The 54,588-nt window shown below is 45.7% G+C and carries 46 protein-coding genes and 1 tRNA gene; 30 read left to right on the top strand and 17 right to left on the bottom strand.

Annotation, left to right across the window (positions count from 1 at the left end):
• Positions 1-231: 231 nt before the first annotated feature.
• The 8 genes from JGK20_RS11480 to JGK20_RS11515 all read right to left on the bottom strand — a co-directional run bounded on the left by JGK20_RS11480 (position 232) and on the right by JGK20_RS11515 (position 10,139).
• On the bottom strand, positions 232-705 hold the full coding sequence (locus JGK20_RS11480) for a TerB family tellurite resistance protein (RefSeq protein ID WP_293189217.1): 474 nt from the start codon (positions 703-705) through the stop codon (positions 232-234).
• A 287-nt stretch (positions 706-992) separates the two neighbouring features.
• Positions 993-2,891, bottom strand: coding sequence for a M61 family metallopeptidase (locus tag JGK20_RS11485; RefSeq protein WP_293176560.1), 1,899 nt, complete (start codon positions 2,889-2,891; stop codon positions 993-995).
• Positions 2,888-3,568, bottom strand: coding sequence for a Crp/Fnr family transcriptional regulator (locus JGK20_RS11490; RefSeq protein ID WP_293145897.1), 681 nt, complete (start codon positions 3,566-3,568; stop codon positions 2,888-2,890). Before JGK20_RS11490 ends, JGK20_RS11485 begins: the two co-directional genes overlap by 4 nt.
• Before the next feature lie 531 nt (positions 3,569-4,099).
• Positions 4,100-4,984, bottom strand: a complete 885-nt coding sequence (locus JGK20_RS11495; RefSeq protein WP_293205124.1) for an inositol monophosphatase family protein — start codon at positions 4,982-4,984, stop codon at positions 4,100-4,102.
• Between the two features lie 286 nt (positions 4,985-5,270).
• A complete protein-coding gene (locus JGK20_RS11500; RefSeq protein ID WP_293176564.1) occupies positions 5,271-7,196 on the bottom strand; it encodes an alpha-amylase family glycosyl hydrolase in 1,926 nt (641 codons plus the stop codon).
• 252 nt (positions 7,197-7,448) lie between these two features.
• Positions 7,449-8,354 carry an Rpn family recombination-promoting nuclease/putative transposase gene (locus JGK20_RS11505; protein ID WP_293189215.1) on the bottom strand — a complete coding sequence of 302 codons (906 nt, stop codon included), beginning with the start codon at positions 8,352-8,354 and terminating at the stop codon, positions 7,449-7,451.
• 218 nt (positions 8,355-8,572) lie between these two features.
• Positions 8,573-9,436: an Npun_R2479 family HD domain-containing metalloprotein gene (locus tag JGK20_RS11510; RefSeq protein WP_293198187.1), complete on the bottom strand. Its 864-nt coding sequence runs from the start codon at positions 9,434-9,436 to the stop codon at positions 8,573-8,575.
• Positions 9,437-9,824: 388 nt separating this feature from the next.
• Entirely contained in the window at positions 9,825-10,139 is a 315-nt protein-coding gene (locus JGK20_RS11515) for a Mo-dependent nitrogenase C-terminal domain-containing protein (protein ID WP_293176570.1), read from the bottom strand.
• A gap of 317 nt (positions 10,140-10,456) precedes the next feature.
• On the opposite strand from JGK20_RS11515, the gene JGK20_RS11520 reads away from it, so the two are divergent.
• On the top strand, positions 10,457-11,272 hold the full coding sequence (locus JGK20_RS11520) for a cobyrinic acid a,c-diamide synthase (RefSeq protein ID WP_293176572.1): 816 nt from the start codon (positions 10,457-10,459) through the stop codon (positions 11,270-11,272).
• Positions 11,273-11,737: 465 nt separating this feature from the next.
• Here the strand turns inward: JGK20_RS11520 and JGK20_RS11525 are convergent, their stop codons facing one another.
• A complete protein-coding gene (locus JGK20_RS11525) occupies positions 11,738-11,875 on the bottom strand; it encodes a hypothetical protein (protein WP_293230497.1) in 138 nt (45 codons plus the stop codon).
• Positions 11,876-12,021: 146 nt separating this feature from the next.
• Between JGK20_RS11525 and gshA the strand changes: the two genes are divergently transcribed.
• The 9 genes from gshA to JGK20_RS11570 all read left to right on the top strand — a co-directional run bounded on the left by gshA (position 12,022) and on the right by JGK20_RS11570 (position 23,729).
• Complete coding sequence (gshA, locus tag JGK20_RS11530) at positions 12,022-13,173, top strand: glutamate--cysteine ligase (protein WP_293176576.1); 1,152 nt, start codon at positions 12,022-12,024, stop codon at positions 13,171-13,173.
• Positions 13,174-13,414: 241 nt separating this feature from the next.
• Positions 13,415-13,876, top strand: coding sequence for a tRNA (cytidine(34)-2'-O)-methyltransferase (locus JGK20_RS11535; protein ID WP_293145927.1), 462 nt, complete (start codon positions 13,415-13,417; stop codon positions 13,874-13,876).
• Between the two features lie 587 nt (positions 13,877-14,463).
• Positions 14,464-16,887: a peptidoglycan DD-metalloendopeptidase family protein gene (locus tag JGK20_RS11540; RefSeq protein ID WP_293230499.1), complete on the top strand. Its 2,424-nt coding sequence runs from the start codon at positions 14,464-14,466 to the stop codon at positions 16,885-16,887.
• 138 nt (positions 16,888-17,025) lie between these two features.
• Positions 17,026-17,098 (top strand) — tRNA-Met (locus JGK20_RS11545).
• A gap of 127 nt (positions 17,099-17,225) precedes the next feature.
• Positions 17,226-17,825, top strand: coding sequence for a peroxiredoxin (locus tag JGK20_RS11550; RefSeq protein WP_293176580.1), 600 nt, complete (start codon positions 17,226-17,228; stop codon positions 17,823-17,825).
• A gap of 131 nt (positions 17,826-17,956) precedes the next feature.
• Complete coding sequence (locus tag JGK20_RS11555) at positions 17,957-18,496, top strand: redoxin domain-containing protein (RefSeq protein ID WP_293176754.1); 540 nt, start codon at positions 17,957-17,959, stop codon at positions 18,494-18,496.
• 22 nt (positions 18,497-18,518) lie between these two features.
• Complete coding sequence (locus JGK20_RS11560) at positions 18,519-18,725, top strand: hypothetical protein (RefSeq protein ID WP_293176582.1); 207 nt, start codon at positions 18,519-18,521, stop codon at positions 18,723-18,725.
• Positions 18,692-22,729 (top strand): hypothetical protein, encoded by a 4,038-nt coding sequence (locus JGK20_RS11565; RefSeq protein ID WP_293230502.1) that lies wholly within the window; start codon positions 18,692-18,694, stop codon positions 22,727-22,729. The genes JGK20_RS11560 and JGK20_RS11565 overlap by 34 nt, the downstream gene beginning before the upstream one ends.
• 439 nt (positions 22,730-23,168) lie before the next feature.
• A complete protein-coding gene (locus JGK20_RS11570; protein ID WP_293205130.1) occupies positions 23,169-23,729 on the top strand; it encodes a Uma2 family endonuclease in 561 nt (186 codons plus the stop codon).
• A gap of 121 nt (positions 23,730-23,850) precedes the next feature.
• Here the strand turns inward: JGK20_RS11570 and JGK20_RS11575 are convergent, their stop codons facing one another.
• Positions 23,851-24,273 (bottom strand): hypothetical protein, encoded by a 423-nt coding sequence (locus JGK20_RS11575; protein WP_293230505.1) that lies wholly within the window; start codon positions 24,271-24,273, stop codon positions 23,851-23,853.
• A 187-nt stretch (positions 24,274-24,460) separates the two neighbouring features.
• Between JGK20_RS11575 and JGK20_RS11580 the strand changes: the two genes are divergently transcribed.
• The 4 genes from JGK20_RS11580 to JGK20_RS11595 all read left to right on the top strand — a co-directional run bounded on the left by JGK20_RS11580 (position 24,461) and on the right by JGK20_RS11595 (position 25,835).
• The gene (locus JGK20_RS11580; protein ID WP_293189205.1) at positions 24,461-24,649 is read left to right on the top strand and encodes a hypothetical protein; all 189 of its coding nucleotides are present in this window, start codon (positions 24,461-24,463) and stop codon (positions 24,647-24,649) included.
• Positions 24,650-24,710: 61 nt separating this feature from the next.
• The gene (locus tag JGK20_RS11585; RefSeq protein ID WP_293176592.1) at positions 24,711-24,896 is read left to right on the top strand and encodes a hypothetical protein; all 186 of its coding nucleotides are present in this window, start codon (positions 24,711-24,713) and stop codon (positions 24,894-24,896) included.
• 257 nt (positions 24,897-25,153) lie between these two features.
• Positions 25,154-25,453 (top strand): type II toxin-antitoxin system HigB family toxin, encoded by a 300-nt coding sequence (locus tag JGK20_RS11590; protein WP_293230508.1) that lies wholly within the window; start codon positions 25,154-25,156, stop codon positions 25,451-25,453.
• A complete protein-coding gene (locus JGK20_RS11595) occupies positions 25,437-25,835 on the top strand; it encodes a transcriptional regulator (RefSeq protein ID WP_293176596.1) in 399 nt (132 codons plus the stop codon). Before JGK20_RS11590 ends, JGK20_RS11595 begins: the two co-directional genes overlap by 17 nt.
• A gap of 188 nt (positions 25,836-26,023) precedes the next feature.
• Here JGK20_RS11595 and JGK20_RS11600 read toward each other — a convergent pair whose 3' ends face one another.
• Complete coding sequence (locus tag JGK20_RS11600; protein ID WP_293225161.1) at positions 26,024-28,495, bottom strand: ATP-dependent Clp protease ATP-binding subunit; 2,472 nt, start codon at positions 28,493-28,495, stop codon at positions 26,024-26,026.
• Positions 28,496-28,551: 56 nt separating this feature from the next.
• On the opposite strand from JGK20_RS11600, the gene JGK20_RS11605 reads away from it, so the two are divergent.
• Positions 28,552-28,866 carry a hypothetical protein gene (locus tag JGK20_RS11605; RefSeq protein WP_293189201.1) on the top strand — a complete coding sequence of 105 codons (315 nt, stop codon included), beginning with the start codon at positions 28,552-28,554 and terminating at the stop codon, positions 28,864-28,866.
• A gap of 381 nt (positions 28,867-29,247) precedes the next feature.
• Here JGK20_RS11605 and JGK20_RS11610 read toward each other — a convergent pair whose 3' ends face one another.
• Positions 29,248-29,814 carry a hypothetical protein gene (locus JGK20_RS11610; RefSeq protein ID WP_293176600.1) on the bottom strand — a complete coding sequence of 189 codons (567 nt, stop codon included), beginning with the start codon at positions 29,812-29,814 and terminating at the stop codon, positions 29,248-29,250.
• Positions 29,815-29,936: 122 nt separating this feature from the next.
• Between JGK20_RS11610 and JGK20_RS11615 the strand changes: the two genes are divergently transcribed.
• On the top strand, positions 29,937-30,959 hold the full coding sequence (locus tag JGK20_RS11615; RefSeq protein ID WP_293212258.1) for a hypothetical protein: 1,023 nt from the start codon (positions 29,937-29,939) through the stop codon (positions 30,957-30,959).
• Between the two features lie 251 nt (positions 30,960-31,210).
• Here the strand turns inward: JGK20_RS11615 and JGK20_RS11620 are convergent, their stop codons facing one another.
• From JGK20_RS11620 to JGK20_RS11630, 3 genes are all read right to left on the bottom strand, one after another.
• Entirely contained in the window at positions 31,211-32,038 is an 828-nt protein-coding gene (locus JGK20_RS11620; protein WP_293230511.1) for a protein-glutamate O-methyltransferase CheR, read from the bottom strand.
• A 389-nt stretch (positions 32,039-32,427) separates the two neighbouring features.
• Positions 32,428-32,862 (bottom strand): chemotaxis protein CheW, encoded by a 435-nt coding sequence (locus JGK20_RS11625; RefSeq protein WP_293145970.1) that lies wholly within the window; start codon positions 32,860-32,862, stop codon positions 32,428-32,430.
• Positions 32,863-32,877: 15 nt separating this feature from the next.
• On the bottom strand, positions 32,878-35,232 hold the full coding sequence (locus tag JGK20_RS11630) for a chemotaxis protein CheW (protein WP_293230515.1): 2,355 nt from the start codon (positions 35,230-35,232) through the stop codon (positions 32,878-32,880).
• A gap of 477 nt (positions 35,233-35,709) precedes the next feature.
• Between JGK20_RS11630 and JGK20_RS11635 the strand changes: the two genes are divergently transcribed.
• The 8 genes from JGK20_RS11635 to JGK20_RS11670 all read left to right on the top strand — a co-directional run bounded on the left by JGK20_RS11635 (position 35,710) and on the right by JGK20_RS11670 (position 46,757).
• Positions 35,710-38,667, top strand: coding sequence for a response regulator (locus tag JGK20_RS11635; RefSeq protein ID WP_293189193.1), 2,958 nt, complete (start codon positions 35,710-35,712; stop codon positions 38,665-38,667).
• A 572-nt stretch (positions 38,668-39,239) separates the two neighbouring features.
• A complete protein-coding gene (locus tag JGK20_RS11640; protein WP_293176610.1) occupies positions 39,240-40,328 on the top strand; it encodes an adenylate/guanylate cyclase domain-containing protein in 1,089 nt (362 codons plus the stop codon).
• A 574-nt stretch (positions 40,329-40,902) separates the two neighbouring features.
• The gene (locus JGK20_RS11645) at positions 40,903-41,265 is read left to right on the top strand and encodes a response regulator (protein ID WP_293176612.1); all 363 of its coding nucleotides are present in this window, start codon (positions 40,903-40,905) and stop codon (positions 41,263-41,265) included.
• 11 nt (positions 41,266-41,276) lie between these two features.
• The gene (locus JGK20_RS11650; RefSeq protein ID WP_293145984.1) at positions 41,277-41,876 is read left to right on the top strand and encodes a chemotaxis protein CheX; all 600 of its coding nucleotides are present in this window, start codon (positions 41,277-41,279) and stop codon (positions 41,874-41,876) included.
• A 125-nt stretch (positions 41,877-42,001) separates the two neighbouring features.
• Positions 42,002-42,142, top strand: a complete 141-nt coding sequence (locus JGK20_RS11655) for a hypothetical protein (protein WP_293230517.1) — start codon at positions 42,002-42,004, stop codon at positions 42,140-42,142.
• Positions 42,143-42,184: 42 nt separating this feature from the next.
• Positions 42,185-44,482, top strand: coding sequence for a HAMP domain-containing protein (locus JGK20_RS11660; protein WP_293225155.1), 2,298 nt, complete (start codon positions 42,185-42,187; stop codon positions 44,480-44,482).
• Between the two features lie 157 nt (positions 44,483-44,639).
• Positions 44,640-45,653 (top strand): hypothetical protein, encoded by a 1,014-nt coding sequence (locus JGK20_RS11665; protein ID WP_293197769.1) that lies wholly within the window; start codon positions 44,640-44,642, stop codon positions 45,651-45,653.
• A 6-nt stretch (positions 45,654-45,659) separates the two neighbouring features.
• Entirely contained in the window at positions 45,660-46,757 is a 1,098-nt protein-coding gene (locus JGK20_RS11670) for a chemotaxis response regulator protein-glutamate methylesterase (RefSeq protein WP_293197766.1), read from the top strand.
• Between the two features lie 114 nt (positions 46,758-46,871).
• Here the strand turns inward: JGK20_RS11670 and JGK20_RS11675 are convergent, their stop codons facing one another.
• Positions 46,872-47,030 (bottom strand): hypothetical protein, encoded by a 159-nt coding sequence (locus tag JGK20_RS11675; RefSeq protein ID WP_293205150.1) that lies wholly within the window; start codon positions 47,028-47,030, stop codon positions 46,872-46,874.
• 5 nt (positions 47,031-47,035) lie between these two features.
• Here JGK20_RS11675 and JGK20_RS11680 point away from each other — a divergent pair, with 5 nt between their 5' ends.
• Positions 47,036-48,145, top strand: a complete 1,110-nt coding sequence (locus tag JGK20_RS11680; RefSeq protein WP_293230520.1) for a glycosyl transferase — start codon at positions 47,036-47,038, stop codon at positions 48,143-48,145.
• Between the two features lie 180 nt (positions 48,146-48,325).
• Positions 48,326-48,742 carry a secondary thiamine-phosphate synthase enzyme YjbQ gene (locus JGK20_RS11685; RefSeq protein WP_293197760.1) on the top strand — a complete coding sequence of 139 codons (417 nt, stop codon included), beginning with the start codon at positions 48,326-48,328 and terminating at the stop codon, positions 48,740-48,742.
• A gap of 146 nt (positions 48,743-48,888) precedes the next feature.
• On the opposite strand, the gene JGK20_RS11690 is transcribed toward JGK20_RS11685, so the two are convergent.
• Positions 48,889-49,410, bottom strand: a complete 522-nt coding sequence (locus tag JGK20_RS11690) for a heme-binding protein (protein ID WP_293197757.1) — start codon at positions 49,408-49,410, stop codon at positions 48,889-48,891.
• Between the two features lie 424 nt (positions 49,411-49,834).
• On the opposite strand from JGK20_RS11690, the gene JGK20_RS11695 reads away from it, so the two are divergent.
• The 4 genes from JGK20_RS11695 to gltD all read left to right on the top strand — a co-directional run bounded on the left by JGK20_RS11695 (position 49,835) and on the right by gltD (position 54,473).
• A complete protein-coding gene (locus JGK20_RS11695) occupies positions 49,835-51,040 on the top strand; it encodes an EAL domain-containing response regulator (protein WP_293197755.1) in 1,206 nt (401 codons plus the stop codon).
• 493 nt (positions 51,041-51,533) lie between these two features.
• Complete coding sequence (locus JGK20_RS11700) at positions 51,534-51,956, top strand: DUF202 domain-containing protein (protein ID WP_293176630.1); 423 nt, start codon at positions 51,534-51,536, stop codon at positions 51,954-51,956.
• 60 nt (positions 51,957-52,016) lie between these two features.
• Positions 52,017-52,418 carry a DUF202 domain-containing protein gene (locus JGK20_RS11705; protein WP_293197753.1) on the top strand — a complete coding sequence of 134 codons (402 nt, stop codon included), beginning with the start codon at positions 52,017-52,019 and terminating at the stop codon, positions 52,416-52,418.
• A gap of 570 nt (positions 52,419-52,988) precedes the next feature.
• On the top strand, positions 52,989-54,473 hold the full coding sequence (gene gltD, locus JGK20_RS11710; protein WP_293230522.1) for a glutamate synthase small subunit: 1,485 nt from the start codon (positions 52,989-52,991) through the stop codon (positions 54,471-54,473).
• Positions 54,474-54,588 lie beyond the last annotated feature (115 nt).

The following is a 54,588-nucleotide window of genomic DNA, read 5'->3' on the forward strand; positions in this document are numbered from 1 at the left end:
CTGACTGCTTATATAACCGCTTAAACGAAGAGGGCTGAAGCCCAAACGAAGAGGGCTGAAGCCCAACAACGTACCTCACCTATCTGAGAAGGGCTATATTACCCAGTCCAAAAGTATTAAGTAAAAAAGACTTACCTATGGCGAATTATTCCCGGTTGCTCTTAAAAATTTCAGGTTTAGTAACGAGAAATACAGGAATCAACCAGGAATCAGCCGCGCGCCAGTCGCAAACTAGCGTTTGATGAACTGTTCTAATTTGTGAGCTATCTTCTCTATAATTCCCTCCGAAGTATGTGTCGCCGATGATTCTGCTTCAATACGCTTGACTGCATCTTCTGGAAGATTCAGCAACTGCACTAATTTTTGATAAGCTGCGGCTTCGTCAGAGTTAATGTTTGGTTCGTCGGGAGTGCGAGAACTAGATGCAATCACTTCATAGCCGAGTTGCAAGACTAATTCTTTTTCCTCTTGAGTTTCTAGTTGGTGAATCAACTCATCAAGGGGAATATTTTGCATGATGTAATCCCGCAGTTCCTGTTGCATTTGTTGGGCGTCGTCATCTGCGGCAAACAAACGACAAAAGCGATCGAGCATTAAATTAACTTCTTCTGTTGCGAGTTCGCCATCAGCCCAGGCCATAGAGGAAACGATTCGCAGCAGGTTCATCTGGCGAGGCGTAATTGATGGAGGAGGTGGGGTTTGCATAATTAAAATTGGTGATTGCTAATGGGTTATTTGTTATGAGTTATTTGTTACTGGTTATTGCTGATTTTTTATGTCATATCCGGTGAGACAACCATCATAAAAGTCTTTTTTAGTAAGGACTTGAGTCCTTCCCGATTGGCCTATAGTTTTGCAGTGAGGACGAGCGCTCTCAGTACAAAATTTATGATAGGTAATTAACCGGACACAATCTTATTGGTTATTAAAACTAACAAATAACAACCAACAAGTAACAAGTAACAAATAACAACTAACTACTAACAATGATGTCACAAATTCGACAGAGGAACACCCAGCCATCCAGTAAAGTTTTGTTTCTGAATAGTGCTTGGCCGATCGACTGGTACGATCGAATAACGGCCGGGGCGCGGCTGGGCGAGAGTAACAGAACAAGTCCGCAGTTCGTCTTGATGAAAAACTGTCACTTCTACCGTGTCCCCCGGCTGATAGTCTTTCAGCCTCTCTGCCACTTGTTCGGCATTTACTCGAAAACCTGCGATCGCCAGCAACTCGTCTCCAGCGTCAATTCCGGCCAATTGTGCCGGAGATCCTGCTTCGACAAATTTAACCATTTGCCGCCCGTTTTCCGCTCCCAACGTCCAACCCATCCGAGGCGTTTGCTCGCTTTCATCTACCCAAATTTGTAGCCCGAAAGGTTCCAGATATTCGTTATAAGGCAACTCTTCTGTGCCGTCTACATAGCGCGCAAAAAAGTCACTCAAATCCATGCCGGCTACAGACTCGATCGCACTTTGCAACTCTTCGGGAGTAAAGCCTATTTCTGCCGTCCGCGAGCGAGCATTTAACTTACCATTTGATGTCAGATACGCAGGCTTTGCCTCTGTTCCCGACTTCTGGTCAAAATCTTCATTTTCAGGAGAACAACCGCCAAACTGCTGCCACATCAAACGCATCACATCGTCGAGCGATCGCGCGTTGCCGTGTTTAGCTCGAATCAACAAATCCAGCAGAAACGAAACTAATTCCCCTTTCAAATAATAGGAAATCTGCGAATTATCGCTATTAGCATCCCTCCGATAAAGTTTAATCCAAGCATCCCAACTCGACTCGCTCGCAGGCTGCACGTTCCGCCCCGGAGTCGTCTGCAAGCGAGTGATTTCTTTGGCAAGATTTTGGAAATAACCTTTCACGCCATAGAGACCCGCTCGAAAAGGAATTAGCAAATCGTAATAACTGGTCGTGCCTTCAGAGAACCATAAAGAAGGAGTATAATTCTCTTGTTCGTAGTCAAATATTTCGAGAGCTTTCGGTCGAATGCGCTTGACATTCCAGAGGTGAAAAAACTCGTGAGCCACCAATTGAATGAACCGTTCGTACTTGTCCTTGTTCCGAAAACCAAAACGCGAATAGTTAAGAGTGCAACTATCCTTGTGTTCCAAGCCGCCAAAACCAGAGCCAGACAAATGCAACAAAAACACATAGCGGTCGTAAGGCAAACCGCCGAACATTTCTGCTTCTACCTCAATGACTTTCTTGATATCTTGAATTGCCCGTTCTGGTTCTAAATTGCCTTGTCCCCAAACTACAAGCTGATGGGGTTTTCCCATCACTTCAAAATCGTAGGACTCGTGACAGCCAATCTCAAAAGGACTATCGACAAGGGTGTCAAAATCCGCAGCAGCGAAAGTAAAATCTTCCCCAGAAACAGGCGGCAAAGTAGTAACTGTGCGCCATTCCGGCTGCGGTGGCACCACTGTCACCGTATAGCAGTTGCGCTCAAAACCGGGCAAGAAAAAGCACAGAGCCGCTGGATTAAAATAACCGTGAGTCGAGTCTAAATGATTGGTTCGTACTGTCAGTTCGTTGGCAAAAATCCGGTAGCAAACCGTGACATCTGACACTGAATTTGTCTCGATTTGCCAGTGATTTTTGCTAATCTTGCGCCAAAGTAAAGCTCGATCGCCTCCTAGCGATCGAAAATCTTGCAGGTGGCGGGCGTACTCTCGAACCAAGTAAGAACCGGGAGTCCAGACAGGCATTTTTAAATCCAGCACCGGCTCCGACCAACCCTGCACGCGCAAAGTCACTTCAAACAGGTGGGATTCAGGATTGGGCATCGCCACCGAATAGTGAATGGTCGGTGCTGTTAGTTGTCCGATCGCGCGATCGGCAGCGGACGAGGTATCCTCATAAGTGACATCGGTCATTGACTTGCCAAATTCATCAAGTGCTTGAGGTTGATCAAATGGATAGTTTGGTGCTCTGGATCGATTTTGATCCAGCCTTTACTATCTAGTTTTTCCATAATTTTGCTGGTTTCATCTAGGGCGATACCTGTCACGTCAGCTAAATCTTCATAAGGGATATTGAAGATATCTCTGCCCTCAGCAGTTTTCTGACCGTAGTTTTCTCCCAGCTCAACTAAAGTATTTGCTAGTTTAACCGCTGGCTGGCGGTTCTGGAGTTGAGAGCGGAGATTGGTTTGGCGCAGGCGCCGCACCATCAGTTGCAGCATCCGGTGATGCAATTGCGGATCTTTAAACAGGGTTTGGATAAATCGCTGAGCCGTGACACTGATCAGCCGCACGGGCGATAGAGCAAGTACGTCATTCGATCGGGGAGATTCATCAAGAATGGCCATTTCGCCGAAGAAAGCTCCCCGTCCTAAAATAGCCATTGATACAGCTCGATCGTTTGACAGGCGGCGGACTTTGACCCAGCCCGACACAACAAAATAAATTGCGTTACCCCAAGAATCCTCCATCACCACAGCTCGGCCTGGGGGATACTCATGCTTAACGGCATTGGATAGCAGCCCTCCCAAGGTTTCTGGGTTAGCACCCTTAAATAGAGGGAACAGCTCACTGAAAGCTTCTGTCTTCATGCAAACTCGCGGAGGTGGGAAATTAGATTAGGCGACACCCAATAGCTAGGGAACGATCGCTGTTTGAGAAAACAAACAATCTGTTGCTGCTACATAAGATTGACACAAAGCGAACGAGACGCAAATCTCAGACACAGGCGAAACTTACTTCGTCTCATAGCTCCTTTGACATACCTCCTCTTCCTGAATGAGAGAGGATTCCTTAACGCTTCACAGACTAATGCTTGCAAGAAGCAAGTCTCACTCAGTCTCCACGTTCGTTTTAAGTCTCCCAATGCCCTAGGTTGACTTTTTGTTTTCCTCACAAGTCAAATGCTTGTATGCCTTCAGGGTTGGAGTCAACCATTGCCCCTCTAGCTGTCTAGGTGCGCTCTCACCGTAGCTGTTTCAACGTGTCTTGAGCCTGTAGACATTTCAATTTTAATGCAAAGCTGTCCTAGAACTATGGGGTTTAAAACCCAATTCTCCAATCAGGGTACAGGGGCCCGCTTCACCTAAAATTATGGGCAGATTTTTCAATCTTAAACGGGTTTACAGGCGTCCCACTGCCTGTTGAACTTTCCCCAACAGAGCTTCTATATAATCCGGCCAGCCGATCGCGATCGACTGCGTGTGGGCCAGAGACTCCGGCTCTATGGCGTCTGCCGTCCACCTCAGCGGTTGACCTTGCAAGTCGCAACAGACCAATCCGGCTGCCTTTGCTAGGGCCAGAGGGCCGGCGGTATCCCACACTTTAACTCTACCGTTGAAATACAGGTACAAACCGGCTCGACCTTGTATGATTTCCATAACTTTTAAGCCAAAGCTTCCCAGCGAGTAAAATTCTACTCCTGGGATGCTTTGGGCGATCGCCCCGGCATAGTTTTTCTGGTCTCTGTCGCCGAGAATAATTTTACAATTGAACGGTGTCGGAGCGGGGGGTTTGCAAAGGCCGATCGGCTGCGGCGAAGAGGTTCCTACAGTTTGGAACAATCCCCAATCTTTGCCGCCAAAATACATTTGGTCAAAAGCCGGGGCGTAGATCCAGCCGGCCACCGGTTCCCCCTCCAACAACAGCCCCACCATCACAGCATAGTGCTGTTTTCCCTGAATAAATCCCTCCGTCCCGTCGAGGGGATCGATGCACCAGAGGCGCTGGTAATTTGCCTGGTAAGCTGCTCTGGAGGACGTGTTTTCCTCCGTGATCCTGCCATCTTCAGGAAACAAAGCGCTAAATGCTGCTGATAGTTTTCCGTCTAAGTAGCGATCGATACTCGTCACGTAGTCATCTGGGCCTTTCTCGGAAACTTCAAAAGGTTCCGCTGCAAGCTTGTGGGCTTCTTGACCGCACTCTCGGATGATGTAGCGAATTTTTTGGTCTTGCTCTGGAGAAATATACATCAGGTTAAACATAAATGCTTCAGCTAACTTCAGCATAAAAGCTTAAGTCATTGGAATCGAGCGATCGACCCCTGTGACTATTTTTGACTCTTACAAGATTGGCGCCCGGGTGTCAGCCCTAGGCGCAAAAATTAATTTGACGCACTACTTATGGCGATCAGATGCTCTTCGGCGCACCCTACTCATATCGTTTCCGGTTGCATGGGTATTATTCAAATTTCCCAACAGTCAACAATCAATAATCTATCGTTTCCGGTTGCATTGATATTGTTAAAATTTCCAAACTGTCAACTGTCAACTGTCAACTGTCAACTGTCAACTGTCAAGACTCCCGTCCCGAAACCCACTTATCGCGCCATTTCACAGTCCCTTCCGAAGCCAAAACCCAGCGCCGACAAACCAAATTTTCTCGCAGCGGCGACCTTCCTTCCCGCAGCAGCGCATACTTATAAGAAATCAACTTCCCCGCACTTTCATTAAAAGGAATTTCCCCAAACCAAGTATTAGTATTGATATACTCCAGCGGGTAAGCCTTACTAATATCCCAATTCCCCAATTCAGGACAATCTCCAACCACCACAATTCTTTCCCCAGGCTGACTTTTAACACTGTTAAGCTGAGCCCGCACAATAGTTTTCCCCTTAACTCGCTCTCCCACGCGGCTAAAAATCATTACTTCGCGATCGCCCAACTCCAAATTATACAGCATCCCGTCTTTAACTTCAAACTTGCGGCGCGATAAAACCTCCGTATGCTCTCCATCCGGCAACTCCGTATCAACCGCTTCAACAGTCACAGAATCGCCCCGATTCATCGCCACAAACACCACAGAATCGCGATAGCGACGGACGTAACAATAAACATCAGCAGTTAGATATTTTTGCCACTGACTCCCCATCGAAATAGCAGGATTCAGCCGCCGCAACCCAGACAGCAACCGCACATCGCGGTAAATCGGCGAATCAGTATCCCACTTTTCCATCATCGGGCGGTTGTAAGGGTCATTTCCCCCTTCTGTATCATCGTGCAGGTACTGTTCAGTACCGTAATAAAGGCACGGAATGCCACGACTTGTCATGATTAAATTTATCGCCAACCGGAGCATTTGTCGATCGGCATTCAACGACTGAAACCGCGGCATATCGTGGTTGTCAATAAAAGTAATCAACTCCGTCGCCCCGTAATAGCGGTGATCCAAATTCAGCACATCCTGAATTAACTGAAATCCGGCTTCCGCACCCTGTCCCAATACTTCTCGAATTGCCACGCACAGCCCAAAATCTAAAATAGTCATCCCCGACTCATTGACAAATTCCACAGAAAGGTCATTTCTAGGATCGCTGTAAATCCATTCCCCAAAGATGAAAACATCAGGTCTATGTGTCAAAATATCCGCAGTAAACTCTTGCCAAAACCAGATCGGCATATGCTTAACTGTATCAACCCGCAAAGCATCAACACCTCTATCTAGCCACTGTTTAATTGCTGACTTAATGTAACTGCGATAGGCAATATTGTTTTCATTGAAAGTAGCCAAGCCAGACAGTTCGCAGTTTTGAACTTGCCATTCATCTTCCCAATTTTGGACTTCTCCATAATGGTGATACCAGTTATCTTTGTCATCGTTAAAGTCAGCTATTTTGACACCATCATCGTAAAGCTCCCCTTTTTTTCCACTAAAATCTGGGTTGCTGTGATTGCAGACAATATCGAGTACAAGTTTCATTTTTCGCTGGTGCAACTCGTCTACTAATTTGTCAAATACGGTATCTTTAGTTTCTTGTGTTTGGTTGACAGAAGGATTATCACCTTTAGCAATAAATCGGGGATTTAGTCGTTTAAAATCTTTTGTCCAGTAGCCGTGAATCGCAGCTTGTTCGACAAATAATGCTTCTACTTGCTCAAAAAGCGGAGTCAGCCAAACTGCTGTAACACCCATATCTTTTAAGTAGTCGAGTTTGTCGATAACTCCCTGCAAGTCGCCGCCCCAATATTTGCCCCAATCTTTGCCTTCTGGATCGTAAAGTTCTGGGTTTGGGCCTGCATTATTTGCGGAGTCGCCGTCGTGGAAGCGATCGACTACAATGAAATAAATTGTTTCTTGGCGGAATTCAATATCTCTGGTGTACAGGAATTCTAAATCGAGTTCGGTTTCTGGCTTAACTTCTTCTACCAGAGAGTCAATTTTTTCTTCAGATTGGGTAGTTTCGTATTGAGATGAAGTTTGATTGGGAGTGACTGGTGTCATGAGATTTATTTTTTATACTGTAAGATTGGTCAGCTATTGGGAGTGAGAGTCGGAGATAGCTTTTCCCTCTGCCTGACTTTTACAGCATAATACGTAATTTACTCGTTTAATAAAATCTTCCTCTAGACAGATGGCAGAGTCGTCTATAGGTTCATAGTGATGACTTCAGTCCTCTCTCGTTGGATGAGGACTGAAGTCCTCACTACAAACCAATTTGATGTAGTTTGTAGTGAGGACTTCAGTCCTTCCTTCCTATTCCTCCCGCAAATTTTCGATATCTTCTACACTCAAACCAGTAGTTTGACTAATAGTTTGATTGTCAAGCACATTGAGAAGTTGCCTAGCAATTTCCAGAGCCTTTTCTCTCATTCCTAGCGCGAGTCCTTCTTCTCTGCCTTCTTCTCTGCCTTCTTCTCGCCCTTGTGCGAGTCCTTCTTCTCTGCCTTCTTGAATTCCCTTTCGCAAGATTCCCTGCTGATCCATAATATACCTCTCGCGATCTTCTAAATCTTTCAACTCTTCAGGATTCAAGTTAGTTTCATTAGCAATCGCAAAAGCTTGTTGTATTTCCGAGACATTTTCCATTGTTGACGGTACTACTTCCAAACTGGGGGCATTTTTCATAAAATAAACCCACTTGTCAGTCAAAGTTTCCAACTGATCCAATTGTTTGTTGAATTTCGGCAATTCAATAAATATCATTTCCATTCCTGGATCTGGATACTCAAATAAACGCTTTTTCTCCTTGAACACAAAGTGAGAAATTACTTCTCGGTCGTTTTCAAACATTTCAAAATCTGTAATGGTCAAAGCAATTACAGGTTTTAAGTTAAAGTAACCTTCACCGCGAATCAGTTGAGTAGAGTAAGTTTTTGCAGCATTATAAATCACCCGCTTCGCAAAAGATGCCACATTTAAAACTTGCATTTCGATAATTACAGTTTGACCTAATGCAAGCTTTGCTTTGACATCCAGGTAAGACTCTTTAAGATATGAGACTCTTGATGGTAAATACGGATCGATAATTTCTAAATCGGTGATGGTGGGATGGCCTTTGTAAATTAGGGCATTGAGAAAGCTGATCAATATTGGTTTGCTTTCCTTGCCACCGAATATTTTTTTGAAGGCGAAATCGGTTTTGGGGTTAATGAATCTCATGGTGATTTTTCTCTATTTCTTAAGAATTGAACGAGTCAATCTATCGAGCAATGACAATCAAAATATTTTAAAATTTGCTGGCGGCTGTGGGTATAGCTATATTTTACTATATGGCGATCGCCCAATCGAGCACAGTTCACAAGCTTAACATTAAATAGGACGATCGCCCTTTCGCTCGGATCAGCAACCAGAGCGCCCGCCCCAAGTCAACTCCAAGCCTAACTAACAGAAGCCACCTCCTCAACTCCCGCCTCAGAATGCTCCACCCGAAACACATTTGCGTTCAGATTAGCAACAATTTGTTTCCCCTGTTGCGTCAATTCTAAATAGCCGATCGCATCCTTGACATACCGATAAACCACATTCCAATAAAACTTAGGATACCCCTCCCGCAAATCCGCCGGATTGCAATACTTCAACACCTGATTTTGACCAGTCTCCTCAAATTCATAAAACAGCGCAGTCACCTTTTGCAAATATCGCGGATCGCTCAACTGACCAATTAAATCCGCCGCCCGCACCAAACCCGGATAATTCACAGTATCTTGATAGTCTTCATCCCGAGGAACCGGGAAACGAGTTAACTCAATATTCTGCTTAACCAGGTTGGCATCAATCAGTCTGTGACCCCCAAAGCGTTCCTCAACAAACATCTTTCCCCGATCGACATGATAAGGGGTCAAACTCGCATCAGTCGCCCCTCTCGGTAGCGTTAAATTCGTGTCACCTATTCCCGTCGCATACACTCCTAAATCTGTTCTATCTTGCCGACAAACACCCTTGACATACCCGATATCGTGACACAGCAAAGCAATGTGGAAATGCAGCCAATGTTCGCAGGAAACACCGCCCTCGCGGATGTGCTTCCCGCGCAGAATCTCTTGTCCCACCAATGTCACTAAAATAGTGTGTTCCACATTGTGGTAAAGAGCATCGCTATTAGCAATATTTTCCAAAGCCATATCGGCTACCCAAGCAATAATTTCGCCATAGTCAGATTTGAAGCCACCGTAGGTGTGCCGGTAGCCTTCAATTAGCCGATTTACAAAATCGTTAATTAGCAGTTCTGTTGCGTTAAACATATTCACTTCCATTAGGCAAAGTAATTTGTTAAATTATTGTTATATCTGTTGTTTTCGCTGCTACGGTTTGATATTATTGTTGACTTGACCGTAATGATGGAAGCCCGCTGTAATTTAAAAGCATCCAAAGCATCCACTGATATTAACGATTGTGGTCTAAATTGGCGATCGAACAATTGGCATAGTGCTGCACCCATAAATAATTGATAAGCTCTACAGCATTTAAATTGTATATTTCAATGCCTAATTAAAACGCCTCAAATGCTCTCCCCCTGTTTACCCGAAGAGCGAAGCTGTTATAGGTCTCTCCCCCTCTCCATCGACTATCATAGACAATCTAGATGCACTACGGTCGATCGATCGGCGATCGAGGTATGAAACCCCTCAATCAGCAGTACGGCGTTACATCTTCCCCGGATACATCAGCCAAAAACGACAGCGAGCGAAAACGCAACCCCACTAATTCTTCATATACAGGATTTAGCTTGCACATCGGGGGTATGTGGAAAAAATGGTGTCCGAATAACTGGATATTTCTCTCAAAAGGACACCGTGCGGGTATAACTTGGCACAACCACTTAGCTATTTGCCGATCGCCCACTGCAATGCTATCAAACCAGTGTCGCACTGGTTGAACGAGGATCTGGCCAAAACTTAAGTATCGGCACTGATTTTTAGGTAAAATACTTGTAGTCGAGTTCATGATTTTCCTCAGTAATCCGGATTAACAAAAAGTTATAAATCACCCTGATTACATCATCAACCAAACCCACCGTTATCCCAGTGACGTGAATAATTATTTCCTGTGACACTCGCGGCCCAAAAATGTGATATATAAAGTTCATAGTTGTGATAGTAAGTCCGCAAAAATGTGAGACAGATCACCGCCTTTACCCGCTAAATCCTGTATCCTTAGAGGTATATAAAAAAATTACATAAGTGGTAACTGCCGGCCTCTACTTTACTGTACTTACCTGCCATATATTACCCGGTCAATTAACTAATACAAGGTTTCAGGCAATGATTAAACAAAAATATAAATATGCCGACCTTTCTCAACGTCCCCACACAGATACCGTGCTGGAAAAACTCCCTGTAGAAGTTAAGGAGTGGGCAGAAAGCTTGCCTTGGAACCAGCGACGCTACGTTTTGTCCCTCTCCTACATATTGTGTGCATCTACTCCCGATTTTCAAGCCAAATTTTTAGATGAGTACACAGCCGACGGCTTAGTCTCAAAAATGTTTGAAGATGTAGATACTCTACACCGAGTTAAAGAGTATTTAATCAGATTCCGAGTCAAAAAAGAATTAAACGAATCTGATTTAAGAAGCTACATCAAACAATTTTATATCCACTCATCTCAACAAGCGCTCCGGGAAACAGACCAATATTTAGAATCTGCACTGCGTTTCGTATTGAGTACAGAAGAACGGAATAATGTTTTTAACTACATTTTGGGTTTTGAATTTATTAAAATTGTGTTTCAAATGAGTTGGTTGCAACACGAAAGATTAGCCAGACTTCAAAAAAATCAGTCGCAGTTTATTGAAAGCTATATCAAGCCAATTCAACACGCACACAAAATTAATGCCATAATTGTACCGAAAGATGAGAGAATCTTTTTTGCTAGACGCGCTTATTACGTTCAACAGCCTAACATTTCTTACACAAAACTTATCGAGTTAGTCATGGCTACTTTTACTACAGAAATGGTGACTCACTGCGGATTTTCGATCAGCCGCCACTCTCAAGCTATGCGCTTTGACTGCGATTACATTTACGATCCCCAACCAGAAGAAGCAAGATTTCCTACTGACTTGCAATTTATGAATTGACTCTACGCAGTAAAGTGTATGCTCCGCGTAAACCCTAGGTTGCTTTTTCTCTTTACTTTTAGTTTCGCGTTGCGCCCAGGATAGTTTTTGGAGCATCGGACTTCTAGTTTGCAGTTTAAAACCGGTTGTTCAGCCTGACTTTCTCTAAAATGGGACGGCTTTATCAATTGGCCTTACGCTTGCGTTTGTTCAATTTCAAACCAGCTAACTATCACTCCCGCTAACGGAATAGCCAGAAATATTCCTAAAATTCCTGTCGCTCTCGCGCCTACTCACAGTGCAAAAAATACGACTACCGGATTGAGGTTAAGCGGATTTTGCTTGAGTCTCGGATGAATAAAGTTATCTTGAAATAGTTGACAGTTGATAGTTGACCTGTGACAGAAAGAAGAGGGAAGAAGGAACAGCGAAGAGGGAAGAATGCAGTGCTTTCTCACTTCTGTCTGTGGTAAGGGTGGGTTCTGTTTACGATAAGTACGATCGCGCCCCGAATGCCGCATCAAACACAAAGGCGATCGCACAAACAGCCTTTGACACCCGAAAACCGCCTCGGAAACTCTTGGCGGTGCCAGCATTTGCCGCTTTGGGTGCCGCAACTAACACACAAACGCTCAAACAAAGCTGGCGCCCAAATACCCGGTTTCAGTCCCAGCCTCCAAAAATTTCAACTCTGCCTTGTGGCAGATAGTACGAACAGCTCAATTTTTGGGATACTAGAAATTAGCACTCAACTTAGCTGAGGAACAAACGTGCTGCTATCAAAAGGCTTTGAAGTAGAAATGTATACCGGCACGCCCGAAGGTGAGGTTGTCGGTCTCTCCGATCGCATAGTCGCCGATCTAGAGGGATTTGTGCGGGAGCCTGATAGTCGCAATGTGGAGTACACGACGGCCCCGCTGTGCAGCTACGATCGCCTGCTGTGCGCCCTAGTCAAGCCGCGAGTCCGGCTGCGCGAGTATCTCAAACAGTTGGGCGACTATACCTTGCTCCCGGGAAGTACGCTATCTCTCGGTGGGAGCGATCGATTTTACCGATCGGATCCCAACAACCCCTATCACACCTACATCGAGCAAACCTACGGCACCAAAGTCGTCACTGCCAGCATTCACATCAACATCGGCATCTCCGAACCAGAAATGCTGATGCGCGCCATCCGCCTCGCCCGCGTCGAAGCACCGCTATACTTGGCATTGAGCGCTTCTTCCCCGTTCCTCGACGGCGAAGTCACGGGCTATCATTCTACCCGGTGGGGTTTGTTTCCCAAAACTCCCGCGATCGTCCCCCTGTTTGAAAGTCACAAGCATTACATCCAGTGGACTGAAGAACAGCTAGAACTCGGCAGTATGCAAAACGTCCGCCATTTGTGGTCTGCTGTGCGGCCAAATGGCGATCGTCGCCCCTACTGTCTCAACCGCCTCGAACTGAGAATTTGCGATCTTGAAGTCAATCCTCTGGCTTTGTTGGCCATCACTGCCTTGCTAGAAGCTCGTATTTGGCAGATGATGGAAGACCCCGGCTTAGACCCCTTAGCACTCAGTACCTTACCGGCCGCCACCCGCAATCAAGACTTAGTTGCCCTCACCGACGCCAACGAAATTGCTGCATCCCGGCAAAGTTTGGATGCCGAACTCACTCACTGGCAAGACGGCAGAAAGATTTTGGCGCGAGATTGGATTGAGGAAATTTACCAGGAAGTCTGGCCGATCGCCAAAAAACGTGGCTTTAGTTGCTTTCTCTCGCCGCTCAAAAAGATTCTCCGGGAAGGCAACACCGCCCAACAGTGGTTGAAACTGTATGAGGGCGGTTTGGATGCGCGCACGATTATTCTGCAAGGGATTGATGGCATGGCTCACCAGGAATGGGAGCTGGAAGACAATTTGTGCGGCCAGTTAGTCGCTTGAACAGTAGCAGTGCAAAACAAATCAGAATATTTAATCAATGGCAGCCGGCACCTGTTATAAATAAAAGCTATGAATAGTATCTACCTTTGGGTAGATTTCTAAATGTGCCAATAGCTGTATTTTTTGCTTTGATAGCAACTGCCAAGACGTGTTTAATCGCTGAAACCATTGCTATCCTTGGGGCGATGGGGGCTGTCAACTGTCCCAGGTCAACTGTCAACTGTCAACTGTTTAAAGCTTCATGCCCCAACTTGTCTTGATTCACCCGCAAATTCCCCCGAATACTGGCAATATCGCCCGCACTTGCGCTGCCACAGGCACGACATTACATTTAGTCGGCCCGCTGGGGTTTGAAATTAGCGATCGCTACCTGAAAAGGGCCGGCTTAGATTATTGGCCCTATGTCAATCTCCACTGTCACGAAGACTTAGCTGCTTTTGAGATATTTCAGCAGGAGCGAGGAGGGCGAACGATCGGATTCAGCACTGGTGGACGATGCAGTTATACCCAATTCCAATTTCAGCCCAGCGACTGGTTGATGTTTGGCTCAGAAACTGTCGGCATTCCTAAATTGGTCTTGGATGCCTGCGATGCCACAGTTTTTATTCCCATGAGCCAGCCTGGAGTCAGGAGTTTGAATCTCTCTGTCAGCGCCGCTGTAGGTTTATTTGAGGCTAAACGACAGTTGGGCGAACTCGGATAAATCGCGATCGACAGATACATATATAGATATTTAATAGCTGTCGGGTACAACCAACTTTCGCTTTAAATATAAGAAATTTGTATCAAAGCGGTGAAAATCTAGATAGCGGAGATTAATATATTTTATTCATCCAAAAACAGATTGTTATCAGTAATACCAAATTAGTCGCTGCGAGGATGTAGCCACAAAAACAGAGGATTTCAGCGATTTAAGGCGCCAGGGATCGCCTGATTGTGCCTGAAGGCTATTGATATCTAGTGAATATACGGTTGTAGGTTGTCCGGAAATTAGCATAGAGTCGGACAATAGGTGAGAGTCTTAGCCTGTGCGGGAACGGATATTTTATGTATTCGTTCCAACTATTGCGGTGTAAGGCTTGTGGGGTGTAATTGCAGCGGGTTTGACCGAGAATTTAAAAAATTATTACGGTTCGAGCTTGTCTAAATTAAAAAAGCAAGGTAATCTTGCCTAAGCACGATCGCTTTCAACAATCAGAATATTTTTGGTTGTTGATTTAAATTCAGCATCATGCAATCCCTTGAGTGTTTCCAAGGACAGTTAGCGCTTCTCAGTAGGAGGTCGTTTTTTTGAAACGAACATATCCCCAAAAAAATAAGCCTGTTCAGGCTAGTGAAATCGACAGAGACGGTTCTGCGGAACCGTCCAAGCAGACAACGCTCAGCACAGGCTCCTTTCGCTCTCTCGCCACGATCGGGCTGGCAATATCGGTAGGTGCTTCTGGCATCCTGCTGCCGAGAAACGGAGACAGCGCTCGCGCGTCTGAACTCACACCGACAGCAGAATCGACCGTTGAATTAAAGCCTGTATCGACCAACGGGCCCGCTACCACCGGACAAGTTGACGGCTCCTCAGCCGAACAGGCAGGGGTTAAGGTTCAGCAGGGACAAACCCTTTGGGAGCTGTCTCGGGACTATGAAATTGAACCGAAGGCACTAGCAACTGCCAACGGCATCAAACCCGATACCGCACTCCAAGTCGGCCAAGAACTCAAAATTCCGGAGGCTCTAGAAGCCTCGCCACAAGAGAACCATGGCAATACTGCCACAGTCAATCCAGAACAAAAATTAAATCTAACTGGCTCCGAGTCGTTGGATAGTGCAGCCCAGTACGGTCAGTCAACGGAAGCGCCAGATATGGCGACGACTGTACCGACACAAAGCTCGATCGACAGCCCGAACGCAGACGGGGCGATCGACAGTTTGAAAAAACAGGAAAACCGCACTACAGCATCAGGTCGGCCCCTGTTGGACTCTGAGGTGGGACCAAATTCATCTACACCTGCTGTACCGACGCTGGCATCCCCGGAATATGCCACCTCGCCAGCAATTCCTGACCTCAGGGCCACACCTGTAATTCCCAATGCCTCGGTGGGTCAAGCAGCATCGCCCGATCGATCGTTGGAGTCCATTGAACAGTCTCTCGCAACACCTAGTTTGCCCTCCGCTGTGGTAGTGTCCCCAGCAGGCAGTAGCGCAGGGCCAGCCCAGGGGCTCTACAACGTGCGCCCGGGAGATACGTTAGATGCGATCGCCTCTAATTACCGGGTATCGCCCAAAGAGCTGATCGCCGTCAACAAGCTGGGCAATCCCAACTTGCTGAATGTCAATCAACGGCTGAAAATTCCCAACGTTCGGTCAAATAATCCAGCGGTGCAGGCGGCAGCATCTGATTCTGCCTCTAACTCTACATCTGTCTGGTCGGCGACTTCGGTTCCCGCATCTTTGAACCCCAGTTCGTCTACCCCGGAAATAACCAGTGCTGGCGTTGCAGCATCCGCCCCAAAAGTAGCGGTTGTCTCTCCCTTGGCGAACTTGGAAGGTCTGAACAATATTTCAGCCCCGATGGTTCCCAAAATTAACAGCATTCCGCTAACTCAAGTTTCTCAAACCATTAGCGACACCAGAAAGCTGGAACTTCAAGGCGAACCAACATTTACAGGTGCCGTTGACACCAGCGCGCTGCCGCAGCCAGCAAGTGCAACTGCTACCAACCTCGCTGTTGCATACCCGCAGCCTTTCGGCTTGCAAAATGTTAGCGCCCAGGGTTTAAATCCCGCTCCCACGAGCGCTGTACTTGAGTCGAATGCGGAGGATCTACCCACCGCTACCGCTCTCAACCCTTATTCCGAACGCTTGAGAGCAGAAGTTGTCAGACTGCGAGAGGAATATCGCGCCGAGCGCAATTCGATCGGGGCAAATGCGGTTTCCCTGGCTCCAACTGAGGGCCCAGAAGCGAAACTCGCCTCCAACCCGTCTGAAGAACTCCCAAGCGTCAATCCCGACCTCTACACCCCCGAATACGCTGGAGCGGTGCAGAATGAAATCGGCAGACCGCCGTCGAGAGGGTGGTCCCAGGAAGTTCAGAAACAGCAGCAAGAGCGTTTCGATCCCGCTCGTGCAGCCGAACTGCAACCGATCAACCTAACGCCTACCTCTACTCAAGAACGGCCGGTGGTAGCAACTGCTCCTTTGGGTTCCGAGGGTTATGACCCCCTGAGCAACCCGTCTTTGGGACGCATGGTTTCTCCAGAACTGCCTCCACTTTCGGGCGCTGATACTTATCTGCCTAACGGCGGCGGCAAACAGCAGTCGGCTAACGGATTGATTTGGCCGGCTAAGGGCGTTCTCACTTCTGGCTACGGCTGGCGCTGGGGACGGATGCACAAGGGAATTGATATTGCAGGGCCGATCGGCACGCCAATTGTGGCCGCCGACAGCGGGGTGGTTACCTATGCAGAGTGGAATGACGGAGGGTACGGCTATCTGGTGGAAATTACCCATCCAGACGGATCAGAAACGATCTACGCCCACAACAACCGAATTTTGGTTAAAAAGGGTCAGCAGGTCGATCGCGGCGAACAGATTGCAGAAATGGGCAGCACCGGCTTCAGTACCGGGCCGCACTTGCACTTTGAAATCCATCCCGCCGGACAGGGTGCTGTCAATCCAATGGCTTTTCTGCCTAACGATACCTCCAGTGCTTCTCGATAACGACTGGTCTCAAGTTATGGGTTTTGAATCATTACCAAAACTCATAACTTAGATCGGAAGGTATTAGAAATTCGGTTGTTGGGAATACAGACATACTTCCACCTACCGTGCTACGATGGTAAATCGTGAAGTAAGTTTGGCTCAGTGGCGCAGTGGTTAGCGCAGGGGACTCATAAGCCCAAGGTCGCAGGTTCAAATCCCGCCTGAGCCATGATTTAATAGAAAAAATCACGCTCTCTATTTTGAGAGCGTGATTTTTTAGACTTGCCGAGAACATACTTGTAGTCGTTATGAGTATGATATATTTGTAACAGTTCGTAAAAAAGGAAACAAAATCTATGACAAGTGAATGCCTCCGGGTTGGTCAAGCTGCACCCGATTTCGCAGCAACAGCCGTAGTGGATCAGGAATTCAAGACAGTTAAACTGTCAGACTATAAAGGCAAAAAGTATGTAGTCCTGTTCTTCTACCCCTTGGACTTCACCTTTGTGTGCCCCACAGAGATTACAGCATTTAGCGATCGCCATGAGGACTTCAAAAAAATCGATACCGAAATCCTCGGCGTCTCCGTTGACAGCGAATTCTCTCACCTTGCTTGGATACAATCAGACCGCAAATCCGGCGGCGTCGGCGACCTCAACTATCCTTTAGTTGCTGACCTCAAAAAAACCATCAGTTCCGACTACAACGTCCTCGACCCAGAAGCAGGTATTGCCCTCAGAGGTCTGTTCATCATCGACAAAGAAGGCATCATCCAACACTCTACTATCAACAACCTTGCCTTCGGCCGCAACGTAGACGAAACTCTCCGCACTCTGCAAGCTATCCAACACGTTCAGTCTCACCCCGATGAAGTTTGTCCCGCTGGCTGGCAGCCCGGTGACAAAACCATGACACCCGATCCAGTTAAGTCGAAAGTATTCTTTGCTGCTGTCTAACTCGATCGTTTTGAGTTGTAGGGCGGCGCCTGTGAGTGCCCGCCCTCGAAACTTTCGGTGCAATGCCCAATCCCTCCGCTTCGCTTCGCCCATTGCCCAATGCTCAATTCCCCATTCCCAAATTAGCAAATATGCTGACTTCTACTGATTTTAGCGGCTTGTTAAATCAGCGGTTTTTCCAAAATTTATTGCCTGTTCCCGCGACTAATGTTCTGAAGCTGGGACAGAGGACACCAGATTTTGAATTGCCGGATATTAATAATGGCAAATTAGTGCGGCTGTCGAATTATCGGGGCGATAAGCCGGTAGTTCTGGCTTTTACCCGAATTTTTACTGAAAAGCAATATTGCCCTTTCTGTTTTCCTCACATTAAAGCTTTGAATGAAAAGTGGGAACAGTTTGCCGATCGCAATATAGAATTATTGATGGTAACCAGCACCGACGACAGGCAAAGCCAAATAGTTGTCAGAGATTTAGGCTTGAAAATGCCTCTGCTGTCCGATCCAAGCGTAAGAGTGTTTCGGGCCTATAAAACCGGTCAGGCTTTGGGTGCTCCTTTGCCGGCTCAGTTTGTTTTGGATGCAGAGGGCAAACTCCTATTTAAACATTTGTTTTCGTTCATAGACCACAATGCTAGTGTGGAAACTTTGCTGAAATCTATCAATAAGTAAGAACACGGCAATTCTGGCTCCAATGCTGTCTCCTAATTTGGAGTTTTTAACCGCAGATACACGCAGATGTACGCGGTTATTTTTGGGTTTTGCGATCGATACTTATTGTGCCAATTTTCAGGGCGGAATACTCGGATGTTCGATCGGCAGAAATCTAGGCTATAGCTGGAATGTAGCTAGTAGCAGTTTAAGCCGATGTCGTCTCCTAAAGGTCGATCGAGCAAAATAGAATTCAGCGTCTTAGCGTCGCATCCTGAGTTGTTGACAGGTTTAGATGCGTGGCTGCGGCTGGGTTTGATTTCGCCCGCTGAGGTTGAGCAGTTGTGCCGACAGTATTTAGTCTGCCCGATACCCGAGCCCGCTGTAGCCCTTTCTGAAATTGACGATCGCCAGAGTTCTCCTATTTCCGAACCCAAAGTACCTGCTCTAGCAACACAAAAAGCATTACCCAGAACCACAAAAAACGTTGTCGAGCGCGCAGAAACTCCTCAAACCCCAACTTTTGCCTCTCAAATTTTGCAGTCCCTCATCGCCGAAATTAGCGTCGTTTGGCTGTTATTTTTAGGAGTTTTCATGGTAGTTGTCTCCTCAGGAGTCTTAGCTGCCAGTCAGTGGGAAAGATTTCCGGCGGCGGGACAATATGGAGTTTTGTTAGCTTATACTTTAACTTTTTGGGCGATCGGCAGTTGGGCAAAAAAACAGCCTAATTTACACTTGACTGCTCAAACTTTGCAAGAAGTTACCCTGTTGCTAGTGCCGATAAATTTTTGGGCGATGGACACCTTTGGATTGTGGAAATATCCTTGGGATTGGGCAGTTGCCATCGTCGCCGCATTTATTTTGACTTGGATAACGCGCAGAATTATTAAAGATCAGTATCAAAGTTTGTGGGGGAAAAATGTAACTACCTCGATCGCCCTAAATCACTTGGGATTGAGTTATTTGCACTGGGGTTGGGGATTTCCAGGCTTTGCCCTAGCTGCGGTTTACTTGGGTACGGTGGGAACTACTGCTGCTACAGTTTATCAAGTTCAGCAACAACGGGTACAATCTATCACACGCGGGGGAAACACTGAAACTTCCGCCGCTGCTTTCAGTTCCAGCAGAGATTTTCTGACTTACAGAAAAGCCGCTTTAGTAGCTTATTCTTTGGGAATTTTACTGGGTCGGGCGATATTTGTCAAGGATGTCAACATCCATGAAATGGGTTTAGCTTTGGGAATTTGTGGCGTACTGTTAGCGTGGCTAGATTGGCCGCAATCCCTTGCATCTGGAACTACTAGAAACAATATATCTAACGAGCCAAATCCCGGCAACTTTTTTAACTGGCAATTAGCCGGAGGGGGTTTGTTGGGTTTGGGGTGGCTGGTTTGTTTTCGCGAAATTCCTCTACAGGCGATCGCCATTAGCGCCTTGGCTGTTTGGTTTTTTTATAACCGCTTAGTGCGGTTTTGGCAAAAGTTGGATTTGCTAATGCTTTTCGCCGTTGGACTTCAAAGCATTTGGCTGGTTTGGCGAGTGGTTCCTTTAGGAATTAAAACACAATTTGTTGCATTTTTAACTCAGCTTACCAACTCTGGGCAAACTCCTTGGGCTTTTTGGGGTGTTTTGCTGTTGCCTTATTTAATTTTAACCGTAAGTGCGGCGCAGTGGCTCTACCGATCGCGAAAGTTTCCACTTGCCCATTTTGGCGAAAATCTTGCTCTCGGTTTGGGCAGTGTTTTAACTATTATTAGTGTAGTCAATCCGTTTTGGCGATCGATCAATTTATCCATCTCTACTTTAACCCTAGGTTGGATCGCCTGGAAATACTTAATTCCCGATAACTCCCCGCGAGTTTTGATGCCCGTTTCTGCTGTTGATACCAAGGGAAATCCGGCATTTTGGGTTTCGCTGACTCACATTACTGGTTTGTGCGGCTTCACTTCGGCAATTGACTTGTTTTTGCCAAACCAGAGAGACTATGTTTGGGCAGGAATGTTATTGATATTGATGGTGGCTGAATGGGGATTTTTTGTCTGGATGAAATCTGCAAATACCAGAGAAAGTTCTGCATTCTTTCGCTGGCATCCTGCGTTATTCCAAAGTTCCTGGTATCTGGGATTGGTGTTGGCAGGATTGAGCTTTATCTTGCTGTACAGTAATATGCACTCTCAGTGGGGTTTGATGTGGCTGGCGACTCCTTTGGCTTTGACTGCTGTTGCTAAATATAGTGAAACTTCGCACAAACAACTTGCAAGTACCTTGAGTTCGATCGCGCTAATAATCGCACAATTTCTGATTTTTGACTTTCCGGTATACAGGTTAATGGGTTTGGGTTTGGCTGCGCTGTTGATGTTCGTCAATACTTACTATTTAATTGAACAACCAGCGGCTGCAATACAAGTCGGATTTGGCTTGAGTTTCGTAGCTGCGGTAATTTATCAATTAGGATTTTTGTCTGGCTGGGCTTGGGCAATTGCTGGGGCGATCGCACTTTTGTGTCTCTGGTTGCTTCGCAGCACGATAGTTCGTTATTTTAGCACGTTGCCTGAACCTTCGACCTTAGCTGAAATTTACGATCGAGCTTTGGATGGTTGGGCAATCTTAGTCACCAGCTTGCTGTTGACAAACATCACTCTTTATTCCTTTCAACTCTACGATGTACGCACTACCTTGAGTTTACCAGCCTCTACTCAAGTTTTGGCTGCTACTTTGGTAACTGTGGCTGCAATTGTTTTCCGAAGTTTGGGCAAACTTTCCCCGCTGGCAATTTATGCCTTGGCTTGGAGTTTGGAGTTGTTGACAGCAGTCGGTTTGAGCTTTATTGGACGCAATATGATTAATTTGGCAGTCGCGAATATTGCCTTGGGCTTATCTACGCAATTGTTGGGCGATTGGTGGCGGCGGCGCAACCCCGATTATCGCCAAATTTTACCCAGCATTCACGTGATACCTCTACTTTACGGGGTATTGGGCTTGATTTTGCGATCGGACACCTTTACCAATAGTACAGGTTTAATCTCGTTGGGTGCGTCTTTAATTGCGATCGGCATTGGTAGGCGGCAGCAAGAATTTAAACCTTTGGTTTATTTAGGATTAATTGGCGTATCAGCATCCGCCTACGAATCCCTACTATATCAACTTTCCCAAACACGAGGAGGATCTTTTGGCGACGGCTTAATTGTGCTAGCAACTCTCGGCACAACTTTAACCTATATCTATCGCATTTTATCTCCTTGGTTGAGCAGCTATTTACATTTAACCAATGCCGAATTAAAAATATTTGCTCACCTGCACTGGGTTTTAAGCAGTATACTCCTGATTTCAGCTTCTGGCAACTATATTAAATCCGGGCTAAATTTAGGATTAGTCACTGGTACCCTCTTAGTGCAATACGCTTTCTTGCAAGGGCGAAATCATCTCGATCGCCAATGGGCAGAAATTTGGATTTACTTAGGCTGGCTAGAAGCCTTTGGCATCCGGCTTTACTGGATCAATACACCTTTAGTCAAGTACATTTCCGGGCCACTGGGGCCGTGGAAAGTTGCCTTTGCTTCTCTATTTGCCTATTTCATTTACATCTTACCTTGGGATAACTGGGGTTGGTCAAAAAATCCCTGGAAGATAATCGCTTCTCTGATTCCAATCATCACTATTGTGGAATCTCCCGCTAAGTTTTATCCGATTAGCTTTCTGATAGCTGCCGCCTTCTATGTTTTCCTAGCTTGGGAAAAGCGCGAAGTCCGTTTTACCTACGTGAGTGTGGCGATAGTTGACTGGGTATTACTGCGCTGGTTTGGACAAATCGGATTGACTCAACCCGAATGGTATTTTACTCCTTTAGGGCTTTCTTTCCTTTATGTTGCTCAGTACGATCGCGCTTTGCAACTACCAGCCCAAAAAACCCTGCGCCACAATCTGCGAATGCTAGCCACGGCGATGATTTGCGGGATACCTCTTTTGACTCAACACAACCACGGTTTAGTTGCAGGATTTTTTAGCTTGGTGGCGATTGCTGCGGGTTTGGGGCTGCGAGTGCGGGCGTTTTTGTTTGTGGGAACAGGAATTTTCTTAATCAATGTTTTCTATCAGTTGGTGGTACTGATTTTTGACTATCCCCTGATTAAATGGGCGATCGGCTTGGCTTTCGGGATTGTGTTTATCTGGATTGCTGCTACTTTTGAGACGCGGCGCGATCGCATTTCAGCTTTTGTCCAGCATTGGGTTGTACAATTGCAATCGTGGGATTGAATTTTCCGCAATAGACCTCTTCGTTTCATTCTCTCCCTCTTCTTCAAAGTATCTGCGTTAATCTGCGTCGATCTCCATGACATCTGCGGTTGCTCTATCAATCAAAGATTAATGCAATTGCTCGTCTAATCAAATCCTGTTGCGCCGGAAGAGCGGGCTTACCAAAACTCTATTTTTTTGCGATAAAATGTAAAAAAAACGCCCTTTTTTTTGGGGTCAAAGGCTTGACATCCCCCGCTTAAAAAGGTATCATATTATAATGGAAGTGGTGGCAATTTTAAAATTTAAGTCAGCACTACGATTATCTAAAATATAGCGCAAAAATCAACCAAAATCAATAGGTAAAAATTCCTTTTTTTTGCGCCGCGATTTGAGATTGTGAAAGCAGCAAAGGCGATGCAACAGAAAAAGGGCAACTAAAAGGAGCGCCAAATAAGTGATGACAACTCAGTTAATCAAGCGCCTGTTCACAGTAAAAGAATATCATCAGATGATTGAATCTGGCATCTTGACAAAAGATGATCGAGTTGAATTGATTCGAGGAGAAATTGTTCAAATGGCCGCCGTCGGTAGAAGGCACACATCCCATGTCAAGCGCCTGACAGAGTTATTCTATATCCGCTTATTATCAAGAGTAACCATTGGAGTCCAAGACCCGGTAGAATTGGACGATCGCTCTGAACCTGAACCGGATATTTCCTTACTGCGGCGGCGCGATGATTTTTATGAATTGGGACATCCTCAGTCGGAGGATATTTTACTAATTGTGGAAGTAGCGGATACAACCGCTGAAACTGACAGAAATATCAAAATTCCTCTTTATGCTGAAGCGGGTATTGCAGAAGTTTGGCTGGTAGATATTAACGAGCAATGTGTCGTAGTTTATCGCGAACCTTCTCCATCGGGATACCAAAATATTCAAAGATTCCAGCGGGGTAAGATTTTATCTATTCTAGCTTTTCCAGATATAGAAATTGCTGTAGTTGATGTGTTGGGATAAAAAGCTGGACTCATACTATTTTTTTTGTGGCGCGACTTGAGAGTCTAAATGAACAAGAATCAGCAAACAATTATAGGCAAAGGTGGGCAGAAACCCACCGTAAAGCAGAGCTATTAATTGTTTAATCTAACTCTGGATCGCCAGCTCTATCGAACGCAATCTCAAAGATTCCCGATCGCACAAACCGCCGCAAAGCTCTTAAATGATCGTCCGCATCTTGGCGATTGCAAAAACGGGAAACAGTGTGGTTTTGAGCATTGGGCAAAATCCGCACGATTGCCCAAGGTTTGGAAGAGTCACCTGCTTTTCTCAGAGTGTTGAGGTAGCTGGCGATGAGGCTGCCTTTGAGATTGGCGACTAGCTCTTCGATGAGATGCGCCGCTAACCTGTTGAGCTCTTTTTGCTTCAACTGCATCCGCAGGGCATCGAAATCGCTGTCAGAGTAGCTGCGAATCTTCGATCGCAGTTGCGAAATGCCGAAGTCGTCTAAGGCCTGCTGATAGCCGCGGGAAAATTCGCTCCCGTCGCTGGAAGGTTCTATCATGGTTTTAGGTCTCCTGAATTTGGGAAGCCACAGGCCAGCGACGAACTTTCCTAGGGGACGCGCTGGCTTTTGACTGTTCCGAGTATAGCACGCAATAGTCACACATATGTAGTGGATACGTGACAGTTAGACATAAAGACCTAAATGCAGCACACTTAAGATCGGCTTAAACAAAACTAAATCTCCGATGACCAAACGCTTGACAACTTATTTAGCTGAAGGAATCTATGACATCCTTGAAGATTGGGCCGATCGAGAACGCCGTTCAATCAGCAGCTTAGCAGCATTCCTTTTAGAAAAAGCTGCGAGAGAAGAACAGGAAAAAATCCAAAAACAGCCACCACCCCCATCTGATGAAAAGCAGGGGCGACAGTAAAATTGCTATGAAATCACCAACGATATACTGACACTCAGCTTAAACAAAAACTTAGTCTCTGATGACCAAACGCTTATCAACATATTTAGCAGACGGAATTTACACTCGCCTTGAGGAATGGGCGAAACAAGAAGGTCGATCGACTAGCAATTTGGCAGCATTCCTGTTGGAGAAAGCTCTTGTAGACCATGAGGAGAAACTGCTAAAACAGCAGTCTTTGTCTGATGAAAAGCAGGGGCGACAGTAAAGTTTGTGCGATCGCCCGATCTCGACATTTCTTTCTCATATCTCGATCGCCTCTCTTGCTCTCTTTTCTTTATTCTGTGGCTTTTGTGAATTTAGCCGCTTCGTTCCACAGATTATTTATTAATTCTGAGAATTTTTAAGATTGGGGGCGATCGGCTCTTGACATCTACCTCTCAAAATGAGAGAATAAAGACATATGCACATTGGATCTATGGAGCAAATCGATGATAAAAATTCAACAAAAGATATTAAAAATTCATGCACCTAATTTCAATTCGCACTCTCCGTGACGACGCTGCCATGTATCCCGATGTCAAAAAACAAATTGATAGCTGGTATGCGACTGTCAAGAAAGTAGAATGGCAGAACTTGGACGATGTTCGCAAGATTTACCGGGATGCCGAAGCAGTGGGAAATTTCACTGTTTTTAATATCAAAGGTAACGAATATCGCCTGATTGTCGGCATAGACTACGAGAGCCAAACGGTTTATTACAAATATTTCCTAACCCACGCTGAATACGATAAAAACAAATGGAAAAATGACCCTTACTTTTGATCGAGCTAATTATAGCAATTTGCTGGCAGAGGTCGCTCCACGGGCGATCGAAACCGAGGCAGAATACGATCGCCTCCTAGCAGTCGCAGAGGGGCTGACGTTCGCCAAAAACCGCACTCTCGAAGAAAAAGCTTTACACAAGTTATTGGTAACGCTAATTGAAGTTTACGAGGATCAAAACTATGCGATCGACAAATCCGAACCTCACGAGATTTTGCAACACATCATGGAAGCCAGCGGCACCCGTCAAGCTGACTTAGTTGGCATCATTGGATCTAGTGGCGTAGTTTCTGAGGTTGTCAATGGCAAGCGGGCAATTAGCAAAGCACAAGCTAAGGCACTCGGCGATTATTTTAAAGTGTCACCTAGTTTGTTCATCTAATTAGGATTAATGCCAAAAAATGCGATTTAGTTCGTAGTGCGGACTTCAGTCCGCAGCTTTTTGCGGACTGAAGTCCGCACTACAAACTGCTTTTGCACCTTACAAACTGGCATTTTTTAATTAAAAACCCGGTTCCTGCAAGAAACCGGGTTTTTAATCAGACGTTATTTATCTGCGTGTCATCGCACTTAATGACTCAATGCGAATTCCGGCAATCTCGGTTCAGATTCGCCACCTGGCAATACCTTAACCTGACCGTTTTCATCCACATCTACGATCGCACTTTGGCCGTCTTTCAGCTTCCCAGACAGCATTTCCTCAGCCAGTACATCTTCCAACAACCGCATGATGGCGCGGCGCAATGGTCGAGCACCGTAGCTGGGATTGTAGCCTTCTTTAACTAACAAATCCTTGAACTTGTCTGTCACCGACAAAGTGATACCCTGTTCGGTTAAGCGACTGAAAATTTCCTGCAACAAGATGTCAGCAATCTGCTTGATTTCTGCCTTGTTCAACTGGCGGAAGACGATAATTTCATCCAAGCGGTTGATAAATTCGGGACGGAAGAACTGTTTCAATTCTTCGTTTACCAAGCTGCGAACCCGGTTGTACTGACCGTCTGCGGCACTTTCGGCAAACTCGAAACCCAAACCGCCGCCGCCTTTTTCAATGACTCGGGAACCGATGTTTGATGTCATGATCAGCAGCGTATTCTTGAAGTCTACCGTGCGACCTTTAGCATCGGTCAAACGGCCGTCTTCCAAGATTTGCAGCATCATGTTGAAGACATCCGGGTGAGCTTTTTCGATTTCGTCGAACAAGACTACCGTGTAAGGACGGCGCCGGACTGCTTCTGTTAGTTGGCCGCCTTCGTCGTAGCCAACGTAACCCGGAGGCGAACCGATGAGTTTAGAAACAGTGTGACGTTCCATAAACTCGGACATATCTAACCGAATCATTGCTTCTTCGGAACCGAAGAAATATGTTGCTAAGGCTTTTGTCAGTTCGGTTTTGCCGACGCCTGTGGGGCCGGAAAATATGAAACTGGCGATCGGGCGATTGGGATTTTTTAAGCCTACCCGCGCGCGGCGGATCGCCCGAGAAACTGCGCTGACAGCTTCTTCTTGACCGATCAAACGCTGGTGCAAGGTGTCTTCCATATGCAGCAGCAATTCCGATTCCGATTCTGTCAGCTTGCTAACAGGTACTCCCGTCCAATTTGCCACGATGTGGGCGATGTCTTCTTCTGTGACGATGGGAGAGATTCTGACTTGGCTTTTGTTGATTGTAGCTTCGGCGATTTCAGCTTCGATTTCTAATTCGCGATCGCGCAATTTGCCTGCTTTGTCGAAGTCTTGTTCGCGCACAGCAGCATCTTTTTCTTTACTGACGGCCGGAAGTTGTTTTTTGAGTTCTTTAACTTCGGGCGGGGTTTGCGAGTTCAGCACGTGCACGCGGGAACCTGCTTCGTCAATTAAGTCGATCGCCTTGTCTGGCAAAAATCGATCGTTAATGTACCTGTCTGACAGTGTAGCCGCTGCTTCTAAAGCTGCATCGGAAATTGTCAGTCGGTGGTGCTGTTCGTAGGCCGATCGCAAACCGTACAATATTTCTATTGTTTCAGCCACGCTCGGTTCGCCGACTTTAATCGGTTGGAAACGGCGTTCTAGGGCTGCATCGCGCTCGATGTGCTTGCGGTATTCATCCAAGGTAGTCGCGCCGACACACTGCAATTCACCTCGGGCGAGGGCTGGTTTGAGCATATTGGAAGCATCCATGCTACCTTGAATCGCGCCTGCACCAACTAAGGTATGAATCTCATCGATTACCAGAATGATATTGCCGGCAGCGCGAATTTCTGCCATGATTTTCGTCAGCCGTTCCTCAAATTCGCCTCGGAATTTTGTACCAGCAATCAGCGAACCCATATCGAGGCTGATTACTTGTTTGTCTTCTAAAATTTCCGGGACGTTTCTGTTAACAATCCGCTGGGCGAGGCCTTCGGCGAGGGCTGTTTTGCCGACTCCGGGTTCGCCTACTAACACTGGATTGTTCTTCGTGCGGCGCCCCAACACTTGGATCACGCGCTCGATTTCATTTTCGCGGCCCACGACTGGATCGAGTTTGCCGGCGGCTGCTAACTTAGTTAAGTTAGTGCCAAATTCTTCTAAAGTTGGGATTTTGCGATCGCCACCGCTATCTCCTCGGCCTCCGGGTACTGCCGCTACTTCTCCCACAGCACGAATTACCTGCGTGCGAACTCTCTGGCGATCGATTCCCAGGTTTTGCAGCACCTTCGCCGCCACACCTTCATCGTCTTGAATCAACCCAAGCAGAATGTGCTCGGTGCCGATGTAATTGTGGCCTAACTGCCGCGCTTCATTCAGCGCCGTCTCAAAAATGCGCTTGACGCGGGGTGTAAACGGAATTTCTGGCGGGAGAAACCCGGAACCTCTACCGATGATATTTTCGATTTCATTGCGCGCCTCTTTCAAGTTGAGGCCCATATCCAGTAATACTTTTGCAGCGATGCCAGTGCCTTCGCCGACAAGTCCCAGAAGAATTTGCTCGGTGCCTACAAAATTGTGACCGAGGCGCCGTGCTTCCTCTTGAGCTAGCATTATTGCTTTAATGGCTTGTTCTGTAAAGCGTTCAAACATATTTTTTCCTTCCTACTGTCTTGGCGAGGGCTGTATCGCTGCTGGTGAGGAGCGATTTGAAATACTACACAAATTATATATGTAAATTTTTGTGTATTTCCTTCTTTAACAATGTATCGCTAGTAATTAGGGGCGGACAGTGGGGAGAGCCGAATAGCAGGGGTGTGGTTGCCGTCTCGGAGTACGCTGTACAATACGAGCTACAAGTGGCAATGCAAATTAAGGCTAATAATGTTGGATCTCACTTTACTTGGCGGCTGCCACTGTGTCAAGCATTTTCTCAAAGAAAGCAAGCGAAAGTGCCTCGGGGGGCGATCGGGGAATGCTTTTGTTTCAAATCACGTGCTTTGAGCCAAAGTATTGCACCCTAAAGCAATTTTATTTTAACAGGTCAAGGGACTGCTGCGGGCGTGCGATCGCCTGCGACCAAATCGACAGCGTTTTTTAATTGCTATTAGTCGCCTGCTTGCCCAATAAATTAAGAGGGCTTGAGACTCAGCATTTTTTGCGGTGATTTTGCCTTTTAACTTATAATATTTTCCTCATTTTACCGGAAATAATTGGTTGAAAGCCGGAACCCTTTGAGACAGAAATTAAAATCAGACTATTCATTACTCCCATCCTCGGACTTAAGGATAGAGTTCGCTCTCGAACTGTCAACTGTCAACTGTCAACTGTCAACTGTCAACTGTCAACTGTCAACTGTCAACTGTCAACTGTCAACTGTCAACTGTCAACTGTCAACTGTCAGTTTAAAGCCATTGTGCAAGCAACTGTTCAATAACTTTCACAAAGCCGATCGCAATTTGAATCAACGGCCAACCCACCAGACAAATTAACGCCGCCCAGCGAGTTTGAATATCCAAACCTTGGCGAACCGCCACAATTACAGCCAGCAAACTCCACACAGCTAATATCCGCTCTATGCCTTCTCCCAGCAACGGAATCAACGTTAAGAAATTTAGCACTTGGGGGGCGTAGGCAAATCCGATCGGCACCAGCAACTCCCCATAAGTTACGTGACCCGGTTTCAGCCAGTCCCCAATTTTCGAGATAGTGAAACTCCAAAAAAAATAACCACCCACGACTGCCAAACCATCTATCCAAAGTGCTAAAAATAACACAGATAGCTCAGTTCGATTGATTAACAAAATAACGGCATTTCCCAAGACCCGAGACACCGCTGCTAAAATTACAATTGTTAAAGCTATCCGCTTAGTTCTGCCAGTGTAGGGAGTTTTTTCATAAAAATTGCCGTTCAAAGAAAGTGCGTTCCAAAGCGTTGCCCGCAAACCTGTAATTGAATCTTCTCCCTTCACCTTTAATCCCTGCTCCTCTAGATAGTTGACAAGTTGGATAAAATAAGCTCTAATACAGCAGACTCACCGAACTATTTCTACGTAATTAGGTAATTAACAGGCATTCTACCAGATTTTATTAAATGCTAAGATTGATTTTGCAGATACTTGCGTGGCTGCGCGGGGGAAGTTTAAATTTGTTGACCATCGCAGGTGTAATCCTGATAATTTGGGGCATTCTTTCGCCGATCGGAACTGTGATCTGGTGGCTGGGTCAAAGTGCCGAAACCTTGGGTATCAAGAAAAGTCCGCCGGGGATATTGCCCTCAAACAACGGCAATCTAGAAGCGCGTAAGTCTTCGCCGATCAATTGTTATATCATCTTTTTACCGGGAGTTGGCGATTTTTCGGGGAACGAATTAACGCCGGGAGAAGAGTTTTTTCTCAAGCGTTTAGTTAAAAGTCACCCGCAGTGCGTAGCAGTGGGGGATATTTTTCCTTATTCAGCTTCTAACAAAAGTTTAGGAGGACAGCGGTTGCTAGCTCCTTTTTGGCGGTTTGCAGAACACGCAAAAAGCGGGCCAATTGCGGGCGATATATTTATCAAAATTCGCAATCTCTGGAGGTTTGCAATTTCTCTAGATTATCGCTACGGTTTTGCATACAATCAGGGAATTGCTAATGTAATTATCGATCGCATGAATGCTCAATCTCCCATTTCAGCTAATCCTCAAAAACCTTTGCAAGTTATTTTAATTGGCACTAGCGGTGGCGCACAAGTTGCTTTAGGTGCTACTCGTTATCTTAAGGAATGGCTGAATGCAGAAGTTACTGTTGTTTCGGTTGGGGGCGTGTTTTCGGGAGAAAATGGTTTTGCAGAAGCCGATCGCATTTTTCATTTTCGCGGCACTCGCGATGCAATTGAGGATATTGGCGGCATCGTTTTTCCGACTCGCTGGTACTGGTACGCGACTTCACCTTTCAATCAAGCGCGTTCGCAAGGCCGCTATGCAGAAGCTTTCAGCGGCCCTCACAAGCACGACGGCGATGATGGATATTTTGGAGAAAATGTGGCGGGGAACGGTAAAAAATATGTAGATATCACGCTGGAAAAGATTAATCAATTGCCTGTTTGGTCTGAGGGCGCAGCCAAAAGAGAGGACTGAAGTCCTCACTACTAACCTAATTATAGGTTAGTAGTGAGGACTTTAGTCCTTCTTAATTATAGGTTCGATCGTTCGGACTTTAGTCCTTCTTAATTCCTAAAGATTAGACTTGAATTGTACAAATAATTAGGATGGGCTTCTAGCCCGTCCTAAATTTTGATTAAAAAGACTTTTGCAATCTTGTCTATTAATCAAGAGAGGACTAAAGTCCTTACTACGAACCAATTTTATGATAGTCGATCGACCGCACATCATCTCAATCGATAACATATACCTTTTTCAAATTGCACCAACTCAAAAGCCGGGTCAAGATTTACAGTTGTTTCTCCTCCCCCTAGGAATAAGTAGCCCTTGGGGCGCAACACCCGCCGCACTCTCGCTAAAATCGATTGCTTTGTCTGAACATCAAAATATATTAAGACGTTTCGCAGAAAAATAATGTCCATTTGAGGCATCGATCCAAAGGGTTCTGTCAAGTTAATCTGGCGAAATTCGATCGCCTTGCGGAGGTGTTCTTTAATCTGCCATTCCTTGCCACACTGCTGGAAGTATTTGTGTAACAATGCTGTTGGTAAACCGCGCACTACTTCGTGCTGCGCGTAGCATCCAGAAATTGCTCGCTTCAGCATGGCTGTAGAAATGTCGCTACCAAGTATCTGTACTTGATTTCTCGCTAACTGCGGAAAGTATTCGCGCAGCAGCATCGCAATACTGTAGGGTTCTTGGCCGCTGGAACAAGCAGCACACCAAATATTCAAAGTGCGATCGCCCTGGATCTGTTTTAACAATTCGGGAAATACTGATGTTTTTAATATCTCGAAGGGGTTGATATCTCGGAAAAAAAATGTCTCGTTGGTCATCATTGCTTCGACTGTCGATTCGTGAAGTTGGTTAAAACGCTGTTGTTTGATTTGTTTTAACTCTGCAACTAACCCGCTGATGGAGTTTGCTCCGGCTTCTTTAGCTACCATCCCTAAACGCGATTCAACGAGGTACATCTTTTCTTCGGATAGGAATACACCTGTGCGATCGTATACAAGTTTTCGGATATAATCAAAATCTGCAATACTTATCGGCATGGTAATTGAAGGAAGAGTTGACAGTTGACAGTTGACAGTTGACAGTTGACACTTGACAGAAGGAAGAGGGAAAAACAGTTAGGGAGCATCTCAGTTTTGCAAAAAGCATTTTTTTTATTATAGTGCGAGCGTCCCCGCTCGCGAGTTGTAGAATACGCGAGCGGGGACAGCACTATAAATGCCAAACTGAGATGCTCCCAACAGTTATTCGTGCATCCCTGACTAATGACTACTGTTAGTGATAACTTAAGCTCGCACTAATGACTAAGGTTCGCGAGCAGAGACTAATGACGAATCACGTTTCCGAGCTTAAGTTCTCGCAAAACATGACTAATGACTGATGACTAATGACTGATAACGTCCGCGAGCGGGGACGCTCGCGCTACTGACTACTGACTGCTAAAATCTACAACTTTATCAACATCTAAAAATAGCAGTAACTGCCCTTGTAGCTTGTACGCTCCTCGAATTAGCGGGCGTATTTTGCTAGTAAAAGTATCTGGAGGAGTTTCAAAATCAGCTTGAGATACTTCTAGCACATCTCCAATATCGTCAACTAACCAACTGACTGTTTCATCGCCAGTTCTCACTATCACATTTAAAGGCAATTGTTCCACAGGCCGATCGCACAAATCCAACCGCCTCCGCAAATCAATCGCCGTGACAATTTGTCCCCTCAAGTTTATCAATCCACCGACTACTGCGGGCGCTAGCGGCACTCGCGTCATCTCCTGATAGCGGATGATTTCTTGAACTTTCTCAACCTCTATGCCAAAAAATAAGCTGTCAACAAAAAACGTACAAAGTAGAGTTTCTTCAGGCATTGTTTAATTATTCCTTTAATAGCCAGAGCTGGTGCTTGCTAACATCTGCTCGACTCCGAATAAATTGTTGTTAATTACTGCATCAACATCGAGGATTTCAGTAACTTGACCCTGAATCACAGCACAATATGAAATTCCTGCTTGAGTAGCTGCACCTTTAATGTCGATCGCCTGTTCTACAATATCCAGGATGCGATCGACTACCAGACCGACTTGGTGTTCTGAGCCGATCGACACTACGACTAACGGCAGTTTATCATCTGCTGCGCGCGATCGCCCGTCCAGACCGTTGGGCCCCCAATCAGCCGACTCACTGCCGCTACCAAACACCGCCGTCAAATAAATCACCGGCATAATTTGGTTGCGGTACTGCACCACATTCTGCTTCCCGACTCGCTCCAAAAGATGGCGGGGAAACTCTTCTAAGCGACAAACTCGCGATAGGTGAATCGCCATCCGCCGACAGTCTGGGCCCTGAAATACTAGCAACTGTTGTGGAGGTTCTGAAGATTCCCGGCGACTGTTTTCATCAGCTAAAATCGCCTTTTCCTGAGCCTCCGTCATGTGGGTTTTCTGAGCAATCCCGTGCACGTCCAAAATCAAAGCAACTTTACCGTCGCCCATAATAGTTGCTCCGGCAAAACAAGCTAGAGATTTTAGTTGTTTTCCTAAAGGCTTAACCACAATTTCTTGCGTGTCGTTGATGGCATCTACCACCAACCCAAAAGGTTTGTCTGTCGCTTGCACTACTACAATATTTAAAGCCTCATCTGTGTCGAATTGCGATTTTTTGCCGTTTTCTACAATTCCTGTTTCTAACTGTAATTCCCGATTCAAATAAATCAGTGGCAGCAGTCGCCCCCGCAACCGATAGACTGGCGTTCCGTGAAACATTTCGATTTTTTTAATTTGTTCTCCTTCCAAACGCATCAGTTCTAGCAAATTGACTTGAGGAATTGCGTAGCGAGATCCTCCGGTAGTAATAATTAATGTCGGAATAATCGCCAGAGTTAAAGGAATTTTTAACTTAAAAGTTGTGCCTTTGCCGACTTGACTTTGAACGTCGATCGTGCCGCTGATTTTTTCTATATGTGTCTGCACCACGTCCATCCCTACTCCCCTACCGGAGATATTGGTGATTTTTTCGGCGGTTGAAAAACTGGGCATGAAAATTAAATTTAGGGCTTCGCGATCGCTCATTTTAGCTGCGTCAACAGCAGAAAACATTCCTTTTTGCACTGCCTTACTTTTAATTCGCTCTGGATCGATTCCCCCGCCGTCATCGGAGATTTCTATGTTTACCTGACCGCTTTCGTGATAGGCTCGCAGTAGCAGTTTACCGAAGGCGGGCTTGCCTTTGGCGACTCGCACTTCTGATGTTTCAATGCCGTGATCGAGGCAGTTACGGACTAAGTGAGTTAGCGGATTGGCGATCGCCTCGATTAAGGTTTTGTCTAATTCTGTTTCTTCGCCTTCCATTTCTAACTGTACTTGTTTGCCCAAGCTGAATGCTGTGTCCCGCACTACCCGGGGGAATTTGTTCCAGATAGTGCGAATTGGCTGCATTCTGGTCTTCATTACTCCTTCTTGCAGTTCGGAAGTAACTAAGTTTAAGCGGCTGGATACTGATTTTAATGTATCGTCATTTTGGGTGTTTGCTGTTTGGGTATTGGCAAATTCTAAGATTTGGTTGCGACACAAAACGAGTTCGCCTACTAAGTTCATTAGTTTGTCCAGCAAGCCGACATCTACTCGGATTGCAGTATCGGAAATTTTGAATTTGTCACCCTCGGTATCCGCAGCATTTACCTGTTGGCTGGTAGTATTGGTAGCAGAGGGAATTAGCAATTGCTCGATCGACAATAAAGCATCTGCATACAAATGCTCTCGTGTCAACTCTGACTTTTCCGGTTCCTGGATCGCAACTTCTGGAGTTACTGAGTTGGATTCGACGATCGCACTCGGCGACAATTCAGATGCAGTACCGCCGGATTCTTGGAGTTGCAAAAGTCGATCGAGCAATGCGGTGTGGGCGATGGGGCTTTCTTCTCCCGTCTTTTCCAGGGCTTCCATGTGCGATCGTACCGCGTCGATTGTCTCCAGCAAAGCGCTAGTAATATCGGGAGTCATCGTCAAAGTGCGATCGCGCAAGAGGCTGAGCAAATTTTCTCCCGCGTGCGCGACAGACTCAAGTTTTTCCACCCCCAAAAAACCGCTATTGCCTTTAATCGTGTGCAAGCCGCGGTAAATCCGATTCATCACCTCTCTATCGGCATCATTTTTTTCTAAAGCTACTAAATCCTCCTCAATTTGGTTTAGGTATTCGTAGCCTTCAATCAGAAATTCCTTTACATCTTCATCAATTTCCATCGATCCGGTTCCTTGTTCATCGGTTTGACGCTGGATTAAAATAAATTATCGAATAGTTCAAAATTGTAGTGCGCCCCAGTCAGCATTACTTTTGATCTGGCGATCGTAGCTAAATCATTGCCAACTTGACCTCATAAGTATACTATATCTATACGAATTAGCAAAAATTATTAACATCGCAGTCCCGCAGTCGTGTTTTTGAACTCTGGCAAAAAAATCTGTATCAGGGTTTACCGCACCAACTGCCAAGGACAATGCACGACTTACACACTCTTAGCGCGCCCAAACCCCGTTTCTTCCTAAATGCCTGTCCCCAAACCTCTTATTTATCGTATAAACCGGGTTTATTGAGCCAGCGATCGGATAGAAGCTGGCAGAATAAATGAATATAATTTTTCTGCATTGTTACCTCCCAAGCTTTTTTTTGATAACTTCTGAAGTATACATAAATTTCGTCACTTTTTCACCCTACAGAAAATGCTAGAACAAATAGAACAAGCGCAACAAAGATTCAACGTCCTCGATCGCGTTCCCATCGGATTGTGCGTGATCGCTCGCGATTTTACCGTGCTGTTTTGGAACCGCACACTAGAGCAGTGGACAAAGCTGCTCAAAAAAGAAATAATCGGAACTAACCTCAAAACTCACTTTCCCCAACTCGAAGAACCTAAATATCAAACTCGCTTAAAACAAGTATTTAACAATGGCTTGCCCACCGTATTTTCGCCTCAACTCCACCAGCCCCTAATTTCATCAAATTTACCCAACGGCAAACCTAGAGTTCACAACACAAACGTCACTCCCATACCAGCCATCAAAGGAGAAGGTTTTTATGCTTTAATAGCGGTTCAAGATGTTTCCGAAGTAACGCAGCGCATCCAAACCTATCAGCAAGAAATTAAACACCGATTAGTAATAGAAGAAGAACTTAAACGCGCCACAACTGACGCCGAAGCTGCCAACCGAGCCAAAAGTGAATTTTTGGCAATGATGAGCCACGAAATCCGCACGCCGATGAACGGAGTCATTGGCATGACTGAGCTGTTGCTAGATACGCAACTTTCGCCAAACCAGCGCAATTTTGTGAATACAATTCGTACCAGCGGCGATTCTTTGCTGGCAATTATTAACGACATTCTCGACTTTTCTAAGATAGAAGCAGGCAAGCTGGATTTAGAACAAGAACCGTTTAATCTCAGAAACTGTGTCGAAGAAGCTTTAGATTTAGTCGCGATGAAAGCTGCGGAAAAACAGCTAGACTTAGCTTGCGAATTGGATGCCAGTGTTCCCGCCTTCCTGTACGGAGATGTCACCAGACTTCGCCAAATATTGATAAATTTGCTCGGCAATGCTACCAAATTTACCGAAGCAGGTGAAGTGGTAGTTAAAGTAACAGCAAAACCCATTGCCGACAATGCTGTAGAAGTTACGCAAACTAACTCAATTTCTCAAATAAATATTGGGCTTGACAGCGAAAAATTCAGGCATAAACCAGCTTTAAATTCTTCTCTGTCAGACTCTGATGCTGCCGATTCTAAATATCTAGAACCATCAGAAAGTAGTAACTACGAAATTCAATTTACTGTGAGGGATACAGGCATCGGAATTTCGCCCGATCGCAAAAACATACTATTTAGAGCCTTCAGTCAAGTTGACAGTTCCACAACTCGCAAATATGGCGGTACTGGCTTGGGCTTAGCCATCAGCAAACGCCTCAGCGAAATCATGGGTGGCACTATGTGGGTAGAAAGCGAAATCGGCAAAGGTTCTAAATTTTCTTTTAGCATCAAAGCTCAGCCAGCACCGGCTAATGAAGAAATATTAAACCTGAATGTACCCCAGCCTCAACTAGCAGGTTTGCGACTGCTGCTAGTTGACGATAATCCCACAAACCGCAAAATTCTTACCCTGCAAGCTATGTCTTGGGGAATGGTTGTCCGCGCAGCAAAATCTGGCGCGCAAGCGCTGAAAGTGCTGCAATATGAAACTATGTTTGACATAGCGATTCTAGACTTTCATATGCCAGAAATGGACGGCATTACTTTAGCAGAAAAAATTCGAGAATTTCCTCAAGGTAAAAATTTACCTTTAATGATTTTGAGTTCTGGGGGCAGGCCATCTCGCCGCGAATTTCAAGGGCGAGTTGAATTCGCAGCTTTTGTATACAAACCAATTAAGCAAGCACAGCTCCATGAAGTTTTGCTTCGCATCTTGGGCGGGGAATGTACCCCAATTCAACCGTGTTTTTCGCAGCCTCAATTTAATTCACAATTAGCCGAAACACTGCCTTTGAAAATGCTGTTGGTAGACGATGTAGAACTCAATCAAATGGTAGCAGGGCAGATGTTGCAGAAGTTAGGTTACAGTGCAGATTTTGCCAGCAGCGGACAAGCAGCTTTGGATGCTTTGGAGCGTTCGGAATACGATATTGTGTTTATGGATATGCAGATGCCAGAAATGGACGGTTTGGAAACTACTCGCCTGATCCGCCAGCGATTTTCGGGAAATTTAATATTAGAAAATCCAGCTCCAGAATCTGGATTTTCAGCAACAGACGAGCAATCTCACAATCCAAAATCGACTTCTCCTTGGATTATTGCGATGACGGCTAATGCGATGCAGGGCGATCGCGAACTTTGTTTAGATGCTGGCATGAATGATTATATCAGTAAGCCGGTGCGAGTCCAGGCGATCGTTCAGGCGATCGCGCAGTACGATCGACAAACCGGGCGATCCAAATCCTATTCAGATCTTAACAATTGGCAGACTCAGCCGACAGACTCTGCTTCCCAAGCTCAGCCTGGAAACGAAATGAAAAATGTTGCACCCGCAGTTGATGAAACTGCGTTGGAAGAGTTAAAGCATTTAATCGCCCGCGCAGGTGTTTTGATTTCACAAATTGAAGGTGGAAGTCAATCGGGAGTTGCAAATTTTCCTCCTAATTCTGGGGAAATTGTAGCGGGTACTAATAACATTAAATTTCCGACTTTACCTGCTGTGACAGTTCCTAGATTAGAGGCAGAAAACTCCCAAATTTTACCGCCAGCCACACCGCAAAATTTTCTACCCGAAACAGCACAAACCGAAATAGAATTGCCGCCTCTTGACAGTCAAACTTTTGAAGAATTGACGGATTTACTGGGAGAAGAAGCTGAAGAATTTTGGATCGAGCTAGTAGATAAATTTCTGGAAGTTGCACCGCCAAAATTGCAGGAACTCGCCGATGCTGTCAATCAATTGAATGCTCCCGCAATTAAAGCCTCGGCTCACGCTCTTAGAGGTGCTTGTACGACAGTCGGAGCCATGCCTTTGTTTCAATTGTGCGCGCAGCTCGAAGAGATGGCCCGGAAGAAAACTCTCTCAGGTAGCGAGGTTCTGATGTGCAAAATTGCAGCCGAATATCAGCGGGTAAAAGCGGCTTTGTCATCTAGTTGATTGCTATCGAAGAAGGAAGTTCGGCAACGGATTTATTTGCAGCATCTCAATGAGTCAATCGTGTACGCAAGTATCACAATACTTAAAGGTTTTTTAGGTACGTTATTGCGATAGAGCGCTCAAGCGCAACAACGTACCTTTTTTAAAGTGCCACTTGTCTCCAGGAGTGTGAGTGTAAAAAGCAAAAATAATTGACAAAAGCAACCCGATATGGTGTGTCGGTGGCGCGGGACGATCGATCGCCCGTTTTCCGCAAAATGTTCAACATTTAGGCCATTTAGCCAATTGCGAAAATTTAAAAGTTCTGACATAATCTGATAGAATTCTCAACACGATCTCAATAGCAACGTGACGGCTCAATTGCTAACTTTTCAGATACTGTAACAAAATGTCAGTATAAAAAGTGACAGATTATCCTATCCGTTGCCGAAAGTTAAGTATTCCATGGAGTATGAGATTATACAGTTGTTAAAAATCATCAGAGTGCGATCGATCTACAGTGAACTCATCCATTTCAACGCAGAAATTAAATCTGCTGCTGACTAAGAACTTGATGCTATTTTCACAAGAATATGATTAGTGCTGACTTTAGAATCAACTCGCAAACCACGCCCCAAATTCTGATCGTCGATGACGAAGCAACCCAGCAGCTATTTACCCGCCGGATTATGGAAAAAGAAGGCTATCGGGTAATTGAGGCATCAAACGGACAAGAATGTTTGGACATTTGTCAAGAAACTCTCCCAGATATTGTCCTATTGGATGCGATGATGCCTGTAATGGACGGTTTTACTTGCTGCGCCCAACTCCAGGCTAATCCCCAAACGCAAAAAATCCCGGTGCTGATGATTACAGCACTAGATGATAAAAAATCTGTCAATCAAGCTTTTGAAGTAGGAGCAACAGATTATGTGACGAAGCCGATTCACTGGCCAGTGCTGATTCAGCGAGTGCGGCGCTTGATTCAACAGTCTCAACTGTATCAGCAGTTGATGGAAAGCCAAGAGAAAACTCAAAAATTATTACTGAATATTTTACCAGAGTCGATCGCACTCCGGCTCCAAGAAGAATCAGCCCCAGACTTAGTAATTGCCGATCACTTCCCCAATGTCAGCGTCTTATTTGCTGATATGGTAGGCTTTACCAAGCTTGCCTCAGAAATGCCTCCTATTGAATTAATTGTCAAACTCAATTCTATTTTCTCAGAATTTGACCAGCTAACTCAGGAATACGGCTTAGAAAAAATTAAGACTATTGGGGACGGCTATATGGTAGCATCTGGATTGCCCATCCTCCGGGACGATCATGCTGACGCGATCGTGCAAATGGCCCTAGCCATGCAGCAAGCTATGACGCGGCTAAACACACAAACAAAAGAATTTCACAGCCTGCGAATTGGCATTCACTCCGGGCCTGTGGTTGCAGGGGTCATCGGAACTAAAAAGTTTAGTTACGACCTTTGGGGCGACACGGTAAACACGGCAAGCCGCATGGAACAATATAGTTTTCCCGGCTGCATTCAAGTGACAGAAGACACTTACAAGCAGTTGTCAACAAAACATTTGTTTGCAGAAAGAGGAATGATTGATGTTAAAGGCAAAGGTAAGATGAAAACTTACCTCTTAGATTGTTCAGAACATCTCAACAGATGTACTGCATGAATTGGTAATCAATAATGGTTAATGTGAAGTCGTACATGAGGGTCAAAAAATACCTCAAACGTAGTATCAATCAACGGTTTGATACTTAGGTCTAGATGCCCCCTTAGCTTGCCCCCTACTCCCCCTTAACAAGCAGGGCGGTTTTATTGTCATCATAGAAATAGGTACGTAGTTGGGCTTGGGCCCTCTATACAGGTATGTTTAAAGGGAGCATCTCAGTTTTGCATTTATAGTGCTGTCCCCACTCGCGATTTGTAGAATACGCGAGCGGGGACAGCACTATAATAAAAAAAATGCTTTTCACAAAACTGAGATGCTCCCTGTTTAAAGAGGGCTAAAGCCCAACTACGTACCTTGATTAATATGACAGTTGCGTTTAATCGGCCATCCGACCTTTGAGCGATGTTTTCGGTAGTTTCAGATGTCTTTTCCCGACAATAAAACTACCCTGCTTCGATCGGGGGATTTAGGGAGATCTAGACTCTGATATAAACCAGAGATACAAAGGTTTTCAGCCAATTCCCAATTCCCAATTCCCAATTCCCAATTCCAAATTATTAAGGAGCGCGCCAAAATGGGTTTAGTTTTAATTGTAGATGATGCAGCATTCTCTCGGCGGATGATTCGCAAAGCTGTTGAAGAAGCCGGACATCAAGTGATAGAAGCAGCCAACGGACAAGAAGGCTTAGATATGGCTGCATCCAAGTCGCCAGACTGCATGATGACAGATTTGTTAATGCCAGAAATGGACGGTTTCGCCTTGCTAAAAGCCCTGGGCGAAAAAGGCTCTAAAATTCCAGTCATCGTACTTTCAGCAGATATTCAAGACAGCGCTAGGCAGAAGTGCGAAGAATTGGGAGCATTTATGATGCTGAAAAAGCCCCCAAAAGCTCCCGAGATTCAGGCTGCAATCCAAAAAGCTCTGGATAGCAAATAGGAGATATCAGAGTGGAGCTAACAGCAGATGAAATAGATGCTTTGAAGGAGCTAATCAATATTGGTGTGGGAAGTGCCGCTGGAATGTTGAATGAAATGATTCAATTTCCCATCCAGTTGCAGATTCCAGATATTGACCTTGTATCAGCCAATGAGCTGCGAAGCGAATTAAAAAAACGCTTCGGTATAGAGCCTCTTTCCACGGTGCAGCTAGGCTTTAACGGCTCATTTAGCGGCAGCGCCCAGCTACTTTTTCCTACCGAAAGTGCAGTGAATTTAGTTTCTGTTCTCACTGGTGAAGAAAAGGGAAGTCCTGACCTTGATTCTCTCAAAATTAGTACCCTCAGTGAGGTGGGGAATATGATCATTAACGGTGTCATGGGTTCAATTGGCAACGTTCTAGACCAACCGTTAGACTATGAGGTTCCCTATTACGCAGAGGAAGAAATTGAGGATTTACTGTTAAAAGAAAAGTCTCTCGATACCGGGAGCGTGCTGTTGGCTCCAGCTCACTTTAGTATTGAAGAACTGCAAATTCAAGGAGACATTTTGCTGTTTTTCGATGTGGGTTCGTTTCAAATGCTGCTGAAGGCGATCGCCGCGGCATCTTAAATACCGCAAATATTCCTCATGCAAACCGGATGTTTTGTGTCCCAGACTTTCAACAGTTGACAGTTGACAGTTGACAGTTGACAGTTTGAGAGCGATCTCTACCTAGAAGGAAGAGGATTGGAGTAATGAATAGTGTGATTTTAATTTCTCCCGATCGGGGTTACGGCTTTCAACCAATTCTTTCTGGTAAGCACAAAGCGGGTTTCGGGCTGCCAGTACCGAGAATGTGTGACGTAAAAGTACGCGCGTGCGAAGCTATCCCGTAGGGAATCGCCCTCCCTGATAAATTGTATAAAACTACCTAAAACATGGATACACAAAATCAATCAACAGCCTCAGAATCTTCCGAAATTGACTCGGAACCCAGCAATTTGGTAGCGACAACAATTGCAGAAACAGCAGAGAGTTTCAGCAACCAGTACCAACAGCAACTGATTATCGCTCTGGCAGCAGTCAGAGATGGCGACTTTAGCGTTCGTTTACCCGCGGACAACGGCTTGGGTGAAATTGCCAAAGTCTTTAATGAAATGGTGAGTGTCAATGAAAAATTTGCTGACGAAATAGAGCGCGTCAGCCAAGCAGTTGCCGAAGAAGGCAAAGTACCAAAATCAAGAGAAATCAAAGAATTTAAAGGTTCTTGGGTTAGCAGTATTGACGCGGTGAATGCAACGCTAAACAGCTTAGTTGCGCCGACAATAGACATAGCGCGAGTGCTGCACGCTGTAGCTAAAGGCGATTTGTCCGAAAAATTTAGCTTAGAGTTTGAAGGCAAACCAATCAAAGGATTGTTCCGCCGTATTGGGACTACTCTCAACAAAATGGTAGACCAATTAAATAGTTTTGCTTTAGAAGTAACTCGCGTCGCCCGCGAAGTTGGTAGCGAAGGCAAATTGGGAACCCAAGCAGAGGTAGAAGGGCTATCGGGTATTTGGCAAGAACTGACGGCAAGTGTTAACTTGATGGCGGCAAATCTGACTCATCAAGTACGAAATATTACTAAGGTTGCAACGGCAATTAGCGTCGGCGATTTGAATGAAAAAATTACCGTTGAAGCCGCAGGGGAAATTTCGCAATTGAAAGATACTCTCAATCAAATGGTTGACAGTCTCAACGATTTTGCCAAAGAGGTGACGCGGGTAGCAAAAGAGGTGGGAACTGAGGGGAAACTTGGGGGTCAAGCACAAGTTCACGGAGTAGCTGGCGTCTGGAAAGATTTAACGCAAAATGTTAATCTAATGGCGAGCAATCTTACCAATCAAGTACGCAATATTGCGGAAGTTACTACGGCGGTAGCTCAGGGAGATTTGTCTAAAAAAATTACTGTAGAAGCTGAAGGGGAAATTCTGGATCTGAAGAATACGATTAATGAAATGACTGTTCAGCTTAATGAGTTTGCTTTAGAAGTTACGCGAGTTGCTAGAGAAGTTGGCGTTGAGGGCAAATTGGGAGGTCAAGCAACTGTTGATGGTTTGTCGGGTACTTGGCTGAGTTTGGCTGGTAATGTGAATATTATGGCGGCTAATCTTACGGAGCAAGTTCGGAGTATTGCGGAAGTTTCTACTGCTGTGGCTAAGGGAGATTTGTCGAAGCAAATTACTGTGGAAGTTCAAGGAGAAGTTCTGGAACTGAAAAATACGTTGAATACTATGGTTGACCAGCTTAATACTTTTGCAGATGAAGTAACGGGGCTGGCGAAACAGGTAGTTGCAGGACAGTTGGGAGGGCAGGCGACTGTTCCTGATATCAGCGGGACTTGGAAAGATTTGACGGATAATGTTAATCTGATGGCGGCTAATTTGAACGCTCAGGTGCAGCAAATTTCTCAAGTTGCGATCGCAGTTAGCAGTGCTTCGGAGGAATTGATTAGCGAAAGTCAAAATATGGGGGCGGCGGCTGAAGAAACTTCGGCTCAAGCAGGGACGGTATCTGCGGCGGCGGATTTAGTTAATAGCAATACTCAATCGGTGGCTACCGGCATCGAGGAGATGAATGTGAGTATTAAGGAAATTGCTAAGAATGCTTCGGAAGCTGCGACGGTTGCTAATTCGGCGGTGAGGATGGCGGAAACTACGAATCAAACTATTACTAAACTCGGCGTTAGTAGTGCAGAGATTGGTAATGTTGTCAAGGTGATTACTTCGATCGCCCAACAGACTAATTTGCTGGCTCTGAATGCTACAATCGAGGCGGCTCGGGCTGGAGAAGCGGGCAAGGGTTTTGCGGTGGTGGCGAATGAGGTGAAGGAGTTGGCGAAACAAACGGCGGCGGCGACTGAGGATATCAGCAAGAAGGTGGAGGCTATTCAAGCTGATACTAAAAGCTCCGTACAGGCGATCGGCCAAATTACTTCTATTATCAACCAAATCAGCGATTTCCAAACGACGATCGCCAGTGCAGTGGAGGAACAAACGGCTACAACTACCGAAATTGCGCGCAATGTCAACCAAGTTGCGATCGGTTCCTCGGAAATTGCCCGCAATATTACCAGCGTCGCCGATGCAGCGGGAAGTACCGCCACCAGTGCTAGCAATACTCAAAATTCTGCGATCGAATTATCGAAAACGGCCGCTCAATTGCAAGGACTTGTCAATCAGTTTAAGTATTGATTTGGATAATAGATAATGGGGAATTGATAATGGGTAATGAGTAATGAGTAATGGGTGAGTTAAGGTGGGCAATGCGCTCCCTAAATAATTAATTCCCAATCCCCAATTCCCAATTCCCAATTCCCAATTCCCAATTCCCAATTCTCAATTCCCTAAAATGAAAACCTACTCAAAACCAATTTCATTAATTCTGATTGGAGGCTTTTCGGATTCAGAAAATCAGACATTGCGCGAAACGTTAAAAGCAGACGAATATGTATTTGCCACAACTACAGATTTATACAATTGTTTAGATATTGCTGAGTGCCACCATCCCAAAGCTGTCATCCTAAATTTTGCAGCCATAGAACACAATTATTTAGCAATTATCCAATTCTTGCAATTATTACAAATACCCACGATAATTCTCAGCGACGACTTAGCAAGGAATATGATTCAGTATTTGTCGCTGGCAGGAATATTCGCAACTCTCAAAAAAACTAACAATGAATTAGAATTGCGGCACACCGTGGCAACTGCGGCTTATCCAAATAACGCCGATCCAATTAATTCTCACAGTCAACTGCGGAATTTCAACCTAGCCAAGCTCGAAACCGGAAAACACACAAAATTACAGGATGTTGTCAACAAAGCCATCGGCACAGCAGTTTCTCAGATGAGCGAAATGATTGCGTGTGAGGTAGAATGTGAAATGCCTTCATCTCAAGCGCTGTCCCCGATATTTTTGCAAAAAAACCTAATTGAAACCTTGGGAAAAAACCTAATAGCTGTAGCGCAGCTTGATTTTAACGGCAATTTATCAGGTTCGGCTCAGATGTTGTTTTCCTGCGAGGCTGCTGATGCTCTTGTTTTAGCTCTCAACGGCGGCGGCGATGTAACCAGCGAGGAATTCAAGCAAGATAAGGCTGACATCTTGGGGGAAATTGGCAATTTAGCTATTAGCGGTATTGTCGGCACTTTTAGTAATACCTTAAAATACAATCTCGGTTATGTAGTTCCCCACTATATAGAAGGTTCGGCGGAGGAAATATTTAGCGCTATGAATTTTAATATGCGCTCAACAATTCTACTATTTATGTCTCATTTTAAAATTATCGATCTTGGCGTAGAAGGCGATTTAATTCTGTTTTTTCAAGCTCGCTTACTGCTCGATCTGTTATTTCGAGTTTAATAGAAAATGTCCCAGATCAAGGTTTTAATTGTTGATGATTCGGTAGTGGTGCGCCGATTGTTAAGTAACGTACTCGACGGCGATGCAGCACTGGAGGTTGTGGGGACTGCACCCAATGGTAGAATTGCTTTAGCCAAGATTTCTCAGGTGAATCCAGATTTGATTGTGCTGGATGTGGAAATGCCGGAAATGGATGGTTTGGAGACGCTAGTGGCAATCCGAAAACTTGACAAAAATATTCCTGTAATTATGTTTAGCGCGCTCACAGAGTTGGGCGCTGTTGCTACTTTAAATGCTCTGGCGCTGGGTGCTACGGATTACGTGACTAAGCCTCATAATATGAAGAGCAAGGAAGCGGCGCTAGAACACATCCGCGAGCAATTGATTCCGAAAATTAAGGTTTTTTGCAATGGTGGCAAGATGCCAAAAGTGGGGAATATTCAAGTACCTAAGACTCACAATAATCCCACACCATTGCCAGTTAAATCGGGTTTGATTTCGTCGAATTCAGCGGTCAATTTTAAATCTAAAATCGAAATTGTAGCGATTGGGGTTTCGACGGGTGGGCCAAATGCTTTGGAAACTATTTTGCAGGATTTGCCGGCTAATTTTCCTGTACCAATTGTGATTGTGCAGCATATGCCGCCGGTGTTTACGAAGCGTTTAGCCGATCGCCTGACCGAAAAGTGCAAAATTAGAGTGGAGGAGGCTGTGACGGGAAGTATTGTTGAGCCAGGAGTTGCTTGGATAGCGCCCGGTGATTACCATCTGGTTTTGGAAAAACAGGGTTTTGGGGTGCGTATTCGCACGCATCAAGAGGCGCGAGAAAATTCTTGCCGCCCTGCGGTTGATGTGCTGTTTCGATCGACTGCTAAGATTTACGGTGCTGGAGTTTTGGGTGTGGTGCTGACGGGAATGGGGCAGGATGGGCTGCTGGGCTGTCAGAATATCCGGGAGGCTGGGGGTAAGATTATCGTTCAAGATGAGGCTAGCAGCGTTGTCTGGGGGATGCCGGGAAGTGTGGTTAATTCTGGTTTTGCCGATCGAGTGGTATCCTTACAAGACATGGCACGCGAAATTATCGATCGAGTAATGAGTCAGTAGTCAGTTGGCAGTTGGCAGTTGGCAGTTGGCAGTTGGCAGTAGTCATTAGTTATTAGTTATTAGTTATTAGTCATAGTGCGAGCGTCCCCGCTCGCGAACGTTATTAGTCATTAGTTAGTTGCTACAAATTCTCTTCGGATCGATGCCCGATGCCCTGCGCGGGCCAATGCCCCATTCCCCATTCCCCATTCCCCATTCCCCATTCCCCATTCCCCATTCCCCATTCCCCATTCCCCATTCCCCATTCCCCATTCCCCATTCCCCATTACCCATTACCAATGTCTCGACCAACATTATATATTGCCATCACCAATCATGGATTCGGCCATGCCGTCCGAGTTTCCTCCGTAGCTGCAAAAATCCAAGAATTAAACCCAGATATCTTACTAATTATCACCACAACTGCACCTCGCTGGCTGCTAGAATGTTATATTACTGGTGATTTCATCCTCCGTCCCCGCGCTTTTGATGTCGGAGTTGTGCAGGCTGATAGCTTGCATATGGATAAAGAGGCAACTCTAGAAAAATTGCGGGAAATTCGGGAAAAGCAAAATTCACTAATTGCAGGCGAAGTGAATTTTCTTAAGCAAAATCGCGTGGATTTGGTGCTGGCAGATATTCCTCCTTTGGCAACGCGAATGGCGGCAGCGGCTGGGGTTCCTTGCTGGATGATGAGCAATTTTGGGTGGGACTTTATCTATCGAGATTGGGGCGGGGAATTTGACGAAATGGCGGATTGGATTGGTGAATGCTTCGGAAAGTGCGATCGGCTTTTTCGTCTTCCTTTACACGAACCGATGCCAGCTTTTCCTAATATTGAAGATGTCGGCTTGACTGGCGGCAATCCTCGCTACAGTAATGATAAAATTCGGGAAGTATTTGGAATTGAATCACCGCCGGAAAAAACTGTGTTGCTGACTTTTGGCGGACTGGGTTTAGAGGCAATTCCTTATCACAATTTACAGCAATTTAGCGATTGGCAATTTATCACTTTTGATGCGGGAGCTCCCGATTTGCCGAATTTGATTAGAGTCAAACATCAGCAGTTTGCACAATCTTTCCCAATTTTACCGCGCCCGGTCGATATGATGCCTGTCTGCGGCCGCATGGTTTCTAAACCGGGATACAGCACTTTTTCGGAAGCTTTGCGCTTGGAAATACCTGTTGTTTCTATCATGAGAGATGGTTTTGCCGAAGCTGCTGTCTTGTTGGAGTGGCTGGAAAAGTATGCGGAACACCAAGTTGTGACTGCGGCGGAGTTTTTTGAGGGGGATTGGGGGTTTTTGCACAAGCCGCTGCACCCGCCCCGTTTGTCGGATAAGTTGGATAAGCACGGTACGGAGGCGATCGCCCAAGCTGTTGTAGACTATTTTAAAGATGAGGATTAGGATGACGGCGATTGAAATCTCGTCTACACCAACAATAGACGAACAATTGCATTCCCAAGCTTTGCTATCTTGAAATTATCTGCGTTTATCTGTGTTAATCTGCCTGACATCTGCGGTTGACATATCAATTAAAGATTGATGCAAAAAATCTAAAATCTAAAATCTAAAATCTAAAATCGAATGCTTCATCACCAAGAAATACTCAAAATTAAAACTACAGGCAAGTCTCTGTACAATATCAGTCTTAAGATAGAAGATGTGGTAGCAAATTCAGGTATTAAAACAGGACTTTGTAGCTTGTTTTTGCGCCACACTTCTGCTAGCTTGGTGATTCAAGAAAATGCTGATCCGGATGTACTGACGGATTTGGCTAATTTTTTGGCTAAACTGGTACCGGAGGGCGCAAGTTACATTCACGATGCCGAAGGCCCAGACGATATGCCGGCGCACATTCGCACTGTACTGACTCATACTTCTGAACAAATCCCGATCGCACGCGGTAGATTATTGTTAGGAACTTGGCAGGGAATTTACCTTTGGGAACACCGCCAGCGGGGCCACATTCGCGAACTCGTGGTTCACATCAGCGGCAGTTGACAGGATGGGCATGGGGCATGGGGCATGGGGCATGGGGCATCGGTAACTGGTAATTGGTAATTGGTTGCTACTCATTTGTGATTGGTATCCCCTTACAAATAACAAATAACAAATAACAAATAACTACCGACTGCTGACTGCTGACTTTATTTATTAGAACGTTCGATAGGAATTTGTACTTCACTGATTTTAGTGGATTCCGGCGTCATGGGCGAATTGTAAAAAAAGCGGCGCGGCGGCCCGGCTATTTCGTATTCGGGATGTTGTTGAAGCCAATCTTTGAGTTGGGAGAGGTTATTTTCGTAGCTTTCCCAAGTGTAGGCGCCGCGCACGCCGATACTGACAACTGTCATCGGTGAAGTATCCGTGACTTCCACAGCAGGGTTAACGCTGCTGGGGGCGATATTTGGTGCGGGATACAGGAATGAAACTTCTGCAACAGGAATTGCATCGATTTGCTCGGAAGTTGCAGTGTAGCGCGCTTCTACTGGCGTTGTCATCGCAATTTGGTTGTTGCTGATGTGTTGAAACAAAGGATTGAATGCGATTCCTGTCGCTTGTCGCAAATCGCCCGCGTGGGTGTAGGTGACAGCGCGGTACTGAGGATATTGCTTAACTTCTATGACGCCAATATTTGCGGGCTCAGGAAATCCACTTGGTAATACCATTTTTGATGTTTGATTTGAGGTTTTACACTAAACAATGAGGAAAGACTTACTCCGCAAGGGTTTTAAACTTGCGGGCAGTTGCATTGTTTTTGGCAACTGTTATAAATAGGTTGAGATTGTTTGCAGACGATCGCTCTAGTGGCACAATCAGTTTAGCAGTTATTCAGGGTGCTGCTAACTGTCGATCGCCTAAAATTAAGTTTAGAGATTTATTAACTAACCTCGTAATAATACGGACGGCGCTAAGTAAGCAGAGAAACATTAATCAAGTTGTCCTTGGAAAATGAGGGTTTTTCAGGGGCGTCTGCTATTTTTGTCGGAAAATATTCCGCTGTGAAGTCGATCGAGCTGTGCGTTCTCAGCTATTCTCACACCGATCGGGTTCAACTACAGGGTCAATTATATCGCTTTCAGGGAATGACATATGAACAAGATTCTAGTGATTGAGGACGATAGAGTAATTCGCGAGAATATTCTCAAACTCCTCAAAGCTGAAGGTTTCGACGTGACGGGTGCAGAAAATGGAGCGATCGGCTTAAATGCGGCGGTGTCAAATCTTCCTGACGTGATTCTTTGCGATGTAATGATGCCGCAACTTGACGGCTATGGGGTGCTGGCGGCATTGCGATCGCATCCTGTTACTGCTACAGTACCTTTTGTGTTTCTGACTGGTAAAGCCGAGCGCTCTGAAATGCGCCAAGGCATGGAATTGGGAGCTGATGATTACCTGACTAAGCCTTTTACTAAAGCTGAACTTGTGGGCGCCGTATCGAGCCGCTTGAAAAAACAAGCAGCTTTGGCCAAACAGCAGAGTAATTTGCGATCGGAAAGCAACGAATTGCTGCAAGAAGCCGCAGATAAATTAGAGCAGATAAAAACAAATCTGTGCGGCGCCCTGGAACGAGAAGAATTCCAAGTTTACTATCAGCCGCAGATCGATGTTCAGACGGGTCAAATTATGAGCGCCGAAGCCTTAGTGCGCTGGCTGCATCCAGAAAAAGGGCTGATTTCGCCCGCCGAATTTATTCCAGATGCTGAAGCAACTGGTTTCATCGTACAATTAGGCGAGTGGGTTTTGCAAACAGCTTGCAGGCAAATGCAACTTTGGCAAAACGCTGGTTTTTCCTTGCAGCAAGTAGCGGTAAATCTGTCGCCGCGCCAATTTAACCAGGCGAATCTCAGCAGCAGAGTTGCCGAAATTTTAGCAGAAATTGGTTTAGCACCGAGCAGTTTGGAATTAGAACTCACCGAAAGTATGATGGTGAAGGATGCCGAAAGTGCGATCGCTACTTTGCAACAATTGAAAGATTTAGGAGTTTCTATATCTATTGACGATTTCGGCACAGGCTATTCTTCCTTAAGCTATCTGACACAATATCCCTTCGATGTTTTAAAAATTGACCGCTGTTTTATCAGCAACATTACCGATGGTTGCACAAATGCAGCGATTGTGAAAGCGATTATTGAAATGGCGCACAGTCTCTGTCTTGAAGTAGTTGCCGAAGGAGTTGAAACAGAAGCAGAAAGAGATTTTCTCTGGCGCTACGAGTGCGATGCTATGCAAGGATATTTGTTCAGCCCTCCCGTGCCGGCTGCGGATTTTGAGGAGTTGCTAGTAGAGGGGAAATAAGCTGTACTGCATCTAGATTGTGTATGGTGTTCGAGAGGGAGAGGACTATAACTGCTTCGCTCGGAGGGTAAAGAAAGGAGGAGAGAATTTTTGATGGTCATCGCAATATACAATTTAAATTCAGTACAGCTTACTTATCGGCTACTGCCACTCTTTCTGTCTCGAAAAATATCAATAAAACCTTTGTAATTTCCTTTCTATCAAGACAGATAATGTACGAGTTTTGGGTAATAAATATTTATGATAATTTTAATAAAATTTTATGGTTTAAGCTGAGATAAACTGACTTAAAATGATAACATAAAATCTCTGCTTTAGCGCAGACAAGTTCCCCCTGATATCAAATCCGATTCGATCGTCCTGTATTCATCTCTATCTTCCCTCTCTGTGCCCTCTGTGTTCTCTGTGGTTAAATCATTCCGATACAACCAGAAGACAAGCTAAAAAAATAAATATTGCTCCAGGTTTCCAGTCAAAATTAAGAGTTCGATCTATGCTGTTACCATTTAAATCGCCAAAAGCAGATACGCAAAAAACCAAGCGACACAATCCCTCGCGGGTGCGCGATCATTTAGCAAACGAGCGCACTTATTTAGCGTGGATGCGAACAGCGATCGCCCTGATGGGTTTTGGCGTCGTCATCGTCCGCCTGCGAGCCTTCCACCCGCCTCTTTTGCCGACTCCGGGTAATGGCTGGAAGTTGGGTTTGCTGTTTTCTGTGGTGGGTTTGCTGACAGTGTTAATTTCCACTCAGCACTACTTTGCTGTGCGTCACGATATCGATTACGATACTTACGAGCCTACGGACAGGTGGGTGCTGCTGTTTAGTTTGGCGATCGTACTTTTGGGCATGGGAGTAATTTATTTTATCTTCTCAGTTCCCGGTACCGCAGCTAGTTTCATGAGTCCCGAATAATCCGAGTGTTTCCTAAATATATCTAAAAGTGCGATCGCCCCAGATATTTCCTTCAAACCGATGACAGTAGACGAGGAAAAACTCAAGCAGGAAAATCTGTCAAAGGCGATCGATCGCTCTGCAAACGAACGTACCTTTCTGTCGTGGATGCGAAGTGCGATCGCCCTCATGGGTTTTGGCGTCCTGATCGTGCGGTTTCGCGTCGTGCAAATCCCCATACAGCACCGTCACGGCACGGGTTGGAAGTTGGGTTTAGTCTTCTCTCTGGTGGGTTTAGCAACCGTGTTAATCTCAACTAGAAAATACTTTATTGTGCGCCGCCAAATTGATGAGAATACCTACGAACCGTCAGATGGGTTGATATTTCTCTTCAGTTTAGCTGTTGGGTTATTGGGGATGGGAGTAATTTTTTTTATTTTTGCAGCCGCCGTAAGTTCGCGCAGTTTTGTTATCCCCAATTGATTGCACAAAGCATTGATACCATCTCTAGTAAATCACCCGTCACAAAAAAGGTTCGTAGTCAGGACTTTAGTCCTTCTTCCTGAGGACTTTAGTCCTCCTTAAGAACCACTTTTATTATAAAAACTACTGGTATTATAGTATTTAGAGAGCAGCACGATGGGACTGCGCTGAAAAGTTGCCAGATGTGGGAGTATCAGCAATATTTGAGATATGGCACTATTCTCAATAAGTTATTGAAAAGCGGGCGGGACAGCCCACAATCAAATTAATTCTTTGTGGAACAGGCAAAACGCCTGTTGTTGAGAATAGTGCCATATATCCAAAAAATCGGACTCGACGCTTGAAACCACGTCAGAGTCAAACTCTCGTCTAGGCCAAGCAGACTAAAGAACAAACAGCGTTTTTGGGCCAGATGATGTGTAGCTAGGGCAATATAGAAGATTTCAGGTACGAATTGATCTATCTGAGGTGCGATCGCCCGCAATTTATATCACAATAGTTATTTCAGAAGCCTACAGGCCTCAGCTTTGACAAATTATCAGAATAGTAAATTCTAACAAAAACAGCACTATGGGAAAACCAACAGGCTTTATCGAATTCTTGCGCGAATTGCCCTCCGAACTCTCACCAGTCGATCGAATCCACAACTGGGACGAATTTCACCTACCGATGGAGGAAGACAAACTCCGCAGCCAAGGCGCGCGCTGCATGGACTGCGGCATCCCATTTTGCCACACCGGCAGCATCATCAGCGGCATGGCAAGCGGCTGCCCGATTAACAACCTCATCCCCGAATGGAACGACTTAGTATATCGGGGATTGTGGAAAGAAGCCCTAGACAGACTGCACAAAACCAACAACTTCCCCGAATTCACCGGCAGAGTCTGTCCCGCCCCCTGCGAAGGCGCTTGCGTGCTCGGCATCAACAACCCGCCTGTCACGATTAAAAATATCGAAGCGTCGATTATCGATAAAGGCTGGGATGAAGGCTGGATTACCGCCGAACCACCAGCTAAACGCACCGGCAAAAAAATCGCTGTTATCGGTTCCGGGCCCGCTGGTTTGTCGGCTGCGGCGCAATTGAACAAAGCCGGTCATTTGGTAACTGTATACGAAAGAGCCGATCGACCGGGAGGCCTGTTAATGTACGGCATCCCCAACATGAAATTGGACAAAGAACAAGTCGTGATGCGCCGCCTCAAAGTCCTCGAAGACGAAGGCGTAACATTTGTCTGCAACACCGAAGTCGGGAAAGACTTACCAGCCGAACAACTGCTAAAAGAATACGACTCAGTTGTAATCTGTACCGGCGCCACCAAACCCCGCGACTTAGGCATCGAAGGGCGGGAATTAAAAGGCATCCACTTCGCGATGGACTTTTTGACAGCCAACACCAAAGCAGTATTAGACAAGAGCACCAACGATAACTTCATCTCCGCCGAAGGCAAAGATGTGGTGATTATCGGCGGTGGCGACACCGGCACCGACTGCGTGGGCACCTCCATCCGCCACGGCTGCAAAAGCCTGGTACAGCTAGAAATCCTGCCCAAACCGCCCTCGGAACGGGCAGCCAACAATCCCTGGCCCGAATGGCCGAAAGTCTACCGCTTGGATTACGGCCAAGAAGAAGCCGCAGCCAAATTCGGCGATGACCCGCGCGGCTATCTCACCACCGCCACGAAGTTCGAGGGCGACGAAAACGGCAACGTCAAAGCCGTGCACACTGTTGAGGTGGAGTGGGCGAAAAACGAGAAAGGGCAGTTTATTCCCAAGCAAATTCCCGGTACTGAAAAAGTGTTGCCGGCGCAGGTTGTGTTGCTAGCGATGGGCTTCCTGGGCCCGGAACAGCCGCTGTTGGATGCGCTGGGATTGGAACGCGACGCCCGCAGCAATGTGAAAGCCGAGCACGAAAAGTATACAACCAGTATTCCGGGAGTTTTTGCGGCTGGGGACTGTCGCCGGGGACAAAGTTTGGTGGTTTGGGCGATTAATGAAGGGCGCGGCGTGGCCCGGGAGTGCGACCTTTATTTGATGGGTGAAACCGATTTGCCGTAGTTGATTGATGCGATCGATAGGTTCGTAGTGAGGACTTCAGTCCTTTCTTTTCTTGCGGACTAAAGTCCTCACTACGAACCAAAATAGGTTTGTAGTAAGGACTTCAGTCCTTTCT

Source organism: Microcoleus sp. PH2017_05_CCC_O_A, assembly GCF_020738785.1.
Taxonomy (GTDB): domain Bacteria; phylum Cyanobacteriota; class Cyanobacteriia; order Cyanobacteriales; family Microcoleaceae; genus Microcoleus.

What these genes read in the sequence shown, in the direction of transcription:
- JGK20_RS11480 (WP_293189217.1), bottom strand. Translation starts at nt 705, where the DNA reads ATGCAAACCCCACCTCCTCCATCAATTACGCCTCGCCAGATGAACCTG.
- JGK20_RS11485 (WP_293176560.1), bottom strand. Translation starts at nt 2,891, where the DNA reads ATGACCGATGTCACTTATGAGGATACCTCGTCCGCTGCCGATCGCGCG.
- JGK20_RS11490 (WP_293145897.1), bottom strand. Translation starts at nt 3,568, where the DNA reads ATGAAGACAGAAGCTTTCAGTGAGCTGTTCCCTCTATTTAAGGGTGCT.
- JGK20_RS11495 (WP_293205124.1), bottom strand. Translation starts at nt 4,984, where the DNA reads ATGCTGAAGTTAGCTGAAGCATTTATGTTTAACCTGATGTATATTTCT.
- JGK20_RS11500 (WP_293176564.1), bottom strand. Translation starts at nt 7,196, where the DNA reads ATGACACCAGTCACTCCCAATCAAACTTCATCTCAATACGAAACTACC.
- JGK20_RS11505 (WP_293189215.1), bottom strand. Translation starts at nt 8,354, where the DNA reads ATGAGATTCATTAACCCCAAAACCGATTTCGCCTTCAAAAAAATATTC.
- JGK20_RS11510 (WP_293198187.1), bottom strand. Translation starts at nt 9,436, where the DNA reads ATGTTTAACGCAACAGAACTGCTAATTAACGATTTTGTAAATCGGCTA.
- JGK20_RS11515 (WP_293176570.1), bottom strand. Translation starts at nt 10,139, where the DNA reads ATGAACTCGACTACAAGTATTTTACCTAAAAATCAGTGCCGATACTTA.
- JGK20_RS11520 (WP_293176572.1), top strand. Translation starts at nt 10,457, where the DNA reads ATGATTAAACAAAAATATAAATATGCCGACCTTTCTCAACGTCCCCAC.
- JGK20_RS11535 (WP_293145927.1), top strand. Translation starts at nt 13,415, where the DNA reads ATGCCCCAACTTGTCTTGATTCACCCGCAAATTCCCCCGAATACTGGC.
- JGK20_RS11550 (WP_293176580.1), top strand. Translation starts at nt 17,226, where the DNA reads ATGACAAGTGAATGCCTCCGGGTTGGTCAAGCTGCACCCGATTTCGCA.
- JGK20_RS11555 (WP_293176754.1), top strand. Translation starts at nt 17,957, where the DNA reads ATGCTGACTTCTACTGATTTTAGCGGCTTGTTAAATCAGCGGTTTTTC.
- JGK20_RS11560 (WP_293176582.1), top strand. Translation starts at nt 18,519, where the DNA reads ATGCTGTCTCCTAATTTGGAGTTTTTAACCGCAGATACACGCAGATGT.
- JGK20_RS11565 (WP_293230502.1), top strand. Translation starts at nt 18,692, where the DNA reads ATGTCGTCTCCTAAAGGTCGATCGAGCAAAATAGAATTCAGCGTCTTA.
- JGK20_RS11570 (WP_293205130.1), top strand. Translation starts at nt 23,169, where the DNA reads ATGACAACTCAGTTAATCAAGCGCCTGTTCACAGTAAAAGAATATCAT.
- JGK20_RS11575 (WP_293230505.1), bottom strand. Translation starts at nt 24,273, where the DNA reads ATGATAGAACCTTCCAGCGACGGGAGCGAATTTTCCCGCGGCTATCAG.
- JGK20_RS11580 (WP_293189205.1), top strand. Translation starts at nt 24,461, where the DNA reads ATGACCAAACGCTTGACAACTTATTTAGCTGAAGGAATCTATGACATC.
- JGK20_RS11585 (WP_293176592.1), top strand. Translation starts at nt 24,711, where the DNA reads ATGACCAAACGCTTATCAACATATTTAGCAGACGGAATTTACACTCGC.
- JGK20_RS11590 (WP_293230508.1), top strand. Translation starts at nt 25,154, where the DNA reads ATGCACCTAATTTCAATTCGCACTCTCCGTGACGACGCTGCCATGTAT.
- JGK20_RS11595 (WP_293176596.1), top strand. Translation starts at nt 25,437, where the DNA reads ATGACCCTTACTTTTGATCGAGCTAATTATAGCAATTTGCTGGCAGAG.
- JGK20_RS11600 (WP_293225161.1), bottom strand. Translation starts at nt 28,495, where the DNA reads ATGTTTGAACGCTTTACAGAACAAGCCATTAAAGCAATAATGCTAGCT.
- JGK20_RS11615 (WP_293212258.1), top strand. Translation starts at nt 29,937, where the DNA reads ATGCTAAGATTGATTTTGCAGATACTTGCGTGGCTGCGCGGGGGAAGT.
- JGK20_RS11620 (WP_293230511.1), bottom strand. Translation starts at nt 32,038, where the DNA reads ATGCCGATAAGTATTGCAGATTTTGATTATATCCGAAAACTTGTATAC.
- JGK20_RS11625 (WP_293145970.1), bottom strand. Translation starts at nt 32,862, where the DNA reads ATGCCTGAAGAAACTCTACTTTGTACGTTTTTTGTTGACAGCTTATTT.
- JGK20_RS11630 (WP_293230515.1), bottom strand. Translation starts at nt 35,232, where the DNA reads ATGGAAATTGATGAAGATGTAAAGGAATTTCTGATTGAAGGCTACGAA.
- JGK20_RS11635 (WP_293189193.1), top strand. Translation starts at nt 35,710, where the DNA reads ATGCTAGAACAAATAGAACAAGCGCAACAAAGATTCAACGTCCTCGAT.
- JGK20_RS11640 (WP_293176610.1), top strand. Translation starts at nt 39,240, where the DNA reads ATGATTAGTGCTGACTTTAGAATCAACTCGCAAACCACGCCCCAAATT.
- JGK20_RS11645 (WP_293176612.1), top strand. Translation starts at nt 40,903, where the DNA reads ATGGGTTTAGTTTTAATTGTAGATGATGCAGCATTCTCTCGGCGGATG.
- JGK20_RS11655 (WP_293230517.1), top strand. Translation starts at nt 42,002, where the DNA reads ATGAATAGTGTGATTTTAATTTCTCCCGATCGGGGTTACGGCTTTCAA.
- JGK20_RS11660 (WP_293225155.1), top strand. Translation starts at nt 42,185, where the DNA reads ATGGATACACAAAATCAATCAACAGCCTCAGAATCTTCCGAAATTGAC.
- JGK20_RS11665 (WP_293197769.1), top strand. Translation starts at nt 44,640, where the DNA reads ATGAAAACCTACTCAAAACCAATTTCATTAATTCTGATTGGAGGCTTT.
- JGK20_RS11670 (WP_293197766.1), top strand. Translation starts at nt 45,660, where the DNA reads ATGTCCCAGATCAAGGTTTTAATTGTTGATGATTCGGTAGTGGTGCGC.
- JGK20_RS11675 (WP_293205150.1), bottom strand. Translation starts at nt 47,030, where the DNA reads ATGGGTAATGGGGAATGGGGAATGGGGAATGGGGAATGGGGAATGGGG.
- JGK20_RS11680 (WP_293230520.1), top strand. Translation starts at nt 47,036, where the DNA reads ATGTCTCGACCAACATTATATATTGCCATCACCAATCATGGATTCGGC.
- JGK20_RS11685 (WP_293197760.1), top strand. Translation starts at nt 48,326, where the DNA reads ATGCTTCATCACCAAGAAATACTCAAAATTAAAACTACAGGCAAGTCT.
- JGK20_RS11690 (WP_293197757.1), bottom strand. Translation starts at nt 49,410, where the DNA reads ATGGTATTACCAAGTGGATTTCCTGAGCCCGCAAATATTGGCGTCATA.
- JGK20_RS11695 (WP_293197755.1), top strand. Translation starts at nt 49,835, where the DNA reads ATGAACAAGATTCTAGTGATTGAGGACGATAGAGTAATTCGCGAGAAT.
- JGK20_RS11700 (WP_293176630.1), top strand. Translation starts at nt 51,534, where the DNA reads ATGCTGTTACCATTTAAATCGCCAAAAGCAGATACGCAAAAAACCAAG.
- JGK20_RS11705 (WP_293197753.1), top strand. Translation starts at nt 52,017, where the DNA reads ATGACAGTAGACGAGGAAAAACTCAAGCAGGAAAATCTGTCAAAGGCG.
- gltD (WP_293230522.1), top strand. Translation starts at nt 52,989, where the DNA reads ATGGGAAAACCAACAGGCTTTATCGAATTCTTGCGCGAATTGCCCTCC.